The sequence below is a fragment of the Micromonospora sp. NPDC005686 genome (assembly GCF_042871665.1).
Classification (GTDB): domain Bacteria; phylum Actinomycetota; class Actinomycetes; order Mycobacteriales; family Micromonosporaceae; genus Micromonospora.
The window spans coordinates 57672-111886 of record NZ_JBIAIY010000002.1; the positions used below are offsets into that span (position 1 = coordinate 57672).

General features: G+C 72.7%; 60 protein-coding genes, 1 pseudogene and 1 riboswitch (2 of these 62 cut by a window edge). Of the genes and pseudogenes, 42 read left to right on the forward strand and 19 right to left on the reverse strand.

From position 1 onward, the window contains the following. On the forward strand, positions 1–113 hold the end of the coding sequence (locus ACFYON_RS04250; protein WP_354867702.1) for an ABC transporter ATP-binding protein. It extends 829 nt beyond the left edge of the window; 113 of the gene's 942 nt are visible here — the last part of the coding sequence; the start codon falls outside the window, past its left edge; the stop codon is at positions 111–113. Next, complete coding sequence (locus ACFYON_RS04255; protein WP_354867704.1) at positions 110–1702, forward strand: ABC transporter permease; 1593 nt, start codon at positions 110–112, stop codon at positions 1700–1702. The genes ACFYON_RS04250 and ACFYON_RS04255 overlap by 4 nt, the downstream gene beginning before the upstream one ends. Positions 1703–1797: 95 nt before the next feature. Here the strand turns inward: ACFYON_RS04255 and ACFYON_RS04260 are convergent, their stop codons facing one another. After that, entirely contained in the window at positions 1798–2130 is a 333-nt protein-coding gene (locus tag ACFYON_RS04260) for an STAS domain-containing protein (RefSeq protein WP_135242846.1), read from the reverse strand. A 146-nt stretch (positions 2131–2276) separates the two neighbouring features. Here ACFYON_RS04260 and hemL point away from each other — a divergent pair, with 146 nt between their 5' ends. From hemL to ccsB, 6 genes are read left to right on the forward strand one after another with little or no spacing between them, the layout of a single operon-like run. Continuing rightward, positions 2277–3617: a glutamate-1-semialdehyde 2,1-aminomutase gene (gene hemL / locus ACFYON_RS04265; protein WP_355095486.1), complete on the forward strand. Its 1341-nt coding sequence runs from the start codon at positions 2277–2279 to the stop codon at positions 3615–3617. A gap of 58 nt (positions 3618–3675) precedes the next feature. Continuing rightward, on the forward strand, positions 3676–4323 hold the full coding sequence (locus ACFYON_RS04270) for a histidine phosphatase family protein (RefSeq protein WP_354867708.1): 648 nt from the start codon (positions 3676–3678) through the stop codon (positions 4321–4323). Beyond that, positions 4323–4898 carry a TlpA disulfide reductase family protein gene (locus ACFYON_RS04275; protein WP_354867710.1) on the forward strand — a complete coding sequence of 192 codons (576 nt, stop codon included), beginning with the start codon at positions 4323–4325 and terminating at the stop codon, positions 4896–4898. Before ACFYON_RS04270 ends, ACFYON_RS04275 begins: the two co-directional genes overlap by 1 nt. Next, positions 4898–5734 (forward strand): cytochrome c biogenesis protein CcdA, encoded by an 837-nt coding sequence (locus tag ACFYON_RS04280; RefSeq protein ID WP_354867712.1) that lies wholly within the window; start codon positions 4898–4900, stop codon positions 5732–5734. The genes ACFYON_RS04275 and ACFYON_RS04280 overlap by 1 nt, the downstream gene beginning before the upstream one ends. Further along, positions 5734–7353 (forward strand): cytochrome c biogenesis protein ResB, encoded by a 1620-nt coding sequence (locus tag ACFYON_RS04285; RefSeq protein ID WP_387320596.1) that lies wholly within the window; start codon positions 5734–5736, stop codon positions 7351–7353. The genes ACFYON_RS04280 and ACFYON_RS04285 overlap by 1 nt, the downstream gene beginning before the upstream one ends. Then, on the forward strand, positions 7353–8327 hold the full coding sequence (ccsB, locus tag ACFYON_RS04290) for a c-type cytochrome biogenesis protein CcsB (RefSeq protein ID WP_354867717.1): 975 nt from the start codon (positions 7353–7355) through the stop codon (positions 8325–8327). Before ACFYON_RS04285 ends, ccsB begins: the two co-directional genes overlap by 1 nt. On the opposite strand, the gene ACFYON_RS04295 is transcribed toward ccsB, so the two are convergent. Beyond that, positions 8296–8520: a hypothetical protein gene (locus tag ACFYON_RS04295; protein ID WP_354867720.1), complete on the reverse strand. Its 225-nt coding sequence runs from the start codon at positions 8518–8520 to the stop codon at positions 8296–8298. The genes ccsB and ACFYON_RS04295 overlap by 32 nt on opposite strands. Before the next feature lie 44 nt (positions 8521–8564). Next, a complete protein-coding gene (locus ACFYON_RS04300) occupies positions 8565–9035 on the reverse strand; it encodes a MarR family winged helix-turn-helix transcriptional regulator (RefSeq protein ID WP_354867723.1) in 471 nt (156 codons plus the stop codon). A gap of 63 nt (positions 9036–9098) precedes the next feature. Between ACFYON_RS04300 and ACFYON_RS04305 the strand changes: the two genes are divergently transcribed. The 3 genes from ACFYON_RS04305 to mqnP are packed head-to-tail and all read left to right on the forward strand — an operon-like array spanning position 9099 to position 12066. Next, on the forward strand, positions 9099–9656 hold the full coding sequence (locus ACFYON_RS04305; RefSeq protein ID WP_354867726.1) for a carboxymuconolactone decarboxylase family protein: 558 nt from the start codon (positions 9099–9101) through the stop codon (positions 9654–9656). Between the two features lie 47 nt (positions 9657–9703). Further along, a complete protein-coding gene (locus ACFYON_RS04310; protein ID WP_354867729.1) occupies positions 9704–11161 on the forward strand; it encodes a menaquinone biosynthesis decarboxylase in 1458 nt (485 codons plus the stop codon). Continuing rightward, positions 11161–12066, forward strand: a complete 906-nt coding sequence (gene mqnP / locus ACFYON_RS04315) for a menaquinone biosynthesis prenyltransferase MqnP (protein ID WP_354867732.1) — start codon at positions 11161–11163, stop codon at positions 12064–12066. The genes ACFYON_RS04310 and mqnP overlap by 1 nt, the downstream gene beginning before the upstream one ends. Positions 12067–12111: 45 nt before the next feature. Here the strand turns inward: mqnP and ACFYON_RS04320 are convergent, their stop codons facing one another. Continuing rightward, entirely contained in the window at positions 12112–13077 is a 966-nt protein-coding gene (locus ACFYON_RS04320; RefSeq protein WP_354867735.1) for a terpene synthase, read from the reverse strand. A gap of 141 nt (positions 13078–13218) precedes the next feature. Between ACFYON_RS04320 and ACFYON_RS04325 the strand changes: the two genes are divergently transcribed. Beyond that, on the forward strand, positions 13219–13863 hold the full coding sequence (locus ACFYON_RS04325; protein ID WP_354867738.1) for a UbiX family flavin prenyltransferase: 645 nt from the start codon (positions 13219–13221) through the stop codon (positions 13861–13863). Positions 13864–13913: 50 nt separating this feature from the next. Here ACFYON_RS04325 and ACFYON_RS04330 read toward each other — a convergent pair whose 3' ends face one another. Then, positions 13914–14180 carry a BldC family transcriptional regulator gene (locus tag ACFYON_RS04330; RefSeq protein ID WP_013473529.1) on the reverse strand — a complete coding sequence of 89 codons (267 nt, stop codon included), beginning with the start codon at positions 14178–14180 and terminating at the stop codon, positions 13914–13916. A 255-nt stretch (positions 14181–14435) separates the two neighbouring features. On the opposite strand from ACFYON_RS04330, the gene ACFYON_RS04335 reads away from it, so the two are divergent. From ACFYON_RS04335 to ACFYON_RS04345, 3 genes are read left to right on the forward strand one after another with little or no spacing between them, the layout of a single operon-like run. Then, on the forward strand, positions 14436–14894 hold the full coding sequence (locus ACFYON_RS04335) for an Lrp/AsnC family transcriptional regulator (RefSeq protein WP_354867742.1): 459 nt from the start codon (positions 14436–14438) through the stop codon (positions 14892–14894). 42 nt (positions 14895–14936) lie between these two features. Beyond that, positions 14937–15779 carry an SDR family oxidoreductase gene (locus ACFYON_RS04340; RefSeq protein WP_354867745.1) on the forward strand — a complete coding sequence of 281 codons (843 nt, stop codon included), beginning with the start codon at positions 14937–14939 and terminating at the stop codon, positions 15777–15779. Positions 15780–15789: 10 nt separating this feature from the next. Then, positions 15790–16881, forward strand: coding sequence for a PLP-dependent cysteine synthase family protein (locus tag ACFYON_RS04345; RefSeq protein WP_387188853.1), 1092 nt, complete (start codon positions 15790–15792; stop codon positions 16879–16881). A gap of 29 nt (positions 16882–16910) precedes the next feature. Here ACFYON_RS04345 and ACFYON_RS04350 read toward each other — a convergent pair whose 3' ends face one another. The 3 genes from ACFYON_RS04350 to ACFYON_RS04360 form a co-directional block, all read right to left on the reverse strand. Next, a complete protein-coding gene (locus tag ACFYON_RS04350; protein ID WP_387188852.1) occupies positions 16911–17531 on the reverse strand; it encodes a putative glycolipid-binding domain-containing protein in 621 nt (206 codons plus the stop codon). A 79-nt stretch (positions 17532–17610) separates the two neighbouring features. Further along, complete coding sequence (locus tag ACFYON_RS04355) at positions 17611–17820, reverse strand: AlpA family transcriptional regulator (RefSeq protein WP_041798756.1); 210 nt, start codon at positions 17818–17820, stop codon at positions 17611–17613. 34 nt (positions 17821–17854) lie between these two features. Further along, complete coding sequence (locus ACFYON_RS04360; RefSeq protein ID WP_036311366.1) at positions 17855–18070, reverse strand: AlpA family transcriptional regulator; 216 nt, start codon at positions 18068–18070, stop codon at positions 17855–17857. Positions 18071–18255: 185 nt separating this feature from the next. Here ACFYON_RS04360 and ACFYON_RS04365 point away from each other — a divergent pair, with 185 nt between their 5' ends. Continuing rightward, positions 18256–18507, forward strand: coding sequence for a flavin reductase (locus ACFYON_RS04365; RefSeq protein WP_354867752.1), 252 nt, complete (start codon positions 18256–18258; stop codon positions 18505–18507). Next, a complete protein-coding gene (locus ACFYON_RS04370) occupies positions 18500–18721 on the forward strand; it encodes a hypothetical protein (protein WP_354867753.1) in 222 nt (73 codons plus the stop codon). Before ACFYON_RS04365 ends, ACFYON_RS04370 begins: the two co-directional genes overlap by 8 nt. Positions 18722–18801: 80 nt before the next feature. Here ACFYON_RS04370 and ACFYON_RS04375 read toward each other — a convergent pair whose 3' ends face one another. From ACFYON_RS04375 to ACFYON_RS04385, 3 genes are all read right to left on the reverse strand, one after another. Further along, positions 18802–20607 carry a DEAD/DEAH box helicase gene (locus tag ACFYON_RS04375; protein ID WP_354867756.1) on the reverse strand — a complete coding sequence of 602 codons (1806 nt, stop codon included), beginning with the start codon at positions 20605–20607 and terminating at the stop codon, positions 18802–18804. A gap of 189 nt (positions 20608–20796) precedes the next feature. Further along, positions 20797–22377 carry a hypothetical protein gene (locus tag ACFYON_RS04380; RefSeq protein ID WP_354867758.1) on the reverse strand — a complete coding sequence of 527 codons (1581 nt, stop codon included), beginning with the start codon at positions 22375–22377 and terminating at the stop codon, positions 20797–20799. Between the two features lie 109 nt (positions 22378–22486). After that, complete coding sequence (locus tag ACFYON_RS04385) at positions 22487–24133, reverse strand: NlpC/P60 family protein (protein ID WP_354867760.1); 1647 nt, start codon at positions 24131–24133, stop codon at positions 22487–22489. 220 nt (positions 24134–24353) lie between these two features. On the opposite strand from ACFYON_RS04385, the gene mqnE reads away from it, so the two are divergent. From mqnE to ACFYON_RS04400, 3 genes are read left to right on the forward strand one after another with little or no spacing between them, the layout of a single operon-like run. After that, entirely contained in the window at positions 24354–25523 is a 1170-nt protein-coding gene (mqnE, locus tag ACFYON_RS04390) for an aminofutalosine synthase MqnE (RefSeq protein ID WP_354867762.1), read from the forward strand. A 7-nt stretch (positions 25524–25530) separates the two neighbouring features. Next, positions 25531–25959 (forward strand): hypothetical protein, encoded by a 429-nt coding sequence (locus ACFYON_RS04395; RefSeq protein WP_354867764.1) that lies wholly within the window; start codon positions 25531–25533, stop codon positions 25957–25959. Between the two features lie 26 nt (positions 25960–25985). Then, complete coding sequence (locus tag ACFYON_RS04400; RefSeq protein WP_354867766.1) at positions 25986–26264, forward strand: DUF4229 domain-containing protein; 279 nt, start codon at positions 25986–25988, stop codon at positions 26262–26264. A gap of 71 nt (positions 26265–26335) precedes the next feature. Here ACFYON_RS04400 and ACFYON_RS04405 read toward each other — a convergent pair whose 3' ends face one another. Next, positions 26336–27676 (reverse strand): C39 family peptidase, encoded by a 1341-nt coding sequence (locus ACFYON_RS04405; protein WP_387188850.1) that lies wholly within the window; start codon positions 27674–27676, stop codon positions 26336–26338. Between the two features lie 206 nt (positions 27677–27882). Between ACFYON_RS04405 and ACFYON_RS04410 the strand changes: the two are divergent. The 4 genes and pseudogenes from ACFYON_RS04410 to ACFYON_RS04425 form a co-directional block, all read left to right on the forward strand. Then, positions 27883–29196: pseudogene (locus ACFYON_RS04410) on the forward strand (M14 family metallopeptidase); the annotation flags it as partial. Positions 29197–29316: 120 nt separating this feature from the next. Beyond that, positions 29317–29410, forward strand: a riboswitch (cobalamin riboswitch). 107 nt (positions 29411–29517) lie between these two features. Beyond that, entirely contained in the window at positions 29518–30450 is a 933-nt protein-coding gene (locus tag ACFYON_RS04415; protein ID WP_354867772.1) for an ABC transporter substrate-binding protein, read from the forward strand. A 74-nt stretch (positions 30451–30524) separates the two neighbouring features. Next, on the forward strand, positions 30525–31601 hold the full coding sequence (locus ACFYON_RS04420; RefSeq protein ID WP_354868419.1) for an iron ABC transporter permease: 1077 nt from the start codon (positions 30525–30527) through the stop codon (positions 31599–31601). Beyond that, positions 31598–32377, forward strand: coding sequence for an ABC transporter ATP-binding protein (locus ACFYON_RS04425; RefSeq protein WP_357708724.1), 780 nt, complete (start codon positions 31598–31600; stop codon positions 32375–32377). Before ACFYON_RS04420 ends, ACFYON_RS04425 begins: the two co-directional genes overlap by 4 nt. Positions 32378–32382: 5 nt before the next feature. Here the strand turns inward: ACFYON_RS04425 and ACFYON_RS04430 are convergent, their stop codons facing one another. Next, a complete protein-coding gene (locus ACFYON_RS04430; RefSeq protein WP_357708727.1) occupies positions 32383–33141 on the reverse strand; it encodes a VOC family protein in 759 nt (252 codons plus the stop codon). A gap of 221 nt (positions 33142–33362) precedes the next feature. On the opposite strand from ACFYON_RS04430, the gene ACFYON_RS04435 reads away from it, so the two are divergent. Genes ACFYON_RS04435 through ACFYON_RS04450 form a run of 4 tightly spaced genes read left to right on the forward strand, consistent with a single transcriptional unit; the run spans position 33363 to position 35588 of the window. Beyond that, on the forward strand, positions 33363–33683 hold the full coding sequence (locus ACFYON_RS04435; RefSeq protein WP_354867779.1) for a type VII secretion target: 321 nt from the start codon (positions 33363–33365) through the stop codon (positions 33681–33683). A gap of 11 nt (positions 33684–33694) precedes the next feature. Continuing rightward, positions 33695–34621 carry a WXG100 family type VII secretion target gene (locus ACFYON_RS04440; protein WP_354867781.1) on the forward strand — a complete coding sequence of 309 codons (927 nt, stop codon included), beginning with the start codon at positions 33695–33697 and terminating at the stop codon, positions 34619–34621. Between the two features lie 9 nt (positions 34622–34630). Further along, positions 34631–34984 (forward strand): YbaB/EbfC family nucleoid-associated protein, encoded by a 354-nt coding sequence (locus ACFYON_RS04445; RefSeq protein WP_354867783.1) that lies wholly within the window; start codon positions 34631–34633, stop codon positions 34982–34984. Positions 34985–34988: 4 nt separating this feature from the next. Then, a complete protein-coding gene (locus ACFYON_RS04450; protein WP_354867785.1) occupies positions 34989–35588 on the forward strand; it encodes a hypothetical protein in 600 nt (199 codons plus the stop codon). 81 nt (positions 35589–35669) lie between these two features. On the opposite strand, the gene ACFYON_RS04455 is transcribed toward ACFYON_RS04450, so the two are convergent. Then, positions 35670–37715, reverse strand: a complete 2046-nt coding sequence (locus ACFYON_RS04455; protein ID WP_354867787.1) for an AAA family ATPase — start codon at positions 37713–37715, stop codon at positions 35670–35672. Positions 37716–37982: 267 nt separating this feature from the next. On the opposite strand from ACFYON_RS04455, the gene ACFYON_RS04460 reads away from it, so the two are divergent. The 3 genes from ACFYON_RS04460 (at position 37983) to ACFYON_RS04470 (ending at position 40785) form a co-directional block, all read left to right on the forward strand. Beyond that, a complete protein-coding gene (locus ACFYON_RS04460) occupies positions 37983–38564 on the forward strand; it encodes a winged helix-turn-helix domain-containing protein (protein ID WP_354867789.1) in 582 nt (193 codons plus the stop codon). Between the two features lie 40 nt (positions 38565–38604). Next, on the forward strand, positions 38605–39852 hold the full coding sequence (locus ACFYON_RS04465) for an MFS transporter (protein ID WP_354867791.1): 1248 nt from the start codon (positions 38605–38607) through the stop codon (positions 39850–39852). Between the two features lie 81 nt (positions 39853–39933). Continuing rightward, positions 39934–40785 (forward strand): menaquinone biosynthesis protein, encoded by an 852-nt coding sequence (locus ACFYON_RS04470; protein ID WP_354867793.1) that lies wholly within the window; start codon positions 39934–39936, stop codon positions 40783–40785. Positions 40786–40792: 7 nt separating this feature from the next. Here the strand turns inward: ACFYON_RS04470 and ACFYON_RS04475 are convergent, their stop codons facing one another. Both ACFYON_RS04475 and ACFYON_RS04480 read right to left on the reverse strand, forming a co-directional pair. After that, positions 40793–41731: a hypothetical protein gene (locus tag ACFYON_RS04475; protein ID WP_354867795.1), complete on the reverse strand. Its 939-nt coding sequence runs from the start codon at positions 41729–41731 to the stop codon at positions 40793–40795. Next, complete coding sequence (locus tag ACFYON_RS04480; protein ID WP_354867797.1) at positions 41731–42705, reverse strand: hypothetical protein; 975 nt, start codon at positions 42703–42705, stop codon at positions 41731–41733. Before ACFYON_RS04480 ends, ACFYON_RS04475 begins: the two co-directional genes overlap by 1 nt. A gap of 358 nt (positions 42706–43063) precedes the next feature. On the opposite strand from ACFYON_RS04480, the gene paaA reads away from it, so the two are divergent. From paaA to paaE, 5 genes are read left to right on the forward strand one after another with little or no spacing between them, the layout of a single operon-like run. Further along, the gene (paaA, locus tag ACFYON_RS04485; RefSeq protein ID WP_354867799.1) at positions 43064–44131 is read left to right on the forward strand and encodes a 1,2-phenylacetyl-CoA epoxidase subunit PaaA; all 1068 of its coding nucleotides are present in this window, start codon (positions 43064–43066) and stop codon (positions 44129–44131) included. A 53-nt stretch (positions 44132–44184) separates the two neighbouring features. Continuing rightward, positions 44185–44529: a 1,2-phenylacetyl-CoA epoxidase subunit PaaB gene (paaB, locus tag ACFYON_RS04490; protein ID WP_387188874.1), complete on the forward strand. Its 345-nt coding sequence runs from the start codon at positions 44185–44187 to the stop codon at positions 44527–44529. After that, complete coding sequence (gene paaC / locus ACFYON_RS04495) at positions 44526–45248, forward strand: 1,2-phenylacetyl-CoA epoxidase subunit PaaC (RefSeq protein WP_354867801.1); 723 nt, start codon at positions 44526–44528, stop codon at positions 45246–45248. The genes paaB and paaC overlap by 4 nt, the downstream gene beginning before the upstream one ends. Then, entirely contained in the window at positions 45245–45721 is a 477-nt protein-coding gene (gene paaD / locus ACFYON_RS04500) for a 1,2-phenylacetyl-CoA epoxidase subunit PaaD (protein WP_354867803.1), read from the forward strand. The genes paaC and paaD overlap by 4 nt, the downstream gene beginning before the upstream one ends. Beyond that, positions 45718–46830: a 1,2-phenylacetyl-CoA epoxidase subunit PaaE gene (gene paaE / locus ACFYON_RS04505; RefSeq protein WP_354867806.1), complete on the forward strand. Its 1113-nt coding sequence runs from the start codon at positions 45718–45720 to the stop codon at positions 46828–46830. Before paaD ends, paaE begins: the two co-directional genes overlap by 4 nt. A 27-nt stretch (positions 46831–46857) precedes the next feature. Here paaE and ACFYON_RS04510 read toward each other — a convergent pair whose 3' ends face one another. Genes ACFYON_RS04510 through ACFYON_RS04520 form a run of 3 tightly spaced genes read right to left on the reverse strand, consistent with a single transcriptional unit; the run spans position 46858 to position 48496 of the window. Then, a complete protein-coding gene (locus ACFYON_RS04510) occupies positions 46858–47511 on the reverse strand; it encodes a hypothetical protein (protein ID WP_354867808.1) in 654 nt (217 codons plus the stop codon). 56 nt (positions 47512–47567) lie between these two features. Further along, a complete protein-coding gene (locus ACFYON_RS04515) occupies positions 47568–48332 on the reverse strand; it encodes an N-acetylmuramoyl-L-alanine amidase (protein ID WP_354867811.1) in 765 nt (254 codons plus the stop codon). Next, on the reverse strand, positions 48332–48496 hold the full coding sequence (locus tag ACFYON_RS04520; protein WP_354867813.1) for a hypothetical protein: 165 nt from the start codon (positions 48494–48496) through the stop codon (positions 48332–48334). The genes ACFYON_RS04515 and ACFYON_RS04520 overlap by 1 nt, the downstream gene beginning before the upstream one ends. A gap of 111 nt (positions 48497–48607) precedes the next feature. On the opposite strand from ACFYON_RS04520, the gene mqnC reads away from it, so the two are divergent. The 6 genes from mqnC to ACFYON_RS04550 all read left to right on the forward strand — a co-directional run. Beyond that, on the forward strand, positions 48608–49798 hold the full coding sequence (gene mqnC / locus ACFYON_RS04525; RefSeq protein WP_030500766.1) for a cyclic dehypoxanthinyl futalosine synthase: 1191 nt from the start codon (positions 48608–48610) through the stop codon (positions 49796–49798). A gap of 422 nt (positions 49799–50220) precedes the next feature. Continuing rightward, a complete protein-coding gene (locus tag ACFYON_RS04530) occupies positions 50221–51486 on the forward strand; it encodes a cell wall anchor protein (protein ID WP_357708743.1) in 1266 nt (421 codons plus the stop codon). 98 nt (positions 51487–51584) lie between these two features. Then, a complete protein-coding gene (locus ACFYON_RS04535) occupies positions 51585–52295 on the forward strand; it encodes a demethylmenaquinone methyltransferase (RefSeq protein ID WP_354867819.1) in 711 nt (236 codons plus the stop codon). Between the two features lie 74 nt (positions 52296–52369). After that, complete coding sequence (locus ACFYON_RS04540) at positions 52370–52588, forward strand: hypothetical protein (RefSeq protein WP_354867821.1); 219 nt, start codon at positions 52370–52372, stop codon at positions 52586–52588. Between the two features lie 134 nt (positions 52589–52722). Next, the gene (locus tag ACFYON_RS04545; protein WP_354867824.1) at positions 52723–53997 is read left to right on the forward strand and encodes a geranylgeranyl reductase family protein; all 1275 of its coding nucleotides are present in this window, start codon (positions 52723–52725) and stop codon (positions 53995–53997) included. Between the two features lie 134 nt (positions 53998–54131). Beyond that, positions 54132–54215, forward strand: the start of a protein-coding gene (locus tag ACFYON_RS04550) for an NADH-quinone oxidoreductase subunit A (RefSeq protein WP_354867826.1). Its footprint extends 282 nt past the window's final position; the window shows 84 of its 366 coding nt (coding positions 1–84); the start codon lies at positions 54132–54134; the stop codon falls past the right edge of the window.

Sequence of the window (54215 nt, forward strand, 5' to 3'; positions counted from 1 at the left end):
TCAGCACGCCGCCCACGCTGGAGGAACTGTTCCTGCGGCACTACGAGGCCGCGTCCCCCGCGTCGGCGCCCTCCTCCGGCGTGGCGCGTTCCGAGACGGCGGACCGGTCATGAGCACGCTCACCGGCACCCGTCACCTGGTCCGGCTGATCATGCGCCGGGACCGCCTCCTGCTGCCGCTGTGGGTGCTCGTGCTCGCGGTACTGCCGATCACGTACGCGGCCAGCTTCTTCGAACTGTTCCCCACCGCCGCCGAGCGGGCCGCGTACCTGGAGGGCACCGCCCGCAACCCGTCGATCGTCGCGCTGCTCGGCCCGGCGTACGGCGACAGCGTCGGCGCGCTCACCGCCCAGCGCAGCGGCTTCCTGCTGCTCATCGTCGCGCTGGCGAGCCTGCTCACGGTCATCCGGCACACCCGCACCGAGGAGGAAGCCGGGCGGCGGGAACTGCTCGGCGGCAGCGTGCTCGGACGGCACGCCGGGCTGACCGCCGCGTTGCTCGTCACGTACGCGGCTGCCCTGGCGCTCGGGCTGCTCACCGCGGCCGGGCTGGTCTCGACCGGGCTGCCGGTCGGCGGCTCGGTCGCGTACGGGCTGGCCACCGTGCTGACCGGCGTGGTCTTCGCGACGCTCGGCGGCCTGGCCGCCCAGCTCACCGAGACCGCGGGCGGAGCACGGGGCATCGGCCTCGCCGGTCTCGGCGCCGCGTTCGGGCTGCGCCTGGCCGGGGACACCGCCGGCAACGACTGGCCGAGCTGGCTGTCCCCGCTGGGCTGGGGCGCCCGAGTCCGGCCGTACGAGGGGGAGCGCTGGTGGGTGCTGCTGCTGCCGTTGGCCGCCACGGTGCTGCTCGCCGCGCTCGCGTACCCGATCTCGGTGCGCCGCGACCTGGGTGCGGGCGTGCTGCCGCCCAGGCTCGGCCGGGCGGCCGCGAGTGGCGCCCTGTCCGGTCCGTTCGGCCTGGCCTGGCGGTTGCACCGGGGGCAGATCCTCTGGTGGTCGGTCGGGTTCGGCCTGCTCGGGCTGATCCTCGGCGGCGCGGCCGAGGCGGCCGGCCGGTCCGTCGAGGGGAGTCCGCGGATGGAGGAGATCGTGGCCCGGCTCGGCGGGGCGTCCGGGATGGCCGACGCGTACCTGGGGGCCACGCTGAGCTTGGCCGGACTGGCGGCTGCCGGGTACGGCATCCAGGCCGCGCTGCGGATGCGCGCGGAGGAGTCCGCGGGGCACGCCGAGCCGGTGCTCGCCACCGAGACCCGGCGCTCGACCTGGCTTCTCTCCCACATGACGTTCGCTCTGCTCGGCCCGGTGGTGGTGCTCGTGGTGACCGGGCTGGCCACCGGTCTGACGTACGGCGCGAGCACTGGTGACGTGCCCCGCCAACTGGGCCGGATGCTCGCCGCCGGACTGGCCCAGGTGCCGGCGGCGTGGGTGCTGGCCGGGCTCGCCGTGCTGCTCTACGGCCTGCTGCCCCGGCTCGCGTCCGCCGCCTGGGTGGTGCTTGCGGTCTGCGTGCTGCTCGGCCAGCTCGGCGCCGTGCTCAAGCTGGACCAGTGGCTGCTGGACGCATCTCCGTTCACGCACACCCCCCAGGTGCTCCGCGACACCTGGACCCCCACCCCGCTCTACGTGCTGGCGGCCCTGGCCGTGACCCTGACCACAGCCGGCCTGCTCACCTTCCGCCGCCGCGACATCCCCGTCCTCTAAAGGCGTTGATCTTGCATTTGCGGCCCCAGCAGAAGGGGCGAATCACCCCGGCTGAGGGCCGCAAGTGCACGATCGCGGGGGGAGGGCCCCGAGGGCTACGGGGTGGCTTCGTTGCGGATCATCAGGGCGCTGCGGAGGCCGGTGATGTCCAGGACGCGGATCAGGAAGTCACCCACGTTGGTGAGCATCAGCAGGCACTGGGCGTGACTGGCCTTGCGGCTGAGCACCACGAGCGTCCCGAGACCCTGCGAGTCGCAGAACGTGACCCCGGCGAGGTCGAGCACGATGCGCGGGGGCGGATCCGCCAGCACCTCGTTGACCACCGTCGAAAGCTGGGCGGCCGTGAGCATGTCGATCTCACCGGCCAGGCGAAGCACTGCTTCGTCACCCGTCCGGTGTACGGTGATGGACAGTTCGGCACGATCCACCCGGTCAGCCTATCGCGATCTCGACCGGCGGGCCTGTCGAGCGGATCGCCGCCGGCCCGTCGCGCCGCTCAGGCGGGTGAGCCTGATAACCCCCGTCGCGGGGTGCCTGCCAGGCAGCACTCCGGCGCTGACACAATGGCCCCATCGTGACCGAGACGCATTCCGCCGGATCCGGCCGCTACCCGGCCGACGCCCCGGCTTCCGAGGCCCTGTTCGACCGCGCCAAGGCCGTCGTGCCCGGCGGGGTGAACTCTCCCGTGCGCGCGTTCCGTGCCGTCGGCGGCACCCCGCGCTTCATGGTCCGGGGGGAGGGTCCGTGGCTCTTCGACGCCGACGGCCGGCGCTACGTCGACCTGGTCTGCTCCTGGGGCCCGCTCATCCTCGGCCACGCGCACCCGGCCGTGGTGGAGGCGCTGCGTGAGGCGGCGGCGCTCGGCACCAGCTTCGGCACGCCGACGCCGGGCGAGGTGGACCTGGCCGACGAGATCGTCGCGCGGACGCCGGTGGAGCAGGTGCGCCTGGTCAACTCCGGCACCGAGGCGACCATGTCGGCGATCCGGCTGGCCCGCGGCTTCACCGGCCGCTCCAAGATCATCAAGTTCTCCGGCTGCTACCACGGCCACTCCGACGCGCTGCTCGCCGCCGCCGGCTCCGGCGTGGCCACGTTCGGCCTGCCCGACTCGCCCGGCGTGACCGGCGCGGCGGCCGGCGACACCATCGTGCTGCCGTACAACGACCTGCGCGCGGTCGAGGAGGCGTTCGCCGCCCAGGGACAGCACATCGCCACGATCATCACCGAGGCCGCCGCCGGCAACATGGGCGTCATCGCCCCCCGCGACGGCTTCAACGCCGAGCTGGCCCGCATCGCCCACGCCAACGGCGCGCTGCTCATCGTCGACGAGGTGATGACCGGGTTCCGGGTGTCCCGCGCCGGATGGCACGGCCTCGACCCGTCGGACGCCGACCTGTGGACGTACGGGAAGGTCATGGGTGGTGGCCTGCCCGCCGCGGCGTTCGGCGGGCGCGCGGACATCATGGCGAAGCTGGCCCCGGTCGGCCCGGTCTACCAGGCCGGCACGCTCTCCGGGAACCCGCTGGCCTGCGCGGCCGGGCTGGCCACGCTGCGGCTGGCCGACGACGCCCTCTACCGGCGGCTCGACGAGACCGCCGCCACGCTGGGCAAGCTCACCACCGAGGCGCTGTCGGCGGCCGGCGTGCCGCACCGCCTCTCCACCGCGGGCAACATGTTCTCGGTCTTCTTCACCGACGCGGACGTGCGCGACTACGACAGCGCCCGCACGCAGGCGGTGCCCGCGTTCAAGGCGTTCTTCCACGCGATGCTCGCCGGTGGCGTCTACCTGCCGCCGAGCGCGTTCGAGTCGTGGTTCGTCTCGACCGCGATCGACGACGCCGCGTGGGAGCAGATCGCCGCCGCCCTGCCGGTGGCGGCGCGGGCGGCGGCAGCGGCCGGAAGCGGGGCCCAGTGAGCGCGAGGAGTGAGCCGGGTTCGCGAATCCCGCAGTCGCGAGCGAAGGGGGCCTGACCATGGCGGAGACAGTGGTGCACGTGCTGCGGCACGGCGAGGTGCACAACCCGGACGGCATCCTCTACGGCCGCCTGCCCGGGTTCCGCCTCTCCGAGCTGGGCGTGCAGATGGCCAAGGCGGCGGCGCAGGCGCTCGCCGACCGGACCGTCGTGCACGTGGTGGCCAGCCCGCTCGACCGTGCCCAGCAGACCGCCGAGCCGATCGCGGCACAGTTCGGCCTCTCCGTCGGCGTCGACGAGCGGCTGATCGAGAGCGCGAACTGGTTCGAGGGCAAGAAGGTCTCGCCGGGTGACGGCTCGTTCCGTGACCCGCGCAACTGGTGGGTGCTGCGCGACCCGGTGACCCCGTCCTGGGGCGAGGCGTACCGGGCCATCGCCGAGCGCATGTTCGCCGCGCTGCACGCCGCCCGGGTCGCCGCCGAGGGACGTGAGGCGGTGCTGGTCTCGCACCAGCTCCCGATCTGGACGCTGCGCCGGCACGTCGAGCGCAAGCGCCTCTGGCACGACCCGCGCCGCCGCCAGTGCGGCCTGGCCAGCCTCACCTCGTTCCACTTCGACGGCGCGAAGATCGTCGGTATCGGGTACTCCGAGCCGGCCGCCCACCTCGTCTCGATCTCGCCGACCGCCCGGACGGCCAAGGGGGCCTGATGCTCACCCGGAGGCTCGCCGCCGCCCTGCTCGCCGCCGTCACCGCCGGTGCGGCGCTGGTCGGCTGCTCCTCCGACAGCCAGGAGAGCCGGTGCGACGCCGACGGCTCCACCGTCACCTGCGCCCCCGAGCAGCGCTCCAAGACGCCGAAGGTGAGCGGCGAGCTGCTCACCGGCGGCAGCTACGACATCTCCCGCGACCGTGGCCAGGTCGTCGTGGTCAACTTCTGGGGCTCCTGGTGCGCCCCCTGCCGCGCCGAGGCGGACGACCTGGAGGCCACCCACCAGGCCACAAAGGGCTCCGGCGTGACGTTCCTCGGCATCAACGTGCAGGACAGCAAGGACAAGGCGATCGCCTTCGAGGAGGGGCGGGTCACGTACCCGAGCATCTTCGACCCGGCCAGCCGGCAGGCGCTCAACTTCGACATCCCGCCGAACACCACCCCGGCCACCGTCGTGCTCGACCGCGAGGGCCGGGTCGCCGTGGTGATCCGCCGGGCCGTCACCCAGGACGAGCTGCGCCCGATCGTCGAGAAGGTCGCCGCCGAGTCGCCGCCGCCGAACGGCTCCCGCTGATGGGCGAGACGTTCCGCCAGCTCGCCGAGTCCGGCCCGCTGCTGCTCGCGGTCGGCGCGGCGGCCCTGGCCGGACTGGTCAGCTTCCTGTCCCCGTGCGTGCTCCCGCTGATGCCCGGCTACCTGTCGTACGTGACCGGCCTGGCCGGCTCCGACCTGGAGGGCCGCCGCCCGGGCGCCCCGCCGCCGCAGGACCCGCCGCCGACCGGGGGCGGCGTCGGTGTGGTGGAACGGACGCAGGCCCGGACCACCGCCGCCGTCAAGGGCCGGGTGCTCGCCGGCACGCTGCTGTTCATCGGCGGCTTCACAGTCGTGTTCGTCGCCACCGCGATCCTCTTCTCCGGCGTGGGCAAGCTCTTCTTCCGGTACGAGCGCACGCTGGAGATCGTCATCGGCGCGCTCGTGGTGGTGCTCGGCCTCGGCTACCTCGGTGTGATCCCCGGTATGCAGCGCGAGTTCCGCATCCGCTGGCTGCCCGCCGCCGGCCTGCTCGGCGCACCGGTGCTCGGCGCGGTCTTCGCGCTCAGCTGGCTGCCGTGCACCGGCCCGACGCTCGGCGCGGTGCTCGGCATGGCGGCCACCGAGGGCGGGACCGACCGGGCCGTGCTGCTCGCCGTGGCGTACTGCCTCGGGTTGGGGATACCGTTCGTCGTCTTCGGGCTGGGCTTCCAGCGCCTGCTCGGGGTCTTCCGCGCCGTCCGGCGCAACAGCCGCTGGGTCACCCGGATCGGCGGCGCGCTGCTGATCGCCATCGGCCTGGCGCTGATCACCGGCGGCTGGGTGAACGTGGTGATCTGGTTGCAGACGAACGTCGGCGTGGGCGAGGTGAGCATCTGATGACGACCGTCGACGACCGGCCGTCCACCCCACCCGCGCAGGCGCCCCGGCGGCGGGTCAACCCGCTGCTGGCCCTGCTGCGCAACTCGTGGCGGCAGCTCACCAGCATGCGTACGGCGCTGATCCTGCTGTTCCTGCTCGCCATCGCGGCCATCCCCGGCTCGGTGCTGCCCCAGCGGGGCGTCAACCCGGAGCGGGTCAACCAGTGGTTCGTCGACCACCCCGACCTGGCGCCCCGGCTGGATCAGATCGGCGCGTTCGAGGTCTTCGGCTCGGTCTGGTTCTCCGCGATCTACCTGCTGCTGTTCACCTCGCTGATCGGCTGCATCCTGCCCCGGGCCCGGGACCACGTCCGCGCGCTGCGGATGAAGCCGCCGGCCGCGCCGAGACGGTTCGACCGGCTGCCGCAGCACGCGGTGCTGGAGGCTCCGGCCGCCGCCGGCCCCGAGGCGATCGCGGCGGTGCTGCGCCGCCGCCGCTGGCGGGTCACCGTGCGCGGCAACGAGGTCTCCGCCGAGAAGGGCTACCTCAAGGAGACCGGCAACCTGCTCTTCCACGTGTCGCTGGTCGCCGTCCTGCTCGGGGTGGCGCTCGGTTCCTGGTACGGCTGGCACGGCAACCGCATCCTGGTCGCCGGCGCGGACAACGCTTTCTGCAACACCCGCCAGCAGTACGCCGAGGCGTCGCTCGGCCCGCGCGTGGACAGCTCCGACCTGCCGCCGTTCTGCCTGACGCTGGAGAAGTTCGAGGCCGACTACCTGCCGTCCGGGCAGGCGTCCCGCTACTGGGCCACGGTGAGGGTGGACGAGCCGGGCGGCGCGGAGCGGACCGCCGGATTCTCGGTCAACTCACCGCTGCGACTCGGCTCGGCGAACGTCTACCTGCTCGGCAACGGCTACGCGCCGCTGCTGAAGTACACCGACAAGTACGGCCGCAGCCAGACCAGCGAGGCGCCGTTCCTGCGTACCGGCGACTCGAACGCGACCGAGGAGGGCGTGGCGATCTTCCCGGACGCCAACGTCGACCCGAAGACCGGCGCACGGGCCCCGGACCAGCAGATCGCCTTCGACGGGCTCTACCTGCCGACCGGACCGGAGAGAGCGCCGTACGTGGCGTCGCAGTACCCGGCCGAGCGGAACCCGATGGTGAACCTGACCGCGTACCGGGGGAACCTCGGGCTGGACGCCGGCATCCCCGGCTCGGTCTACGCGCTGGACCGGCGGCAGATCGACGACGGCAAGCTCAAGGAGATCGGCACGAAGCTGCTGCGGCCGGGGGAGAAGTGGACCCTCGACGACGGCAGCACGCTGGAGTTCGTCGGCACGAAGCCGTACGTCACGCTCGCGGTCCGGCACGCGCCCGGGCAGACGCTGCTGCTGGTGGCGAGCGGCACGCTGCTGCTGGGCCTGATGGGCTCGCTGTTCGCCCGGCGTCGGCGGGTCTGGTTCCGGGTTTCGCCCCCCGAGGGTGGATCTCCGACGAGCGGTAGTAGTTTGGTGGAGGCCGGTGGGCTGCCGCGCACCGAGCACCCTGGGTTCGCCGACGAGTTCGCGCAGCTCGTCTCCGCGGTGAGCGGTGACGCGCCGGACGCGCGGCGGGCGCGAGAAGGAGACGAGTGATGTCCGCACTCTCCGACCAGCTGGTCGCGTTCGCGATCCTGGCGTACCTGATCGCGATGATCAGCCACGCCGTGGAGTTCGCGCTGGGCAACGCGCGGAAGGCGCCCGCGGCCGCACCGGCACGGGAACTGGTCGGCGCGGGCGTCGGCGGCGCCGGCGGCACCGTCGCCGAGCCGGTCGTGCCGGCTGCGCCGCCGCGCCCGGACCGCACCGGCGCGCGGGCCGTGCTGGCCGGCCGGATCGCCGGCTGGCTCACCGTGCTCGCCGCCGCGCTGCACCTGGGCGCCGTGGTCACCCGGAGTGTCGCCGCCGACCGGATGCCCTGGGGCAACATGTACGAGTTCGTGCTGACCGGCACCTGGATCGGCATGGCGGCCTGGCTCGTCGTGCTCTGGAAGCAGCCGTGGCTGCGCCGGCTCGGGCTGTTCCTGACGCTGGTCATGGTGCTGCTGCTGGCGTTCGCCGAGCTGAAGCTCTACGTGCCGATCGAGCCGCTGATGCCGGCGCTGCAGTCGTGGTGGTTCGTCATCCACGTCTCGACGATCATCTTCGCCTCGGGCATCTTCCTGCTGGGCGTGGTGCCCGCCGCCGCGTACCTGATGCGGGCCGGCTGGGAGCAGGGGCGGCGCAGCTTCCCGTACACCCTGGCCCGCCGTCTCCCGGAGGCGGCCGGGCTGGAGCGGCTGACCTTCATGCTGCACGCCTTCTCGTTCCCGATCTTCACCTTCGCGGTGATCGCGGGTGCGATCTGGGCCGAGGCGGCCTGGGGCCGTCCCTGGGCCTGGGATCCGAAGGAGACCTGGGCGTTCATCTCCTGGGTGGTGTACGCGGGCTACCTGCACGCCCGGGCCACGCCGAACGTGAAGCGCAACGTGGCCACCTGGATCTCCATCGTGGGCTTCCTGACCGTGATGATGAACCTGTTCGGCGTGAATTTCTTCTTCACCGGCCTGCACTCGTACGCCGGGGTGTAGCGACCGGGCGACCGCTCAGCACCTCGTCCACCCGGCGCGTGACCTGGTAGGCCACCTCCGGCAGATCGGCCAGTTCGAGGCGGTCCGCCCGGAGCGCGAACTGGGCGTGCAGCTCGCGGGCCACCGCGTCGCGGATCTCTGTCTGGAGTGGGCTGAGGCCGTCCGGGTCGCCCACCACGTACGCGTCGTCCATCCACCGATGATGAACCGCCGACGGCGCAGCTGTCAGTGACGAAGTCATCCGCCGAACCAGCCGGGGACGTCGAGGCGGAACACGTCGGCGGGGACCATCCGTCGCAGGTCGTCCTCGATGGCGGCGACCCGGTTCGCGCCGAGCGTCGCGGCCCAGCGGTCCCGTAGCTCGTCGAAGACGACTGCCGAGCGGTGCAGGCCGTCGCGGCCCTTCGCGGTCATCCGGACCAGCCTGCGGCGGGCGTCGGCGGGGTCGTCCACGCGTTCCAGGTAGCCGAGCGCGACCAGCCGGTCCACCGTCTTGCCGGCGGCCTGCTTGGAGACGCCGAGGCGTTGCCCGAGGTCGGAGGCGGTGGTGCCGGCCGGGCCGACGGCCTGGAGGACGAAGCCGTGGGCCGGGCGCAGCTCGGGGTGCCCCTGGCGGGCCAGCTCGGCGTGCAGGTCGTCGACGAGCGTACGGAAGCCGGCGAGCAGGAGCAGCGGCAGCGCGAAGCCGGGGCGGTCAGGCGTTGCCATGTTCGACAACCACGTTTACTATTTCGTCAACCACGTTGACCATCTTACGAGAGGGGCACAGTCATGTCCCGCTTCACCGCGTACGAGCCGGACACCGCGCCCGCCGCCGCCCGCCCGGTCATGGCCGGGGTGCGCCGTTCGCTGGGCCACCTGCCCGCTGCCGTCGGCCTGATGGCCGGGTCGCCCGAACTGCTCAAGGGCTTCCTCGCCGCGAACGCCGCGTTCGAGGCCACCGACCTCGACCCGGTCGCCCGGGAGGTGGTGGTGCTGACCGTCGCCACCCGCAACGGCTGCCACCTCTGCGTGGCCATGCACACCGCGGCGCTGGTCCGGCACGCCGCCGCGCCAGAGCTGATCGAGGCACTGCGGACCGGTGTGCCGCTGCCCGATCCCCGGCTGGAGGCGCTGCGCCGGTTCACCGTCGCCGTGCTCGACCACCGGGGCGCGGTCCCCGACGCCGACCTGGACGCGCTGCTCGCCGCCGGATGGCAGCGCCGTCACGCCCTGGACGTGGTGCTCGGCATCGGCACGTACACGATCTCCACGTTCGCCAACCGGCTCACCGAGGCGCCGCTCGACCCGCCGCTGGCCGCGTACGCCTGGACGCCCGCCCCCTGTTGACCGGGGGCGCGCCTTACCCGAGGAAGGGGGTGCGGGAGGATGGGGGCATGGCGGCTCGCTTTCCGTACACCGATCTCAAGGACTTCCTCGCGGCGCTGGAGCGTGCGGGGGAACTGCGGCGGGTGAGCGCGCCGGTCGACCCCACGCTGGAGATCAGCGAGATCGTCACCCGCACCGTCCGGGCCGGCGGGCCCGCGCTGCTGTTCGAGCGCCCCACCCGGGGTGAGATGCCGGTGGCGATCAACCTGTTCGGCACCGAGAAGCGGATGGCGATGGCGCTCGGGGTGGAGCACCTCGACGAGATCGGCGCGCGGATCGGCGACATGCTCAAGCCGGAGCTGCCGCAGGGCTTCTCCGGGATGATGGGCGGCCTGGGCAAGGTCATGCAGCTCAAGTCGATGCCGCCGAAGAAGGTCAAGACCGCCCCCTGCCAGCAGGTCGTCTACCGCGGCGACGACGTCGACCTGAACCGGCTGCCCGGGTTGCAGGTGTGGCCCGGTGACGGCGGGATCTTCCACAACTTCGGGCTGACCCACACCAAGCACCCGGAGACCGGCAAGCGCAACCTCGGGCTCTACCGGCTCCAGCAGCACAGCCACAACACGATCGGCATGCACTGGCAGATCCACAAGAACTCCACCGCGCACCACGCGGTCGCCGAGCGGCTCGGCCAGCGGCTGCCGGTGGCGATCGCGATCGGCGCGGACCCGGTGGTGGCGTACTCGGCCAGCGCGCCGCTGCCCGCCGACATCGACGAGTACCTGTTCGCCGGGTTCCTCGCCGGTGAGCGGGTCGAGATGGTGGACTGCCTGACCGTCCCGTTGCAGGTGCCGGCACACGCGCAGATCGTGCTGGAGGGCTACATCGAGCCGGGCGAGCGGCTGCCCGAAGGGCCGTTCGGCGACCACACCGGCTTCTACACGCCGGTCGAGCCGTTCCCGGTCATGCACATCGAGTGCATGACCATGCAGCGCGACCCGGTCTACCACTCGATCGTCACGTCCCAGCCGCCGCAGGAGGACCACGGCCTCGGCAAGGCCACCGAGCGGATCTTCGCGCCGCTGCTGCGCTTCCTGATCCCGGACATCGTCGACTACGACCTGCCCGCCGCCGGGGTCTTCCACAACTGCGCGATCGTGTCGATCCGCAAGCGCTACCCGAAGCACGCGCAGAAGGTTATGAACGCGATCTGGGGCGCGCACATGATGTCGCTGACCAAGCTGATCGTGATCGTCGACGAGGACTGCGACGTGCACGACTACAACGAGGTCGCGTTCCGCGCCTTCGGCAACGTCGACTACGCCCGCGACCTGATGCTCACCGAAGGGCCGGTGGACCACCTCGACCACGCCTCGTACCAGCAGTTCTGGGGTGGCAAGGCGGGCATCGACGCGACCCGCAAGCTGCCCGAGGAGGGCTACAGCCGGGGCTGGCCGGAGGAGATGCGCATGTCGCCCGAGGTGGTCTCGCTCGTCGAGAAGCGCTGGAAGGAATACGGGATCTGATGACGGCGGCAGTACAGGAACGGCCCGGCAGGGTCTCGTCCTTCCTCAAGCTCGTCGCCATCGAGCACTCGGTCTTCGCGCTGCCGTTCGCGTACCTGTCGGCGCTGACCGCGATGCAGCTCGACGGCGGGCGGGTGGACTGGCTCGACCTGCTGCTGATCACCGTGGCGATGGTCGGCGCGCGGACGTTCGCCATGGCCGCGAACCGCATCCTGGACCGGCGGATCGACGCGCGGAACCCGCGTACCGCGAACCGGGAACTGGTCACCGGCGCGGTGAGCGTGCGGACGGCCTGGACCGGCGCGGCCGTCGCGCTCGTGGTGTTCCTGGCCGCCGCCGCCCTGCTCAACCCGCTCTGCCTGGTGCTCGCGCCGCTCGCCGTGGTGCCGCTCGTGGTCTACCCGTACGGCAAGCGGTTCACGAACTGGCCGCACGCCATCCTCGCGGTGGCGCAGGCGGTCGGCCCGGTCGGCGCCTGGCTGGCGGTCACCGGCACGCTCGACGGCTCCGGCCCGGCCTGGCTGCTCGGCGCCGCCGTCGGCCTGTGGATCGGCGGATTCGACCTGATCTACGCCTGCCAGGACGCCGACGTGGACCGGGAGATCGGGGTGCACAGCGTCCCCGCCCGGTACGGGCTGCGCTTCGCGCTGCACGCCTCCACCCTCGCGCACGTGGTGACGTTCGCGCTGTTCATCTGGTTCGGCGCCTGGGTCGGCTTCGGCTGGCTGTGGTGGATCGGGCTGGCGCTGACCGCTGTCGCCTTCGCCTACCAGCACATGGTGGTCAGCCCCACCGACCTGAGCAAGGTCAACCGGGCGTTCTTCACCGCGAACGGGTTCGTCGGCATCGCGTTGTTCGTCCTCGCCCTGCTCGACCTGGTGATCCGCCTCGGCCTGCGGCCGTAGCCGGGAGCCCGCGGCTCTCGCCGGGGGGCCTGCCGCCCGGACGGGTCAGGGCGTCGCGCCGACCGGGTAGCGCGCGCTCTCCAGCGTCCAGTCGACTGTGCCGCGCACGGCGGCGGCCAAGCCGTCGAGATGGGTGGCGACGGCCTGGTCGAGCGCCGGGCCGAACGACGGCGTCGCCGCGCGCAGCACGACGAATCGCCCCATCTCGGCCCGCCAGTGCCCGGCGACCAGGTCGAGCGCCGCCGGCACCGGCACGCCCCGCTCGGCGGCCACCGCCAGCACCAGGTTGTGCCCGCCGCCGGTGGCCCGGTCGCGTTCCAGCGAGGCGATGTCGTTGAACCAGGACAGCAGGTCGTTGGCCAGGCCGGCGAGCCGCCGCAGCGCCGGATGGTGGTAGACCGCGTCGGGCAGAGGCCGCCCGGACGCGAACTCGATCAGTGGGTACGAGACGTACGCCGCCGACGTGGCCCGGCGCAGCCGCACGTACTCGGCGACGCCCGGCGGTCGCCCGGTCGTGGTGGCGGTGGCCTCCCGGTGCACCCCGTCGAGGTGGTCGGCGACCGCGTCGGCGAAACGCAGCCGCCACCGGGCCGGCATCCGGCGGCGCGGCTCGCGCCACGCCTGCACCAGCAGACGGCGCAGCGGGCCGGAGAAGCCCGGGTGGCGGGCGCGTGGCCCCTCCCGCAGCAACGCGAGCGCACCGTCGCGCAACGCGCGGATCTGCGCCGGGGCCAGCCCGTCCCGCCCGTCGCAGGCGTCGTCGACCAGGAAGAACCAGGTGAACAGCGCGGTGAGCACCCGCAGGTCCGGTTCGGCGGCGTCCGGGTAGAGGCGACCGGCGTACCGGGCGAAGCCGGCCCGCGCCAGCCGTCGCCGCTTCGCCGGGTCCGCCGGCAGGCCGAGCCGGTCGACGTGCTCCACCAGCCAGCCCTGCACCTGGTCGGCGTACGGGGAGATGCGGGGCGCGATGGGGCAGTCGGAGCGGAGCGCCCGCAGCACCGTCCCCGTCATGACCGGCCCTTCCGTGGAAGTCGTCGTCGATCGAAGAATTTCATGCCGTGGGGCGTTCCGTGAACCCGCTGGACATCCCGGGCGGGCCGACCGAACGGGGGTCCCCGCCCGGCGCCCGCCGCGACCAGGCACGCTTGGGGCATGCGCGAACCATGGGTGGTGGGTGTCTCCGGAGCCTCGGGCACGCCGTACGCGGCGGCTGTCGTCCGGGCACTGCTCGACGCCGGCCAGGCGGTGGACCTGATCGTCTCCCGGGCGGCCCGGCTCACAGTGCTGGACGAGACCGGCCGGCCGTTCCGGGACGCGCACTGGGCCGAGGACCTGGCCGCCTGGCTCGACCGCGACCTCACCGGCGCCGACCTGCGGCACTGGCCCGCCGGCGACCTGGCCGCCGGCCCGAGCAGCGGCTCCTACCCGGTACGCGGCATGGCCGTGGTGCCGGCCAGCACCGCCGCGTGCGCGGGCATCGCGATCGGGCTGTCGAAGGACCTGCTCCAGCGCGCCGCCGAGGTGAACCTCAAGGAGCGCCGCCCGGTCGTCGTGGTGCCCCGGGAGACGCCGGTGACCCGCAGTCACCTGGAACATCTCGTCGCGCTGCACGACGCCGGGGCGGTGGTGCTGCCGGCCAGTCCGGGCTTCTACGGCGCCGGCGCGGCGGCGTCCGCCGGGCAGCTCGTGGACTTCGTGGCCGGCAAGGTGCTCGACGCGCTCGGCGTGGAGCACACGCTGTTCCGGCGGTGGTCCGGCGAGCTGGCCGCCGGTCGCCGGGAGGCCGCCGCCGACTGACGGGCCCGACGTGCGGGGGCGCGGCCTCGATCGGCCGCGCCCCCCCACGCTCAGTACATGCCGGCGTTCGCCGGTCCGGGGCCGGTGGAAGCGGTCGGGCCCATGTTGCGGGCCTTGCCCATGTCCTCCGCCTCGTCCAGCATGCCCTCCCCCTCGAGCAGGGCCCGCACCTCGGATTCCCGAAACCGGCGGTGCCCTCCTGGAGTCCGGATACTGCCGATCCGGCCGGCCGCTGCCCATCTGGTCACGGTTTTCGGGTCCACCCGAAACAGCGCAGCGACCTCACCCGGCGTCAGCAGGCGATCTCCAGTGTCCACAGCCCCCTCCTCGCGTCGACGAAGCCCTCGGCTGAACACACTGCCCCCGGCCGGTGCGAGCCCAGAGCCGTCATGAGGGACGTATGGCAATTACAGCACCGGCTACCGGACGTGTCCGCCAAACGCGAAAAAGGCACACACTGGGAAGTTAGGAAATGGTACCGGCGGAGAACCCCCTGATCGTACGTTTGTGAAGGGACCGGCCGCGGGTACCGATCGCGTTCGGTAGCCGCCGAGCGGATAGGGTCACTCTCCGTGGACACGATCGACCTGAGCCTCGTGGAGTTGTTGCGAGGCAACGCCCGTCTGTCGTACGCCGAGCTGGCCCGTCAGGTCGGCCTCTCCGCCCCGGCCGTGCACGAGCGGGTCGGCAAGCTGGAGTCCAGCGGCGTGATCCGGGCGTACCGGGCCGAGGTCGAGCCGGAGTCGATCGGGCTCGGCGTCACAGCGCTCATCGGCATCATCGAGGACTCCGACGCGGACACCGACGAGGTGCTGGAGTCGTTCCGCCGCATCCCCGAGATCGAGTCCTGCTACTTCATGGCCGGCGTCGAGTCCTTCCTGCTCAAGGCGCGGGTCGGCACGATCGCCGAGCTGGAGCAGCTGATCGTCCGGCTTAACCGGACGGCCGGTGTGGCGTCCACCCGTACCAGCATCGCCCTGTCGACCAAGTGGGAGAACCGCCCGCAGGCGTTGGGACCCCCCACCGCCTGACGCCTCTGGCCTCCGCGTGGGGGTTGCGGTTACCGTGCGCCGATGACGAGCTCTGGACGCGGTACCGCCGTGGTGACCGGTGCGGCCGGCGGGCTGGGGCGGGCGATCGCCGCCGCGCTGCACGCCGACGGGTGGAACGTGCTGCTCACCGACGTGGATGCCGGCGCCGTGGCGCAAGCCGCCGCGCCGCTGGGTGGCTGGTCGCGCCCGCTCGACGTACGCGACGAATCCGCCTGCGCGGACGTCGCCGCCGAGGCGGCGGCCGCGCCGGGCGGCCTCGGGCTCTGGGTGAACAACGCGGGCATCCTGGTCACCGGCCCGTCCTGGGCGCACGACGCCGCCACCCGGCGCGCGGTGGCCGAGGTGAACGCGCTCGGCGCGATGAACGGCACGCTCGCCGCCGTCGCGGTGATGCGGGAACAGGGCCGCGGCCACGTCCTCAACGTCGTCTCGCTGGCCGGGCTGATCGCCGCGCCGGGCGAGACGGTGTACGCGGCCAGCAAGCACGCCCTGCTCGCGTTCAGCCTCGGCACGTTGAGCGACCTGCGGATGGCCGGCGTCCGGGGCGTACACGTGTCGTGCCTGTGCCCGGACGGGATCTGGACGCCGATGCTGCACGACAAGCTGGACGATCCGGGAGCGCTGGCGTCGTTCACCGGCTCGCTGCTCGCGCCGGAGCGGGTGGCCGCGCGGGCCGTCCGGCTGGCCCGCCGGCCCCGGCCGGTGGTCAGCCTGCCGCGCTGGCGCGGCGCGCAGGTACGGCTGCTCGACGCCTTCCCCCGGCTCGCCCTGGCCCTCACGCCGGTGATCCGGGCCACCGGCCGGGCCGGTCAGCGGCGGCAGGCTCGTCGGGTCCAGGGGAACGCGAGGCCACCTCGCTTGTAACGTTGCCGACGTGACTCACTTCGACCGGTGCGACGAGGCCAGCCGGCGCTGGGTGACCGAGGCGATCGCCGCCGTCGAGGCGGACGCCAACCGCTCCGCCGACACCCACCTGCTGCCCTTCCCGCTGCCCCGGGACTGGGGGATCGACCTCTACCTCAAGGACGAGTCGGTGCACCCGACCGGCTCGCTGAAGCACCGGCTGGCGCGCTCGCTGTTCCTCTACGGGCTCTGCAACGGCTGGATCGGCCCGGACACCACGATCGTCGAGGCGTCGTCCGGCTCGACGGCGGTCTCCGAGGCGTACTTCGCCCGGATGCTCGGACTGCCGTTCATCGCGGTCATGCCCGCCTCCACCTCGCCGGAGAAGATCGCCCAGATCGAGTTCCAGGGCGGGCGCTGCCACCTGGTCGAGGACCCGGCGAAGGTGGTGGTGGAGGCGCGCTGGCTCGCCGAGGACACCGGCGGCCGGTTCATGGACCAGTTCACGTACGCCGAGCGCGCCACCGACTGGCGGGGCAACAACAACATCGCCGAGTCGATCTACGCCCAGCTCGCGCTGGAACGGCACCCGGTGCCCGCCTGGATCGTGGTCGGCGCCGGCACCGGCGGCACCAGCGCCACCATCGGCCGCTACGCCCGCTACCGTCGGCTGCCCACCAAACTCTGCGTGGTGGACCCGGAGAACTCCGCGTTCTACCCCGCCTGGCAGGCCGGTGACTGGTCGGTGTGCACCGACCGTGGCTCGCGGATCGAGGGCATCGGGCGGCCCACCGTCGAGGCGTCCTTCCTGCCCGGCGTGGTGGACCGGATGGTCCAGGTGCCGGACGCCGCGTCGCTCGCCGCGATGCGGGCCGGCTCGGCGGTGCTCGGCCGCCTGGTGGGCGGATCCACCGGCACCAACCTGTGGGGCGCGTTCGGGCTGATCGCGCAGATGCGCGCCGCCGGGCGTACCGGCTCGGTGGTCACGCTGATCTGCGACCCGGGCGACCGGTACGGCGACACCTACTACTCCGACGAGTGGGTAGCCGCGCAGGGCCTCGACCTCGCCCCGCACCTCGCCGCCATCGACCGCTTCCTGGCCGACGGCGCCTGGCCGGCCTGAGCCTGGTTCCAGCTTGCCGGCGAGGCCGGTCAGCGGGGTTCGGCCCGCTCGGCCAGCCCCGGGTAGCGCACCACGAAGCCGTCCGGGTCGACCTCCAGGTCGGCCGTGAACGTGTCACTGGAATACCGGATCCGGCCCGGGCCCAGCGAGGTGTAGACCTGCTCGGCGGGCACCACGGCCAGTCCGGGCAGCAGCACCCAGGCCACGTTCACGGCGGTCGCCAGGTCGGCGGGCAGCCGGCCCAGCCCGATGCGGCGGATCGGCAGCGTGTTCGTCAGCGGGGAACCACCCAGGTCCACGTCGAGTGCCTCGACCAGCCGTCCCGGGTCGTCGGTGCCCGGCAGGCCCGCCGGTGGATGGCCCGCCGCGCTCAGCGCCGCGTCCAGGTCACCCTCCTCGCCGGTACGCATGCGCCACCCGTCCCGGCCCCGCTCCAGGCGTACGCTCCGCGACCAGCCCGCGCCCTCGGCCTCGACCTCCAGCCGGTTCGTCGACCAGTCCGGCCCGACGGCCAGCCGGTACCGGCACGTGTACGGGATCGGATCCACGGCGAGCGCCACACCCTGCGCGGTCAGCCCCTGACCGTCGTCGAGCACCACGTGCTCGGAGCCGGCGGTGTCGGTCCGGGCCCAGAAGAGCGACTTCGGCATGGTCCGGACGTTACGCGACCCGGCGGTCGGCGGCAGCGGATGCGCGAACGCCGCCGCCGGTCCCGGGCTTGTTGCCTGCCTACCCCTGCTCGTCGCCCTCAGTGGGGCGGGGCGGCCGGTTGTGGCGGGCCCACTCGTCGACCTCATCCGCATCCCAGACGTTCATGCCGATCAGTCGGGCGAGCGGCTCCGGGAACCCGGGACGGCGAGTGATCTGCAGGACCCGCTGACGCGATACGCCGAACAGGGCGGCCAGCTCGCCGGGCCCGTACAGGCGTGGTCGTCTCACACGCCGAAGGGAGTCATGGTCATGCCTCTTCGGGCTACTCGTCGTCGTCCGCAGGCCGGGGCGGCCGGTGCTCCCGGATGTACCGCTCGACGTCCCGCTTCAACCAGACCGCGCCGACCGACAGCTCTTGATACGGCGCGGGGAATGCGGGGTGCCGCCGGATCTCGCGGAATCTCGATCTGCCCACGCCGAGCATCTTCAAGATCTCACCGGCCGCGACAAGTTCGCCCGGTCCCGTCTCCTTGGTCACGACTTCGAAGGTAGGAGCGGGCCGGCCCGACTATGGTGACGCGAACAAATGGCCCCACCTACGTTGGCCCGTCAATGTTGACAGGGGGGCGAGTGAGCGATCTGATGGATCAGCCCCCCGTCCGGTGGCGAGTTCGCGGCGGGCGGGGGTGCCACCTGGACGCCGAGGCCTGCAGGAGGCCCCGAGTGACCCAGCGCCACGCTCCGCTGAAACCCCTTTGGGTCTGTACGGCAGACCTGCTCAACTGGCCGTGCGAGAACGCCAAGGTCGAGTTGGTCGCTGATTACAAGCACGACCGGCGCCACCTCGCCGTCGATCTGGCTGTCCTGATGCGGCAGGCAACCATCGACCTGACCAGGCTCTACTCCGAGCCGCCGTGTCCCGCCGAGATGCACATCCGGTTCCTGGGCTGGCTGCGGTCGGTGCGCAATGTCTGACCCGATCGGCACCGGGCTGCTGCTGGCCGCCGTCATCGCCCAGGCGTTCGGCTGCTGGGTCGCCTGGTCGTGGGGCCGGTCCGCTCGGCGCAGCCTCCGGCAGACCATCGGCAAGACCATCCCGACGCCACCGCCCGATTGGCGGCCTCGTCATCGCCTGTCGCTGTGGAACGAGCCGACCCGGCGATACCCCGTCCTCGCACCGCGCAGCTAGAACGGGAGCCGAAATCACCACAGACGCACCGCCGCCGCCGAGCGGGTGCTCGGCGGCGGCGGTGGTTGGTCGCGCTCAGATCAGTGGGTACGTGCCGGCGGGCGCCCGCCGAAGCCGCGCCGGTCGTCCCGGCCCCGTCCCTCGGCCCGGAAACCGCCCCGGCGCTCGGCCGGCCGCGCGTCGCCCCGGTCACCGAAACGCCGCTCGGCGTGCGGGCGGTCCTCCTGGCGCCGGTCGCCGAAGCCGCGCGAGGCGCTCGGCCGGTCGTCGTACCGACGCTCGTCGCGGTCGTACCCGCGCCCGGCCGTCGGCCGCTGCCGGTCCCCGTACGGCCGCTCGGACCGCTCACCGTGCTGGCCGCGGTCATCGGACCGCTGCTCGCCGAAGCTCCGGTCGTCGCGGCGCTCCGGCCGCCCGAAGCGGCCTTCGCCGCCGGACCGCTCGCCCGAGTAGCGCTCGCCCGCCGGCCGGTCGCCGAACCGGCGGTCACCGCCGCGTTCGGCGAACCGGTCGCCCGCCGGCCGGTCGCCGAAACGGCGCTCGCCACGGTCGCCGAAGTCGCGTCCGCCACCGAAGCCCCGGCCACCGCGGTCGAAGCCCCGGCCGTCGCGGTCGCCGAAGCGACGCGGGCCGCCGCGTCGCTGCTCCGGCTCGTCCCGGACCGGTACGCCGCTGGGTTCGCGCGCGCCGGTCAGCTCGGCCAGCGCCTCGTCGCCCGCCCGGACCCGGGTCTCGGCCGGCTCGACGCCCGCCTTCTCCATCATGGCCAGCGTGGTCCGGCGCTGCTTGGGCAGCACCAGCGTCGCCACCGCGCCGGATTCGCCGGCCCGAGCCGTACGACCGGCCCGGTGCAGGTAGTCCTTGGGGTCCTTCGGCGGGTCCACGTGCAGCACCAGCGAGACGCCGTCGACGTGGATGCCCCGGGCCGCCACGTCGGTCGCGACCAGCACGGGCGTCCGGCCCTCGCGGAACTCGGCGAGCGTCTTGGTGCGCACGCGCTGGGTCTTGCCGCCGTGCAGCCCACCGGCCCGCACACCGACGGCGGCGAGCTGCTCGACCAGCCGGTCCACGCCGAGCTGCGTACGGGCGAACAGCATGGTGCGGCCCTCACGGGCGGCGATGGACGCGGCGACCGCGAACTTGTCGTGCGGCGGGATCAGCAGCAGGTGGTGATCCATGGTGGACACGGCGGCGGTGGCCGGTGCGGTCGAGTGCGTGACCGGGTCGGTCATGAACCGCTTGACGAGCGTGTCGACGTCGCCGTCCAGAGTGGCCGAGAACAGCAGCCGCTGCGCGTCCGCCGGAGTCTTCGCCAGGAGCTTGATGACCTCGGGCAGGAAGCCCATGTCCGCCATCTGGTCGGCCTCGTCCAGCACGGTGATCTCGACGTCGTCGAGGCGGCACACGCCGCGCTCGATCAGGTCGCCGAGCCGTCCCGGGGTGGCCACGAGGATCTCCACGCCACGGCGTAGCGCGTCGATCTGCCGGTCGTACGGCACACCGCCGACGGCGGTCTTCAGGAACACGCCCACCGCCTTGCCGAGCGGCACCAGGGCGTCGTTCACCTGCATGGCGAGTTCCCGGGTGGGGACCAGGACCAGGGCGCGCGGGTGCAGCGGCCGGGCCCGGTTGCGGTCGGCGAGCCGGACGATCACCGGGAGGCCGAAGGCGAGTGTCTTGCCCGAGCCGGTCTGGCCCCGGCCGAGGACGTCGCGGCCCGCGAGCGAGTCGGGCAGCGTGGCCCGCTGGATCTCGAACGGGGTGGTGATGCCCTGCCGGGTGAGCACCTCGACGACCTGCCGGGGCAGGCCGAGGGAGGCGAAGTCGATGTTCTCCGGGGTCGGGTCGACGGACGGTGACGTGCTGGATTCAGCGAACGTGGTCAAGAAATGCCTCTCGAGCGGGGCGCATCTTCGCGATGGCCCGCCGCGGCCTGTCACGCCGCCGAATCGCCCGCAAGATCGCCCATGGGCGCGCAGTCGGGGCGCGCCGGGTCAGTGATCGCAGATAAGTGTACGGCGAATCGCCCACTTCGCCAGGGCAGCGCGAGGCGGTAGTGGGCGGGCTCACCCCTGTCACTCGATGAGCATGGTCCCGGTCAGGCCGCTCAACGCGTCGTTGGCCAGGAAGACCACGAGCAGGCTGATCCCGATGAGCAGGGCCAGCGCGAGGGCCAACACGATGATCACCTTGGTGTTGCCACCCCGGGCGGCCGGGCTGTCCTCGGACCAGCCCTGGGCCAGGATGTGCCCGGTCAGGGAGCCGGAGTTCTCCAGCGGGTTGCCCTGCGGGAACGACACGGTGGCGAAACCGGGCCCGTCGGTCCCGCCGTACGCGGTGGCGGCGAGGTCCGGACCGGCGGGCTGCGGGCGTACCGGACGGGTCGCGCCGGCGTCGCGGGCGGGCGCGGCCGGCGGCGGCCAGGTCGGCAGTGCCGGGGCCGGCACCACGGGCGGCGGCGGGTCCGACATGGGCGCGGCGGCCCACGAGGGCTGCGCCTCGGCGGGCGCGGCCGGTGGCGCGATGAGCGGGGCCGGCGGGCTCGGTACGGCCGCCCGCGCGGGCGGAAACGCCGGGGTGGCCGGCGGGGCGGGAAACAGCGGCGCGGGCAGTGGGTCCGGAGCGCCGGTCATCGCCGGCGGCGGCGGGAACGGCGGCGCGGGCATCGGTCCCGGCGGGGCCGGTGGCGGGGGTACCGGTGGCCCCGGCGGTGGCACCGGCGGCCCGGGGACCGGCGGAACCGGCCCGGGTGGCGTCGGCGCCGGAGGGGTGGGCGCGGGCGGTGAGGGCAGGGGTGGCGTCGGCCGGAGCGGAGGTTCCGGCTCGGGTACCGACGGCGGCGTCGGACCCGGCACCGGGGTCGGCGCCGGCTCGGGCTCCGGGCCGTTCGGCGTCGGAGGCTGCGCGGGCTCCGGCGGCTGGACCGGCTCCGGGGGTTCCGGGCTCACCGGCCCGGCCCGGTAGACAGTGGCGGCGGCCGGCGGAGCGGCCACCACGGACGCCGCGGCCTCCTCGGCCGAGACGCGGCTCAGCCCGGGCACCGACGCGCTGGCCCGGGCGGGTGCTCCGACCTGCTCAGCGGTCGGGGCCGGCGGCGTGTCGGCGGACCCGGCTGCCGGGGGTGCGGGGGCGGCGTCCGCCTGCCGGGCGGGTGCGGTGTCGCGGTCCGGCCGGTCGTCCGCACGGCTCGCGGCGTCGGCCGGCGCGGCCGCTTCCGGCGGAGCGGGTGCGGGCACACGTGCGGAACCGGAGACGCGGGGTGTCGGGATGGCAGCCGGAGCACCGCCGGGCGTGCCCGCGGAGGCGTCGCCGTCCGGCTCGGCGGGCGCGGTGACGGGCTGGGGCATCGCCTGACGTTCGGCCACCGAGAAGGCGGACCAACTGGACGGCGGCACCGTGGCGCCGGGCAGGCGCCGGTCCAGCGGCGGCGGGGTGTCCGCCGGGGTGCCCGCCCGGTAGGTGGTGGGGGTGGACTGCGGAAGCGGCTGCTCGGCACCGGCGGGCGGCGGTACGGCCGCGCCGGCGACCGATACCCGCGCCCGCGCGACTGCCACCGGCCCGGCGAGGGCCGACCCGTGGTCGTCGCCGGTCGGGTCGGCGGGGTCGGGCGTCGGTCCCGGGTGGGCCTTCTCCGTCCGAACGTCCTGCTCGCCCATCTCGCCCCTCCGCACCCACGCTCGCCTCCGGCCGTGGCGCCGACCGGAAGTGCCTGGATCTCACCGTGCCATATTCCGGCCCGGGAACACAGCCGGAGCGGCGGTCGGGTCAGTCGGCGCTACTGCTCGGGCTGGCCGAGCCGCTGCCGGACGTGCTGCTCGACGGGGCGGCGCTGCTGCTGCTCGGTGCGGCGCTGCTGGTGTCCGGCTCGGCGCTCGCGCTCTGGCTGGGCTCCGGCTCCGGCTCCGCCGACTCGCTGGGCGGCGGCGTGGTGGGCGCCGGGCTGGACGTCGTCGGCTTCGGCGTGGGCGTGGTCGGCTTCGGCGTGGTGGGCGTCGGCTTGGGCGTGGTCGACGGCTTCGGCGTGGTGGGCGTCGGCTTCGGCGTGGTCGACGGCTTCGGTGTGGCCGGCGTGGTCGGCACGGGCGGCGGCGGTACGGGAGTGGCCGGGCCGGGTACCGCTCCGATCACCCGGGTCGCGGCGTAGAGCCGGGACCAGCGGACCACCGAGATCTTGACCACGTCGCCGGTCCGTGGGGCCTCCACCATCTTGCCGTTGCCGATGTACATGGCGACGTGGTGGACGCTCGTCCAGCTGCTGCTCGACGCGAAGAACAGCAGGTCGCCGGGGAGCAGGGCGTTCGGCGAGACGGTACGGGAACGGGTGGCGAAGTACTGGTCCTTGGCGACGCGAGGCAGACCCCGGTAGCCGGCCGCCCGGTAGGAGGCGAGCATCAGGCCGGAGCAGTCGAACCGGTCCGGGCCCTCGGCGGCCCACAGGTAGGGGTCACCGAGCTGGGCGAGGGCGTAGCGCACGGCGGCCAGCGCCCGCGGGTCCGCCGCCAGGCCGTCGATGCTCTGGTCGACCACGTACGAGGTGCCGAGCCGCTGCTCGGCGGCGTCCGCCAGGCGCTCGATCTCCAGGAGCTTCGCCGCGTTCTCCTTGCGCAGCGCGACGAGCGTGGTCTCCTGCTTGCGCAGGTCGGACTCGGCGCGGGTGAACGCCGCGCCCTTCTCGGTGGCCCGGCGCTGGGCCGAGTCGTGTGCCTCCCGGGCGATCCGCTCGGCGCTCGTGGCGCGGAGGAGCTCGCCGGTCACCGACGTCGTGGCGCCCTCGGCCTTGTCGCCCCGGGTGATGCGCTGGAGGTTGGCGAAGTCACGCAGGCTGGCGCCGAACTCGCCGGGCGGCAGCGCCGCGTCCGCCTTGACCGCGTCGGCGGCGGCGCTCTTGGCGTTCTCCTGGGCGCGGGTGAGCGCGTCCCGGGCTTCCTTGAGCCGGGCGGCGGCCTGGGTCAGCTCGGTCTGTGCGGCGTCCCGCTCGGTCTTGATCCGGAGCAGTTCCTCGCCGAGCAGTGTGACCCGGGCGTCGAGCTGGTTGATCTGCGCGATCAGCGGGCCGTCGGCGGGGTTGGTGACGCCGGTGGCGCCGGGCAGGCCCGGGACGGCGCCGGGAACGGTGCCCGGCAGACCCGGGACGGTGCCGGGCACGCCGGGAACGGTGCCGGGCAGACCCGGGACGGTGCCGGGCACGCCGCGGACGGCGCCGGACGAGCCGGGCAGCTGCAGGGGGCCGGTGACCTGCGGCCGCGAGCCGGTGTCGGGCACGGCGTCGGGCAGCGGGTCGGCCCATGCCGGAGTGGCGAGCGCCGCGGCCGCAACCGCACCCAGGAGGGCGGACCAGAGCGCCGGGCGCAGGATCGGTGAGATCACCGGCTGCCGTGCTCGTCGCCGTCGGGCCTTGGTGCTGTGCGCCATTCCGCTCCCCGTCCGGTCTGGGGTCCGTCACGCGTGGTGGGGCGTGTCGGGACAGGACGGCCCTGGTGTGTGTTCCGCCCCACCCTGTCTTACCTCACGGTTGCGAGGATGTCGATGTGCGGAGCGTGACGGCCGGTGAACCGGCGCACCACGTCGGCGGGCGGTCGGACCCGCGACGTAGGCTCGATCGGGAACCCAGGTGGAAGGACGTGGCCAACGGATGGACGCCGGACTCAAGCGCGAACTCGAGGCGAAGGTGTACGCGGGGGAGCGGCTGACCCGCGAGGACGGCATCGCCCTCTACGCCAGCGACGACCTGACCTGGCTGGGCCGGCTGGCCCACCACAGGCGTACCGAGCTCAACGGCGACCGGGTGATGTTCAACGTCAACCGGCACCTGAACCTGACGAACGTCTGCTCGGCGTCGTGCGCGTACTGCTCGTTCCAGCGCAAGCCGGGCGAGAAGGACGCCTACACGATGCGCATCGACGAGGCGGTCCGCAAGGCCAAGGAGATGGAGGACGAGCAGCTCACCGAGCTGCACATCGTCAACGGCCTGCACCCGACGCTGCCCTGGCGCTACTACCCGAAGGTGCTGCGCGAGCTGAAGGCCGCGCTGCCGAAGGTCAACCTCAAGGCGTTCACCGCGACCGAGGTGCAGTGGTTCGAGAAGATCAGCGGGCTCACCGCCGACGCGATCCTCGACGAGCTGATGGACGCCGGCCTGGAGTCGCTGACCGGCGGCGGCGCGGAGATCTTCGACTGGGAGATCCGCCAGCACATCGTCGACCACAACTGCCACTGGGAGGACTGGTCGCGCATCCACCGGCTGGCCCACTCGAAGGGCATGAAGACGCCGTCGACCATGCTCTACGGCCACATCGAGGAGCCCCGGCACCGGGTCGACCACGTGCTGCGGCTGCGTGAGCTGCAGGACGAGACCGGCGGTTTCCAGGTCTTCATCCCGCTGCGCTACCAGCACGACTTCGTCGACTCGGCGGACGGCAAGATCCGCAACCGGATCCAGGCCCGGACCACGATGGCCTCGCCGGCCGAGTCGCTCAAGACGTTCGCGGTCTCCCGGCTGCTGTTCGACAACGTGCCGCACGTCAAGTGCTTCTGGGTCATGCACGGCCTGTCGGTGGCGCAGCTCTCGCTGAACTTCGGCGTCGACGACCTGGACGGCTCGGTCGTCGAATACAAGATCACGCACGACGCCGACTCGTACGGCACGCCGAACACCATGCACCGCGACGACCTGCTGCACATGATCTGGGACGCCGGGTTCCGTCCGGTCGAGCGGAACACCCGCTACGAGATCGTCCGCGAGTACGACGCGCCCCCGTCGCCGGCGGAGCGCCGGTCCGAGCCGCAGCAGGTCTGGGCCTGACCTGGCGATGAGCGGCGAGGAACAGCAGCGCGCCTTCCCCCGGCGCGACGCCGAGGGGCGCATCCTCACCCTCGGTGACCTGCTCGGCGTGAGCCTGGCCGGCCTGGTCATCGGGGTGCTGGCGCTGCTGGTCTTCGAATTCGCGTTCGCCACCATCGGTGACAGCGGCTTCGGGGGCACGAACGGCTGGCTCGCGGTGATCCTGCCGCTCTGGCTGTTCTGGGACGAGTTCCGGGCCTGGGAGTTCGGCGCCGCCCGGGTGGTGGCCGCGCTCGCCGGCATCGCGCTCGGCGTACTCGCCGGTCTGCTGGCGGCCGGGCTGGCCTCGGGGCTGCCCGCGTTGTTCACCGGAGCGTTGGCCGCGGCGGTGTTCACCGTGGTCTACGCGGTCGTCTGGTTTCATGGCGTGCACTGGCTGGCCCGGCGTACGGGCTGAGGCACGAAGAGAGTGGGAATGCGGGAATGAGCGCGGCGCTCAAGTACACGCTGGGCCGGATCGGGCTGTTCGTCGTCGTACTGGCGGCCCTCTGGTTCGTCGACATGAACATGTTCCTGCGGCTGATGCTGGCGCTGATCTTCTCCGCCACGCTGTCGTTCTTCCTGCTGAAGGGTCTGCGGGACGACATGGCCGGAGAGATGGCGGAGGCCGCGGAGCGGCGTCGCGCCGAGAAGGACCGGTTGCGTTCGGCGCTGGCCGGTGAGGACCAGGCCGAGCCGGACGCCGAGCGCCGCGACAGCTGAGCGGGCGGGTGAGGGGCCCGGCGGACGACGTCCCGCCGGGCCCCTCACCGTTCACCAGTTGGTCGAGCCGGTCACCAGTTGGTCGAGCCCGGGACGACCGGCCACGGCCGGTCGGCCGGCTTGATCAGGTACGCGATGCCGCCGGAGCCGGAGGCCACCGTGCCGTTGGCCCGGTAGCGCTTGGTGCGCAGCCAGATCTGCTCGAACTGCTCCCGCTTGTAGACGTTGCGGACCGCGTCGTTGGACGAGGACGCCGGGTCGTTGACGATCACGTCGCCCTCGGCGGTGAAGCCGACGATCACGAACAGGTGCCCGGAGGTGCCGTAGTTGGCGCCGTTCAGCTCGCTGGCGAGGAACGACTGCGAGGTCACCACCGGGATGCCCGCCTTGATGAAGCGTTCCGCCTCGTCCAGGGAGTGCAGCCGGGTGACCCGCGCCTCCAGGCCGGGGAAGCTCGCCGCGTACGCGGTGTTGAACGGCCAGTTGCCGGCGCCCTCGTACTCGTAGTCGTAGGTCATCCGGGCGGCGTGGTCGACAGTCGGGTCGGCGTAGGAGGGGTCGACCCAGGAGGTGTCCTCGGCCGAGGGCTTGCGGCCCCAGTACTCGACCACCATCTCGGTGGAGGTGGGTGAGCACCACGCCTCGCCGCCGCCGTTGTACTCCGGGTACTCGCCGATGTGGATGTTCTGCGAGTAGCGCGGCACGGCCAGCTCCGTGCCCCAGGCGATGCCGCCCCGGCTCGGGGTGACGGTGAACCGGTCCGGCACGTTCGACGCCATCGCGCCGAGCATCCGGACCTGCGGCGTGGCGGCCTGGCCGGGCGCGCGGTAGAGGGTCAGCCGCAGCTGGTACGAGCGCAGCAGCACCCCGGCGTCGGCGTCGTCGATCGAGAACGTGTCGGTCCAGATGCTCGACCACGGGTCGCCCTGGCCGTCCAGCGTGGCGCGCTTGATGTCCTGGTCGCCGGAGGCCCAGCGGCCCATGACGTACCACGGGGTCTGTGCCCCGGTGTTGTACGTGCCGTGCAGCTCGACCTGGATCCAGGTGCCGGCCGGGGTGGCGGCGTTCCACGACGCGACCATCTCGGTGGCGTCGAAGCCGATCCGCCGCTCGGGCGAGGTCCAGGTGGCGTACTCCCAGGTGCGGGTGGCGCCGGTGTGCTCGTCGGTGAACTCGGTGGTCCCCGCCGGGCGGTCGATGGTCAGCGCCGGGTGGCGGCCCGGTACGGCGCGGGTGCCCTGGTGGGTGCCGCTACGCCAGTCGGGGAAGCGGGAGAACTCCTGAAAGGTGATCTGTTCGTCGTGCGTGACGCCCGGCCGCGCGGCTTGTGCCTGGACCGGTGCGCTGGTGCCGAGGAGGGTGAGCGCGGTGAGCCCGGCGAGGGCGGCCGCGCGCATGGGTCTTCCGAACATGGCAGCTCCACAGGGAGACGGCATCGTTGCCGTTCACTGTGGCGCTTGGCGGGAAGTTTCGCCAGATGTTCAGGCACAGAAAATCATTGCCGAAGTGACGATCAGGCCGGGATGGCTAAAGAGAGAGACAGATATTGATATGACCATGTGTCTCCTGGTGGAGTGTGCGGACAACGGGATCTCCCGTACCCCCAGGAGGTTTGTCAATGGCCTTCCGCGCCTCTCCGCTCCGCCGCCGGTTGGCGCTCGCCGCCGCCGTCGGCCTGACCATCGTCGCCGCGGCCGCCGCGCCCGCTGTCGCCCGCCCCGCACCGGAAGGCTCCGGTGAACCGACCAGCGTCGCCTACCGGGTGCTCGGCCCGCGCACCGCGGCCGACCGCACCGCCGTCGCCTCCACCGGCGCCGCCATCGACTACTCCGAGCACGGCGTGCTGCACGTCACGGCGACCAGGGCCGAGGCCAACGCGATCACCCGGCTCGGATTCCGGCTCGAGAAGGACGTCGCGCCGGCGCCCGCCGACGGGGGCATGACCGCCAACGCGTTCCCGTCCGCCGACTCGAACTACCACGACTACGCCGAGCTGACCACCGTGGTGAACAAGGTGGTCGCCGACCACCCGACCATCGCCCGCAAGCTGAGCATCGGCACGTCCTACCAGGGCCGGGACCTGATGGCGGTGAAGATCTCCGACAACGTCGCCACCGACGAGGCCGAGCCGGAGATCCTGTTCAACGCCCAGCAGCACGCCCGCGAGCACCTGACCGTCGAGATGGCGATCTACCTGCTGAACCTCTTCACCGACAACTACGGCAGCGACTCCCGGATCACCAGCATCGTCAACACCCGGGAGATCTGGATCGTCCCCACCGTCAACCCGGACGGCAGCGAGTACGACATCGCGACCGGCTCCTACCGGTCCTGGCGCAAGAACCGGCAGCCAAACAGCGGATCGACAGCCGTCGGCACCGACCTGAACCGCAACTGGGGCTACCAGTGGGGCTGCTGCGGCGGCTCGTCCAGCACCAAGTCGTCGGAGACCTACCGGGGCCCGTCCGCCTTCTCCGCCCCGGAGACCGCCGCGCTGCGCAACTTCGTGAACAGCCGGGTCGTCGGCGGGGTGCAGCAGATCAAGGCGAACATCGACTTCCACACCTACTCGCAGCTGGTGCTCTGGCCGTACGGCTACACGTACAACAACACCGCCACCGGGATGAACACCGACCAGTACAACACCTTCGCCACCATCGGTCGGCAGCTGGCGGCGACGAACAACTACACCCCGGAACAGTCGAGCGACCTCTACATCGCCGACGGCACCAGCATCGACTGGATGTGGGGCACCCACAAGATCTGGGCGTACACCTTCGAGATGTACCCCGGCTCGTCCTCCGGCGGCGGCTTCTACCCGCCGGACGAGGTCATCCCGGCGCAGACCTCACGCAACCGGGAGGCCGTGCTGCTGCTGTCCGAGTACGCCGACTGCCCGTACCGGGCGATCGGCAAGCAGAGCCAGTACTGCTGACCTCACCACCGGGCGGGAACCCCGGTTCCACCCCCGCCGGGGTTCCCGCCCACCCCCACCGTCCGGACGATCTCCGCTGGTCGTGCGCTACCGTGGCATCGACCGTGCCACAGCGAAGCCGGTGTGAAACCGGCGCTGTCCCGCAACTGTGATGCCCCGTACGCGCGGCGTCGGCCTTCCGCCGGCGCCGACGGACGTGGGACGAGCCAGGTCGCCTGCGGCCCGGTCGCGACACGCGCTCTCGAGGAAGGGCGCCTCGCGGACGGGCCTCTCTTCCTGTCGGCGAAGCACCACACTCCTCGACCGACAGGAGGTTCCATGTCCCGACGTACCCCCCAGCTCTTCGCCGCCGCGCTCGCGGCCGGCGCGCTGCTCCTCGGCGGCTGCGCCGAGAAGACCTCGACCGACACCCCGGCCGCCGGCGCCTCCGGCGGCGCGTTCCCGGCCACCGTCGGCAGGCTGACGCTGGAGAAGCGGCCCGAGAAGATCGTCTCGCTCGCGCCGACCTCCACCGAGATGCTGTTCGCCATCGGCGCCGGAAAGCAGGTCACCGCCGTCGACGACCAGTCGGACTACCCGCCCGAGGCGCCCCGCACCGACCTGTCCGGTTACCAGCCGAACGCCGAGGCGGTCGCGTCCCGCAACCCCGACCTGGTGGTGATCTCCGACAACCTCAACAAGATCGCCGACCAGCTCGTCGCGCTGAAGATCCCGGTCCTCCAGGTTCCCGCCGCGACCACGCTCGACGACACGTACCGGCAGCTCACCGACCTGGGCACGCTCACCGGCCACCGCGCCGAGGCGGACGCCGTGGTGCAGAAGATGAAGGACGACATCACCGCGCTGACCAAGGACCTGCCGAAGCGTACGGAGAAGCTGACCTACTACCACGAGCTGGGCCCGGAGCTGTACAGCGCGACCAGCAAGACCTTCATCGGCACCATCTACGCGCTCGCCGGCCTGGAGAACATCGCCGACGCGTCCGACGCCGACGGGAAGAACGGCGGCTACCCGCAGCTCTCCCAGGAGGTCATCGTCAAGGCGAACCCCGACTTCGTCTTCCTCTCCGACACCAAGTGCTGCAAGCAGAGCGCCGACACGGTGAAGGCACGCAGCGGCTGGTCCGGCATCACCGCCGTGAAGAACAACCAGATCGTGGAGCTGGACGACGACATCGCCTCGCGCTGGGGCCCGCGCGTGGTCGACCTGCTCAAGGTGATCGTGGACGCCACCGCCAAGGTCCCGGCCTGACCGTGGCCCTCCGACAGGCGGACTCCGCCCCGAACCCGGCCGGCACGCCCCGGGCGTCCCGGCCGGGTCCCCGGTTGACCGGGCGCCGCACGGCCGGTGCCCCGATCCGGCCCGCCGGGCTGCGCAAACGCTGGCTGTTCGCCGGTGTCGTGGCGGTGTTCGTCGCGCTGGTCGCGGGCGTCTCCCTCGGGCCGGTCAGCCTGCCGCCCGGCAGCGTCGCGGCCGAACTGCTCAACCTGCTGCCCGGGGTACGCCTGGACAGCGGGCTCACCGAGCGGGAAATCGCGATCATCACCGAACTGCGGCTGCCCCGGGTCGTGCTCGGGCTGCTCGTCGGCGCGCTCCTGGCCCTGGCCGGCGGCTGCTACCAGGGCGTCTTCCGTAACCCGCTGGCCGACCCGTACCTGCTGGGCGTGGCGGCCGGCGCCGGGTTCGCGGTCACCGCGGCGATCGTCCTCGGCGCCGGTGCGGGCGGCGCGCTGACCGGGCTGCCGATCACCATCCCGCTCGCCGCGTTCGTCGGGTCGCTCGGCGCGGTGATGCTGACGTACCTGCTCGGCGCGGCCGGCGGGCGGGACCGGTCGCCCGCCACGCTGATCCTGGCCGGCGTGGCGGTGTCCGCGTTCTTCGCCGCTGGGCAGACGTACCTGCTGCAACAGCACTCCGACAACATCCAGCAGGTCTACTCCTGGCTGCTCGGGCGGCTGGCCACCGCCGGCTGGCACGACGTGTGGCTGGTCCTGCCGTACTTCGTGCTCACCGCCGTGGTGGTGCTGCTGCATCGGCGCGAGCTGGACGTGCTCTCCGTCGGCGACGACGAGGCAGCCGGTCTCGGCCTGCACCCGCAGCGGTCCCGCTACCTGCTGATCGCCGCCGCGTCACTGGGTACCGCCGCAGCCGTGTCCGCGTCCGGGCTGATCGGCTTCGTCGGCATCATCGTGCCGCACACCATGCGGCTGCTCTTCGGTTCCAGCCACCGGGTGGTCCTGCCGCTGTCGATGCTGTTCGGCGGCGCTTTCCTCGCGCTGACCGACGTGGTCGCCCGGACCGCCGCCGCCCCCGCCGAGATCCCGATCGGCGTGGTCACCGCGCTGCTCGGCGGCCCGTTCTTCGTGCTTGTCCTGCGGACGGCCCGCCGGGTGGCGATGTGAACGCCCCCGCCGTGCGCGTCCACGACCTGCGCGTCACCCTCGGCGGCAGCCCGGTCCTGGCCGGCGTCGACCTCACCGTCACGGCGGGCGAGTGGGTCACCGTGATCGGACCCAACGGCGCCGGCAAGTCGACCCTGTTGCGCGCCGTCGGCGGCCTGCTGACCGGCCCGGGCGAGGTCGCACTCTTCGGTACGCCGATCGGCGCGCTGCGCCGCCGCGACCGCGCCCGGATCGTGGCCACCGTGGCGCAGTCCCCGGTCGTACCGATCGGCATGTCGGTGTTCGACTACGCGCTGCTCGGGCGTACCCCGTACATCCCGCCGCTGGGCCGCGAGTCCGCCGCCGACCTGGCCGCCGTGCACGAGGTGTTGGACCGGCTCGACCTGGGCCCGTTCGCGCACCGCGAGCTGGCGACGCTCTCCGGTGGCGAGCGGCAGCGCGTCTTCCTGGCCCGGGCGCTGGCCCAGGGCGCCACCCTGCTGCTGCTCGACGAGCCGACGAGCGCGCTGGACATCGGGCACCAGCAGGAGGTGCTCGAACTCGTCGACCAGCTCCGCTGCGAGCATGGCCTCACAGTGCTCGCCACCATGCACGACCTCTCCATCGCGGGCGAGTACGCCGACCGCCTGGTCCTGCTCGCCGACGGCCGGGTGGCCGCTGCCGGGCCGCCGGAGGAGGTGCTCACCGAGGACCTGCTGGCCCGCCACTACCGCGCCCGCATCCGGGTGATCCCCGGCGACCACGGCCCCCTGGTGGTCCCCGTCCGCCCGACCTGACCGGATCAGCGGAGGGTGGAGACGGAGAAGAGGGCGCCGGACGGGTCGCGCAGGGCGGCGCTGCGGCCGGCCGGGTTGTCACGCGGCGGGACGAGGATGGTGCCGCCCAGCTCGGCGGCCCGCGCGGCGGTCGCGTCGCTGTCCTCCACCGCGAAGTAGACCGCCCAGTACGCGGGCAGGTCTTCGGGTAGCGGCTCGGCCCGGGGCACCATGCCGGCGACGATGCGGGCGCCGCAGCGCCACCCGGTGTACGCCACCGGTCCGGCGGGACGCTCCTCCGGGTGCCAGCCGAAGACCAGCGCGTAGAACTCCTTGGCGCTCTCCGGATCGGGGGTGACCAGTTCGTTCCAGCACATCGCGCCGGGTGCGTTGAACAGTTCGGCCCCGCGCATCGCCATCGGCTGCCAGACACTGAACACGGCGCCCGCCGGGTCGGCGAGGACCGCCATCCGGCCCTGTGTGGAGACGTCGAACGGGGAGACCACCACCTGCCCGCCGGCCGCCTCCACCCGGGTCGCGACCAGGTCGGCGTCGTCGGTCGCCACGTACATCGACCAGACCGGCACCTGGTCCGGCGTGGCGGGCGGACCGGCCCCGGCGACCGCCTTGCCGTCCTTGCGGAAGACGGTGTAGCCGTCGGCGTCCGGCTCGGGGGAGACCTGCCCGGTCCAGCCGAACAGCTCGGGGTAGAACCGGCGTGCGTCGTCCAGCCCGGGCGTGGCCAGGTCGGTCCAGCAGGGCGTGCCGGGCTCGACGCCGTTCACGGTGACCCCTCTCGCCGGGGGCGGCTCCGCTGGCCCGCCCTGTCGGCATCGTGGCACCGCCGGGCCGGTCCCCGGGCCGGAACCGGACAAAAGGTCTGTGCATCCCCCGACTGCCGGGCGTGCGCCGGCGGCGGCATCCCCTGACCGGGTAGCCGGCATCCCCTAGTCTGGTGGCGCCGTCGACGACGGTGGAAGTTCCAACCGGACACTGGGGAGGGTCCGTGACCAGTCCGAGCAGGAATCTCGACGTCCAGCCGGAGGCGCTGAGGGCGTTCGCCGCCGCCTCCCGGGACCGGACGTCCCGGTTCCGCGAGCTGGAGCGGGCGTTCCGCGACGGCCACGTGGCCCGGCACTCCTTCGGCGTGATGCCCGCGTCGTTCAGCCTCGCCGCCGCGTACGAGCAGCAGTTCGAGGCGTGCCTGCAAGGGCTGGCGGACGGCGCCGAGACCATGCTGACGATCGCCGTGGGGCTCGCCGAGACCGCCGCCGCCTACGACGACACCGACTTGGCGAACGACACCATGTTCACCGCCGGCGGCTGAGGGGAGCGGGGATGAGCACCGAGGCGCTCCAGCGCAACAAGACCTACTTCGAGCAGATCGTGTCGGGCACGCCCGACCCGTTCAAGCCGCTGTCGAACGCGGTGCTGTGGCCGTTCGAGCAGCTCCTGGAGCTGGTCGCCGGTGAGCCGGACGACCTGATGCGGGCGGCCCAGCTCGCGATGACCACCGGAGAGGCGGTCCGGCGGATCGCCGGTGACCAGGTCGCCGACCGGGCCCGGCTGCGCGGCGCCTGGGACGGCGACGCGGCGGAGAAGTTCCACGCCTCGATGGAGTCGATCGAGGCGGCGATGGAGGATCTCGCAGAGGGGCTGGACGGCACCAAGGAGGTGCTGGTCGACTCCGCGAACGCGGCGGTGGACGCGTTCAACCTGCTGGTCGAGCTGATCCTGGAGTTCTTGCTCTGGTTCCTGACCGAGGTCATCATCGCCGCGGTGGCGGCGGTGCTGAGCGCCGGGGTGAGCCTGGCCGCCACTGTGGTGCGGGTGCTGGCGCGGCTCGCCACCACCGTCGGCCGCATGGTCAAGATCGTGGCACGGTTCGCGGAGATCCTCACGAAGCTCGCCACCAAGCTCCAGAAGGTCGCCAACCTGATCGAGCACTACGCCAAGGTGGTGATGGAGCTGCGCCGGGCCAAGAAGGCGTACAGCGCGTTCAACAAGTCCGGCTACACGAAGGCGGCGCTCGCCTTCAAGGTCGAACGCGCCGCCGTCCTCTTCCCGGGCAAGTTCGCCATCAACCAGACCTCCCCGGTGAACATCCCCGGCATGGGCGGCGCCCTGCTCGACACCGGTATGGGCCTGCACGACGTCTCCGACGGGCGCAAGGACCGCAACTACCTGGTGGACGGCACGTACCGCGAGGATCTCGGCCCGTACAGCAAGAGCGTGCAGAACGTGTTCGACTCGATCGTGAACTGAGAGGCAGCAATGACGTTCCCGGCCCTGGACCGGATCGAGGCGCTGGCCCGCAACCTGGACGGGTGGCAGCGTGAACTCGGCGCGCGGATGGCCGAGCTGGAGCAGAGCAGCGCCGAGGGGGTGAGCGACTCCGGCCTGGTCACTGTCGTGGCCGCCGCCGACGGCAAGATCCTCTCCACCGACATCAACGCCCGGGCCATGCGCTTCGACTCGTACACGCTCGCCGAGGAGATCACCGCGGCGGCGAACCGGGCGCAGGAGGCCGCCGCCGCCCGGGTACGCGAGATCGTCGGCGAGGTGATGGGCAACGCCCCCGCGGCGGAGCGCCGCGCCGACGACGGTCACGGCCACGACCGATACTGAGCCGATGGACGAGACCAGATACCGCGACCGGATCGGCCGGCTCGTCGAGCCGGGCGAGCGCGTCCTGGCCCACGCCAAGGCCGACGTCGGCCAGGGGCTCGCCCCGGCACCGCCGCCCGAGCCGGAGCCCACCGCCGAGCCGAGCCGGCGGACGGTCGGCTCGGTGCTGCTCAACGTCCTGCTGCCACTGGCCACCTGGGACCGTGGCGACCGCCTGGTCGACCTGATCGGCTGGGGGATCGCCGGGCGAGGCGCCCCCGGCTCGGCCGCCTCCCGCCTGCATCGCGCGCTCCGCCCGCCCCGGCCCGACCTCCAGGTCCGGGAGACGCTGCTCGCGGTCACCGACCGGCGGCTGGTGGTCTGCCGTACCGGCGGGGTCAAGTTGCTGGCCGGTCGCGAAGCCGAGGAACGCGCGCTGGCCGAGACCGCCGTGGCGTGGTCGGCCACCCGGGCGGAGATCGCCTCCGCGCGGGTGGGCTGGCACCGGCTCAACCCGAAGCGGCTGCGGATCGACTTCACCGACGGTTCCTGGCTGTCGTTCACCGTGCCGATCGCCGAGTCGGGTCGACCGCTGCGCGAGGTCGCCGCCGCGCTGACCGCCTGACCACGCCCGCTCCACGGCGCCACGGCCGGTCGCCCGCGTCAGCGCGCCGGCCGGCCCGCCTCAGCGCGCCGGCCGCCCGCGTCAGGCCGTCAGCGGCGCGGGCAGCGGCTCGCGGTGTAGCACGGCCAGGCGGGAGACCGCCCGGGTCAGCACCACGTAGAGGCGGTGCAGCCCGCGCGGCTCGGCGGCCACGATCGCGGCCGGCTCGACGACCACCACGTGGTCGTACTCCAGGCCCTTCACCAGCGTCGCCGGGACCACTGTGACGCGCGCCGCGGCCTCGACGTCGTCGGCGGTCGCGGTCTCGACGCCCGCGTCGGCGAGCGCCGCGCGGAGCCGGTCGACAGCGTCGTCGGCGGCGATCACACCGACCGAGCCGTCGTGCGCGAGCGCCACCCGCACCTCCGCCACCGTCGCGGCCGTCAGGTCCTCGGCGGTACGCACATCGAGCGTGCCGTCGTTGCGCAGCGAACGGGCCGGGGGTACGTCGACGGCGAGCGCCGGCAGCAGCCGGTTCGCGAACGCCACCACTGCGGCCGGCACCCGGAAGCCGACGCTCAGCGGCACCACCGCCGCGTCCGGCTTGCCCAGGTGGGCCAGGGACTCCCGCCAGTCCGTCGCCGCCCAGGGCGCGGTGCCCTGGGCCAGGTCGCCGAGCAGCGTGATCGAGCCGTGCTCGCTGCGCCGGGCGATGGCCCGGCACTGCATCGGGGAGAGGTCCTGCGCCTCGTCGACCACCACGTGCCCGAAGCCGGCGGGCCGTTCCAGCAGCCCGGCGACCTCGTCGATGAGCACCGCGTCGGCGGCGGTCCACCGGGTCGCCTTCGCGGTACGGCCCACCTTGCCGGACCGGAACAGCTCCTGCTCCTCGGGCGTGAGCAGGCCGTCGGCGGCGGCGGCGAGCGCGTCGGCGTCGGTACGCAGCCGGTGCAGCAGCCCGTCCGGGGTGAGCGCCGGCCAGACCGCGTCGACCAGGTCGGTGACCGGCTTGATCCGGCTCATCCGGCGCAGCCAGGCGTCGCTCGGTGACTCCGCCCGGCGGGCCTCGGCCTGGCGTTGCAGCAGCCCCACCACCCGCGCCCGGACCCGTTCCCGGCCGGTCGCGTAGGGCAACCCCTCCCGGCGGGTCTCGGTGACCAGCCGGTGCAGCGGGTCGAGCCCGATCCGCCACCGGTACGAGCCGTCCGACACCATGATCGGGTCGGTCGGCGTACCGATGTGGGCCTCGACCGCCCGCCGCAGCACCTCGGCCATCCGGACGTCGTGCTTGAGCGCGGCGGCGGCCGGGTCGTCGACCGCGCGGACCGGCACCCGCACGACCAGGTCCTCCACAGTGGCCTGCTCGACCTCGACCTCACCGAGGGCGGGGAGCACCGCCGCGATGTACGACAGGAACGCCCGGTTCGGCCCGACGATGAGCACGCCGGAGCGGCGCAGCCGTTCCCGGTGCAGATAGAGCAGGTACGCGGCGCGGTGCAGCCCGACCGCTGTCTTTCCGGTGCCCGGGGCGCCCTGGACGCAGATCGAGTCGGCCAGGTCGGCCCGGACCAGCTCGTCCTGCTCCGGCTGGATGGTGGCGACGATGTCGCGCATCGGGCCGACGCGGGGGCGCTCGATCTCGGCGGTGAGGATGCGGCTGGCGGTGCCGAGTTCCTCGCCCCGGTCCAGGTGCTCGTCCTCGAAGCTGGTCAGCGTCCCGGCGCTGAACCCGAACCGGCGGCGTACGGCGACACCCTGCGGGTCGCGCGCGCTGGCCCGGTAGAACGACCGGGAGACCGGCGCACGCCAGTCCAGCACCAGCGGCTCGCCCAGCTCGTCGGTGACGTGCCGCCGCCCGACGTGGTAGTCCCGCCCGGCGTGGTCCGGGTCGTCACCGCCGAAGTCCAGGCGGCCGAAGAACAGCGGGGTGTTCGGGTCGTCGGCCAGTTCCTTGACCCGCCGGGCCATGTGCCGGCCGAGCTGCTCGGCGGTGTACGAGTCACCGGCCACCTTGTCGCCGGTGGCGAAGAGCGCCTGGGCGCGTTCCCGCATCCGGGTCAGCGCGGCGCGGGAGGCGTCGAGGTGGGCGCGCTCGGCGGCCAGTTCGGCGTCGAGGCCGGGTGTGGCGTCAAGGTCGGTTGCGGGCACTGTGAACTCCGATGGCTCAACTGAGGCTCGCTCGCGTGTCCGGGGCGGTTGGCCTGCTCCCGGCGCGGGGACGTCCGCTGCGGTGCATGCTCACCGCGGCCGTCGGGCGGCCCTCCACGCTACGGGAGCACCGCCCGGCAACGCCACCGAATTTCCGGGCTCCGCGCCGATCTTGGTACGGACTCGCCCTCATGGGGGCGGTTCCGTACCAAGATCTGGCGGGTGGCGGGCTGCACCTGCCGTGTGTGGGCGCGGGATCATTGAGGCATGACCGAGGCGCTTCCCGGCAGGAGCCGGGTGACGATCAGTGACCCGCAGGTGATGCGGGCGCTCGCTCACCCGGCCCGCATGGCGATCATGGAACATCTCGGCACGCTGGAGGGCGGTGCGACGGCTACCGAGTGCGCCGAGATCGCCGGGCTGTCGCCGAGCGCCACCAGCTACCACCTGCGCGAGCTGGCGAAGTTCGGGCTGGTCCAGCAGGCGCCCGGCCGGGGTGACGCCCGCGAGCGGCTCTGGCAGGCGGTGAATCCGTCGTACCACGTCGAGGTGGGGCCGGACGCCGACCCGGAGGCGCGTGCCGCCGAGGCGGCCCTGGTCGAGGCGCACATGGTCCGCGACGCCGAGCGGGTCCGGGACTGGTTGCGCCGCGCGCCCGACGAGTCGCCGGAGTGGTACGCGGCGACCTGGTTCAGCGACGGCATGCTGCTCATGACCGCCGAGGAGCTGACCGAGCTGAACCAGGCGATCCAGGCGCTGATGGAGCCGTACCGGCGGCGAACCCGGACCGATCCGCCGGCCGGAGCGCGACCGGTGGCGACGCAGTACCGGGCGATGCCTGTCGATTGAGGGGTTGCGTGCGTCAGTTGTGAAGGATTACTTTCGAAGTATGTCCTTCACAACTGACGAGTCGCGCTGGCCGGACGTCTGGTTCGCGGCCACCGCGCGCGGCTTCTCCAGTTGCGGGAACTTCCTGGTCACCAGCGCTCTCACGCTCGCGCTCCAGTCCGCCGGCGCCGGTGGCCTCGCCGTCTCCGGGCTGCTGCTGGCCGCGACGGTGCCGCTCGTGGTGCTCGCGCCGCTGACCGGCCGGCTCGCGGACCGGGTGGACAGCCGGGTGCTGCTGATCGTCACCGGGGTCGGCCAGGGGGCGACCTGTCTGGCGCTCGCGTACGCCTCGGCCCCGGCGCTGGTGATCGCCCTGGTGGCACTGCTCGCCACGGGTCTCGCGGTCTCCCAGCCGGTGATCTCCGCGTTGGTGCCGGTCATGGTGCGGCCGGAGGACCTGCCCCGGGCCGGCGCGCTCAACCAGACCGCCGGCACGCTCGGCGCGCTTGCCGGACCGGCGCTGGCCGGGCTCCTGGTCGGCCAGTTCGGCACCCGGGTGCCGCTGCTCCTCGGTGCGCTCACCTATCTCTCGCTGGTGGCGGCCGGGCTGCTCGTGCGTACCCGCAGGGGTGGCCGCCGGGCTGCCGCCGTAACCGCCGCCGCGGCGGCGCCCCCGTGGCGGTTCCGACGCGACCCGCTGCTGACGGTGATGGTCGGCAGCGTGGCCGCGGTGATCGGCGCGGTCGGTGCGGTGAACGTGATCGAGGTCTTCTTCATCCGGGAGACGCTCGGCAGCAGCGCCACCGTGTACGGGCTGGTCACCGGCTCCTGGACGCTCGGCATCGTGCTCGGCGCGTGGCTGTTCGCCCGCGTCGCCCGCCGGCTCGCCGACGACGGCGCGCTGCTCGGGGCCGGGCTGGTGCTGCTCGGCGGCTGCGGTCTGGCGGTGCTGGTCTCGGCGGCGGTGCCCTCGGCCTGGCTGCTCGTGCCCATCTGGCTGCTGGGCGGCGTGGGCAACGGTGGCGACAACGTCTTCAACAACCTGCTGCTGGCGCGACGGGTGCCGGACGCGGCCCGGGGCCGGGCGTTCGCCGTCTTCGGGGCGGCCGCCCAGGGCGCCGCGATGGGCGGCTACCTGGTCGGTGGCCTGCTGCTGGAGGTGGCCGGTCCGCGCGTGCTCGTCGCCGGATGCGGCGTGGCCGGCCTGCTCGTGGTGGTGGCGCTGGCCTGGCCGGTCCGACGCGCGGTACGCGCCGAGCGGGCCGCCGCCCGCACGGCCACGCCGGCCGCCGCCTTGGCCGGCGGTTAGGGCGCCGCCGCAGGTGCGGAGTTCACCACTCCATCGGCTCCCCCGGCGGCGCGGCGCGAGCCACGGCGATACGGTCGGGGCATGGCCGACCGCATCGCCCGCCCTCGGGTGGGGCACATCCAGTTCCTCAACTGCCTGCCCATCTACTGGGGGTTGATGCGATCCGGCGCGCTCATCGACGTCGACCTGCACAAGGACTCGCCGGACCGGCTGAGCGCCGCCCTGGTCGCCGGTGACCTGGACATCGGGCCGATCACGCTCGTGGAGTTCCTCAAGCACGCAGACGACCTGCTGCTCCTGCCCGACCTGGCGGTCGGCAGCGACGGGCCGGTGCTCTCGGTGAACGTGGTGTCCACCCGCCCCCTGGGTGAGCTGGACGGCGCCCGGGTGGCCCTCGGCTCCACCTCGCGCACCGGGGTGCTGCTGGCCCAGTTGCTGCTCGCCGAGCGGCACGGGGTACGCCCGGAGTACTTCCGCTGCCCGCCGGACCTGACCCAGATGCTGCTGGAGGCCGACGCCGGAGTGCTCATCGGCGACGTGGCGCTGCGCGCGCTCTACGAGGCGCCGGCCAAGGGTCTCGAGGTGACCGACCTGGGGCAGGCGTGGCACGACTGGACCGGCCTGCCGATGGTGTTCGCCGTCTGGGCGGTACGCCGCGATTTCGCCGCCGCCCACCCGGGGCTGGTCAAGGAGGTGCACGAGGCGTTCCTGCGCTCGCGCGACCTGTGCCTGGCCGAACTGGACCAGGTGGCGGAGGCGGCGGCCCGCTGGGAGACGTTCGACGCGGCGACGCTCGCCACGTACTTCCGGGCGCTCGACTTCTCGCTCGGTGAGCGGCAGGTGGCCGGGCTGCGCGAGTTCGCCCGCCGGGCGGCCGCGTACGGGGAGGTGCCGGCGCTGCCGGCCGGCGGCCCGGAGTTCTTCCAGGGCTGAGCGTGGCTCAGGTGGCGGGGCGCATGAGCGCCTTGGTGATCCGTTCGCAGGCGTCCATGCCGTACTCCCAGCCACCCTCGACGCCGAACGGGCTGCGCAGCATCACGCCCATCGTCCAGGTGTCGCCGATGGCCAGGCAGTTGACGTGGTACTCCTCTTCCTCCTGCCGGTCGATCCACCCGTTCTTGATGGCGATCTTCTTCTGCTCGGCAGCGGGGAACGCCTTGCGGATGCCGAAGTCACCGGGGGCGCGGACCAGGCGCATCTCGTTCAGCAGCCACTTGGTCCACTTCGGCCCGGCGGCCCGGCCGTCGTCGATGCAGAGCCCGAGGCGGGCGGTGTCCCGGGGGGAGAGCTGCGTACGGCTCCAGCCGCCGTCGTCGGCGACCTCGCTGTCGGTCAGCTTGCAGATCGAGATCAGTCGCTCGATCGAGTCGGAGTCCCCGACGTTCCGGTAGAACTCCTGGGCACGGGTGTTGTCGCTGTCCCGGATGATCTTCGTGGCGTCGGCCAGCTTCGCTTTGCTCGGCGTCTTGCCGTCCTCCGCGCTCAGGCGCAGGTAGTCGGCCACCACCCAGGACTTGATCAGGGACGCGGTGGTGCTCGTCTCGCCCATGTTCGACGAGCCGATGATCTGCCCGGTCCGCTTGTCCAGCACCGACCAGCCGTACCAGCCCTTGATCTTGAGACTGTCCAGGTTCTTCGCCTGGAACGGCAGCGGTTCGAGGGACCGTGAGGGGGCCACCCGCGGTTTCGCGCCGCGGTCGACGGTCTGCTGGCCGGACCGCTCGCTGGTCGGCTCCGGGCGCGAGTTCGCGGTCGCCTCCAGCGGTGAGCCGGGGATCACACGCAGGGAGAGGCCGAGCAGGCCGACGAGGGCCACAGCCAAGGCGCTGAACGCGAGCGGGCGCCGATAGCTGCCGGGCCGGCGCCGGGCACCGGCCATCAGAGTTTCCCGACCGGCTGCTGCGGCACCTTGAGCGCCGCACCGGGCTGCGGCGTCACGAGCTGGGTGGCGACGGCGGCGCACATCTTCGCACCGTACGGCAGGCCGGCGCTTCCCGGGTACCGCATCATCACGGCGAGACTCCACTTGTCGGTGAACGACAGGCAGCTGACGTGCCAGTTGCCGTCGTAGGCGAGTTGCGTCCAGCCGTTCTTCATGTGTACCGGACCCTGCGCCTTGATCGTCGCGGGCAGGCCGTCGATGATGCCCCACCGGCCGCCGCCGGATCGGGTGCTCTGCTTGTTGACGCCGCCGGCGACCTTTGTCATCTCGCTGAGCAGCCACTCGGTCCACTTGGGGCCGGCGGCGCGGCCGTCGGCGATGCAGTCACCGAGGCGGGCCGCGTCCCGGGGGGACATCTCGGTGAAGCTCCACCAGCCCTTGTAGTCGGGCACGGTGCCGGGCCGGGTGTCGGTCAGACCGCAGATCCGGATCGCGCGGGCGATGACCGGGTCGGGCCGGCCGCCCGGCTGAGGCTTGTAGGAGCCGCCCGCCGCCCGGTAGACGGCGTTCGCGCCGTCGTCGTCGCTGTCCCGGATCGCCAGGACCGCCGCCTTCTTGAGCCCGGCGCTCGGCTGCTTGTCGCCGAGCTGGCGAAGGTAGTCCGCGACGATCCAGGCCTTGAGCATCGACTCGGTGGAGCTGGTCTGGTTCATGTTCTGCGCGCCGGTGACCCTGCCGGTCTCGCGGTCCATCAGGGCCCAGGAGAAGAACTCGCCCTTGAAGTTCACCGACACCGGGGCGTCGCTGAGCGTCGGCGCAGCCGGCGCCGTCGGTGCCGGTGCCGGGACCTGCTCGCCGCCGCCGATGCCGCCCGCGCCGGCGCCGAACTTGGCGTACGCGGCCGGCACCAGCATGACGCCACCGATGAGGATCGCCACGATGGCGACCGCCATGGTCACGCGAGGTCGCATGAGTGGTGAACTCCAGATGTCTGGCCGGGGGGCCGGCGCTTCCGCATGGGTCCGGCCCGGTCGCCGACAGGCCGGGGGACGATGGCCTGAACGGTGACGATCATGGAGCCGAACGGGTTGCCGGGGGGAAGTCTACTTCCGGACAGTCCTGATGACAGGTCTCGACACCCGTGACTCTGCCGGGTCGGCGGGATATTGAGCCACTTTGCCTACCTTGGGGGATTTAGCCGGAGCTGAGTGATCGACATCACAGCGACCTGGGCCGATGGTGGCGCGCGCACCCCCGGTGACGCGAGACGATCCTCGAAACCTGTTACACCCCCTGGTGTGGTTCGTGCCGAGCTGTAACACTGGCTTCATGTATGGCAACGACTTCGCCCCGCCGGAGGACGCTCCGGGCGGCGGCCTGCTCGGCGAGGTGGAGGCCGCGGAGGCGGCGCTGCGCGAGGCGGCGGCGCGGTCCCGGCGCGGCGGCGCGGCTCCCGACGAGGACGTCGAGGCGTACTTCGCAGACGTGATCAGCGCGGACCAGAAGATCGAACCCCGCGACTGGATGCCCGAGGCGTACCGCAGGACGCTGATCCGGCAGATCGCCCAGCACGCCCACTCCGAGATCATCGGCATGCAGCCGGAGGGCAACTGGATCAGCCGCGCGCCGTCGCTCAAGCGCAAGGCGATCCTGCTCGCGAAGGTGCAGGACGAGGCCGGGCACGGCCTCTACCTCTACGCCGCGGCGGAGACGCTCGGGATCAGCCGCGACGAGCTGGTGGAGCTGCTGCTCGACGGGCGGCAGAAGTACAGCTCGATCTTCAACTACCCGACGTTGACCTGGGCCGACGTGGGCGCGATCGGCTGGCTGGTGGACGGCGCGGCGATCGTCAACCAGGTGCCGCTGTGCCGCTGCTCCTACGGCCCCTACGCCCGCGCGATGATCCGGGTCTGCAAGGAGGAGTCGTTCCACCAGCGGCAGGGCTACGAGATCCTGCACACGCTGGCGCACGGCACCCCGGCGCAGAAGGCGATGGCCCAGGACGCGGTGGACCGCTGGTGGTACCCGTCACTGGCCATGTTCGGCCCGCCCGACGGCGACTCGACGCACAGCGCCCAGTCCATGGCCTGGAAGATCAAGCGCTTCTCCAACGACGAACTGCGCCAGCGCTTCGTCGACATGTGCGTCGGTCAGGCGGAGGTGCTCGGCCTCACCCTCCCCGACCCGGACCTGCGCTGGAACGACGAGCGCCAGGCGTACGACTACACCCAGCCCGACTACGACGAGCTGATGCGGGTGATCAAGGGCAACGGGCCGTGCAACAGGGAGCGCCTCGCGCACCGGCGCAAGGCGCACGCCGACGGCGCGTGGGTACGGGAGGCCGCCGCGGCGTACGCCGCGAAGCGGGCGGAGCGAAAGGAACCGGTCGCGGCATGAGCGAACGCACCGAGCGAAGCGAGGGCCGTGAGGGCATGCCCGGTCGGCTCGGCATGAGCGAACGCACCGAGCGAAGCGAGGGCCGTGAGGGCATGCCCGGTCGGCTCGGCATGAGCAGCCAGTCCACTCCCCTGTGGGAGGTGTTCGTGCGGGCCCGCCGTGGCCTGTCGCACACCCACGTCGGCAGCCTGCACGCCCCCGACGCCGAGCTGGCCCTGCGCAACGCGCGGGATCTCTACACCCGCCGTCAGGAGGGCGTCTCCATCTGGGTGGTGCCGGCGAGCGCGATCACCGCGTCCAGTCCCGACGAGAAGGACGCGTTCTTCGACCCGGCCGCCGACAAGGTCTACCGCCACCCGACGTTCTACGAGGTCCCCGAAGGGGCGGCCCACCTGTGAGCCTTTTCGACTTCACGCTCGCCGTCGGCGACGACGCGCTCATCGCCGCGCAGCGCCTCGGTGAGTGGACCTCCCGCGCTCCCGAGATGGAGGAGGACATCGCGCTGGCGAACATCGCCCTGGACCAGCTCGGCGCGGCGCGGCTGCTGCTCACGTACGCGGGCGAGCTGGAGGGCGCCGGCCGGGACGAGGACGCCCTGGCCTACCTGCGCGACGACCGCGAGTTCCGCAACTGCCTGTTGGTCGAGCTGCCGAACGGCGACTTCGGCGTGACGATGGCGAAGCTGTTCTTCCTGGCCGCGTACCAGGTGCCGCTCTACACCGCGCTGGCCGGCTGCGCGGACGAGCGGCTGGCGGCGGTCGGGGCGAAGGCGCGCAAGGAGTCGGCGTACCACCTGGACCACGCCGCGCTGTGGGTGAAGCGGCTCGGCGACGGCACCGGGGAGTCGCACCGGCGCATGCAGGACGCGGTCGACCAGGTGTGGCCGTACGTCCACGAGCTGTTCGACCCGGCCCCGGCGGCGCCGGTCGACCCGGCCACCCTCCGGGCCGACTTCGACGCCACGGTGACCGCGGTCCTGGACGAGGCCACGCTCACCCGCCCGGAGACGGGCTGGACGCCGGGTGGCGGCCGGGACGGCCTGCACACCGAACACCTCTCCTACCTGCTCGCCGAGATGCAGGTGCTGCACCGCGCCCACCCCGGAGCCGCGTGGTGAGGAACGCAAGGGACGCCGCGGCGGCGGTGGTGGACCCGGAGATCCGGGTCATCACCATCGACGAGCTGGGCATCCTGCGCGCGGTCGACGAGGAGCCGGACACCGGCCGGGTCGTCGTCACCATCACCCCCACCTACACCGGCTGCCCGGCCATGGACGTGATCCGGGCCGACATCCGCCGGGCGCTGGCCGCCGCCGGGCATCCGGACGCCGAGGTCCGTACCGTCTACCACCCGGCGTGGAGCACCGACTGGATCTCCGACGCCGGCCGGGCCAAGCTGGCCGCCGCCGGCATCGCCCCGCCCGCGCCGCGCGGCGACGACACCGTGGTGCCGCTGACCCTGGCCGTACGCTGCCCGCGCTGCGGGTCGCCGGAGACCAGCCAGATCAGCCGCTTCGGCTCCACCGCGTGCAAGGCGCTGTGGCGCTGCCGCTCCTGTTCCGAACCCTTCGACCACCTGAAGGCGCTGTGACTGTCACCATCACCCGGCCGGTGCGCCGCCGGCCGGTCTTCCACCCGTTGCCCGTGGCCGCCGTGGACCGGCTCACCGACGACTCGGTGTCGATCACGTTCGCCGTGCCCGAGGAGCTGCGCGAGACGTTCGCGTTCTCCGCCGGGCAGCACCTCACCGTCCGCCGCCCGGCCGACGCCGACGGCGGGGAGGTGCGGCGGTCGTACTCGATCTGCTCGACCCCCGACGAGCTGGCCCGGCACGGCCGGGTGCGGATCGGGGTGCGTGAGGTTCCGGGCGGGGCGTTCTCCGCGTACGCCTGCGGCGCGCTGCGCGACGGCGACACCGTCGAGGTGCTGCCGCCGCTGGGGCACTTCACCTCCGCGTTCACCCCGGGCCGCGTCCGCCGGTACGGCGCGGTGGTCGCCGGTTCCGGCATCACCCCGGTCCTCGGGCTGGCCGCGACCGCGCTGGCGACCGAGCCGCGCAGCACCTTCACGCTGGTGTACGGCAACCGCACGGCGAACTCGGTGATGTTCGCCGAGGAGCTGGCCGACCTGAAGGACCGCTATCCGACCCGGCTGCACCTGGTGCACGTGCTGTCCCGGGAGATGGGCGAGTCGGCGTTGCTGTCGGGGCGGATCGACGCCGACCGGCTGACCCGGCTGCTGGACACCGTCGTACCGGGTGACGAGATCGAGGAGTGGTTCCTCTGCGGCCCGTACGGCATGGTGGTGGACGCCAAGGCGGTGCTGGCGGGTCGCGGCGTGCCGGACGCGGCGGTGCACACCGAGCTGTTCCACGTCGACGCGCCGCCGGAGCCGGTCCGCCGCGAGGCCGACCGGCCCGGATTCGGCACCGCTGTGACGATCGTGCTGGACGGGCGCTCGTCGAGTTTCACCATGGGCCGGGACGAGCGGGTGCTCGACGCGGCGCTGCGGGTGCGCGGCGAGTTGCCGTACGCCTGCAAGGGCGGCGTGTGCTCGACCTGCCGGGCGAAGGTGACAGCCGGCGAGGTGACGATGGCGCGCAACTATGCCCTGGAGCCGGACGAGGTGACCGCCGGTTACGTGCTGACCTGCCAGTCCAGCCCGGTCACCGACGAGCTGACAGTCGACTACGACGCGTGAGCTGACCGGCGGGCCGGTGCCCGGCGGTCAGAACGGCAGCGGCAGCGGCGCCGAGGCCCGCCGGGCCCGGGCCCGGCGGACGTGGCCGCGCCAGCCGGCGAGGAGCGCGAACAGCGTCCAGCCGACCGCGCCGAGCACGAGCATGCTCCGCTTGCCGGCGACGTCGACCTTCTCGGCGTCGGCCAGCTCCACCTGCCCCTGCGGATCGACGAGCACGGTCAGCCGCTGGCCGACCTGGTAACCGGGAGAGCTGCCCGAGTAGACGAGCGGCTCGTCGAGCGGACCCGAGTCGCCCTGGAGCGCGAACTCGTGCCGCTTGCCGGACGTCTGCACGTCGGTGATGGTGACCTGCTGGGCGACGCCCCGATCCCGCAGCACCGTCTCGGGGGCGAGCTGCACACTGCCCACCAGCACGAAGAGAGCCGGCACCACCGACAGGACGGCCAGCCACCAGGCCCGGTGCAGCAGGCGCAGGGCGACGGCGAAGGCCAGGCAGCCGACCAGCCCGAGGCAGATCGGCACGGCCTGGGACAGCCCGACGGTCAGGTGGCTGACGAGCGTGTTCACCACGATCACGGCGAGACCGAAGCCGGCTACCACCGCGGTCAGCGCGAGGGACCAGAGGGCGGGGCGGGTACCGGCCACTGCTACCGGGGCGGGCGGATGCGGTGAGACGAACACGCGGCGAGCCTAGGCGACGGACGCAAGATTCCTCGCGCCCGTCGCCCGCGCGCGGGTCAGCTCGGCGCTTTGACCTGACCGTCGAAGGCGATGCTGCGCCAGAGGTCGAACTGGCGGTCGTTGCCGATGAGCGGATTGCCGACGAGCGCGACGGCGGCGTAGACCTCCTCGTTGTTGTTGAGCACGCGGAAGTAGCCGGGGCCGACCAGGGCGATGCCCCGGTTGGTGGACTGGATGAGCTTCATGTCGTCCTTCCAGAGTTCGAGGGGCGGGTTCCCGGTGAGCTGCCGGGCGACGTCGGAGCGCATCGTGTCGAGGTCGATGAAGGAGGGATCGATCTTGCCGGTGGTGCTGGTCTCCCGGTGGCCGCGCGCATAGGAGGCGTCGCGGCCCAGCCGGCGCAGCACGGCGGCGGTGGCGAGCACCGACGCGGAGTACTGCGCGGGGGTCATCTGCTGGTCGACCCCGTTGTAGTCGATCTCCCATCCGACCATCAGCGTGTTGCCGTCGCCGGCCGGGATCGGGCCGCTGCCGCGGCTCTTCCCGGCGTGGTTGGCCCGCCCGCCGGAGATGATGTGGAACACACCGTGGTAGTCGACGAGCGCGTGGCAGAGCGGGCCGGGCAGGTCGGAGCGGCCGTTGATGCAGATGCCCAGCGCGGGGTGCGGGTTGGCCGCGCTGGAGGTGGAGGCGGTGTGGTGCCAGAGCACACCGATCGGGCTGAACGAGCTGCCGGCGACGCGGCCGAGCCAGTTGCCCTCCTCCACCACTGTGACGCCGGCCGAGCGCAGCACGTCGGCAAGCCACGGAATGGTGGCCATCAGCTCTCCAGCAGGTCGGCGAGGCACTCCGGTGCGGGTGTGGCCGCCGCGGCCGGGCGGGGGGCCGCGGCGAGGGCCACTCCACCGGCGGCGAGGGGAGCCAGGACGAGCAAGGCGCGGCGGGGTAACGCGCGCCTTGCTCGGGGTACGGGTTCGTCGGTCATCGATTGATCGTAATCCATCTATGAGATTGCCGGCACCCGCCGATCTCACCGGCTCCGCCGCACCCCGGGTCGGCGAGGTGGTGCCCGGGGCGGTCGGCGTACCCTCGGAGTGTGACGGCGAACCGGGAGATCGACGACATCCTGCAACGCGGCGCTGACGGCGGGCGGATCACGCCCGAGGAGGCGCTGCTGCTCTACACCGACGCGCCCTTCCACGCGCTGGGCGAGGCGGCCGACGCGGTACGGCGGCGCCGCTACCCGGACAACATCGTCACGTACCTCATCGACCGCAACATCAACTACACGAACGTCTGCGTGACGGCGTGCAAGTTCTGCGCGTTCTACCGGGCCCCCAAGCACAAGGAGGGCTGGACCCACCCGACCGAGGAGATCCTGCGCCGCTGCGGCGAGGCGGTCGAGCTGGGCGCCACCCAGGTCATGCTCCAGGGCGGGCACCACCCGGACTACGGCGTCGAGTACTACGAGGAGCTGTTCTCCTCGGTCAAGAAGGCGTACCCGCAGCTCGCCATCCACTCGATCGGCCCGAGCGAGATCCTGCACATGGCGAAGGTCTCCGGCGTGAGCCTGGACGAGGCCATCGCCCGGATCAAGGCCGCCGGCCTGGACTCGATCGCCGGCGCCGGCGCGGAGATGCTGCCGGACCGCCCGCGGAAGGCGATCGCGCCGCTGAAGGAGTCCGGCGCCCGCTGGCTGGAGGTCATGGAGCTGGCGCACCGGCAGGGCCTGGAGTCGACGGCCACCATGATGATGGGCACCGGCGAGACGAACGCCGAGCGCATCGAGCACCTGCGGATGATCCGCGACGTGCAGGACCGCACCGGCGGTTTCCGCGCCTTCATCCCGTGGACCTACCAGCCGGAGAACAACCACCTGAAGGGCCGCACCCAGGCGACCACGCTGGAATACCTGCGACTGGTCGCGGTGGCCCGCCTGTTCTTCGAGACGGTGCCGCACCTCCAGGCGTCCTGGCTGACCACCGGCAAGGACGTCGGGCAGCTCGCGCTGCACATGGGCGTGGACGACCTCGGCTCGATCATGCTGGAGGAGAACGTCATCTCCTCGGCCGGCGCCCGGCACCGGTCCAACCTGCACGAGCTGATCGGCATGATCCGGTCGGCCGACCGGATCCCGGCCCAGCGGGACACGCTCTACAACCGGCTGGCGGTGCACCACACGCCCGCCGACGACCCGAGCGACGACCGCGTGGTCTCGCACTTCTCGTCGATCGCGCTGCCCGGCGGCGGGGCCGGGAAGTCGCTGCCGCTGGTCGAGGTCAACTGACCCGGTTCCGCCGTTCGGCCGGTCGGTGTCCGTCGTGCGGCCGGAGGTCCCCCCGTTTCCGGTGAAGCTTCGGCGCGGGGTCTTCACCCGCGTGATCACCGGCGGCTAACCTGCCCGCGCGACACCACCGATCCGGGCCGCGAGCAGGCAGGTAACAGGTCGGCGGCGACCCGGGCGAGCGCGGCCCGGTGAGCCGACGACGCCACTACGCTTGCGGCGTCGTCGGGGACCGTCGTCCTCCATCGGCCCATGAGGGCCGTTCACATAACGCACCGCGGCAGGGGCGGGATGGGTGACCATCCCGCCCCTGCTGTCTGCCGGGATCGATGGGAATTCCGCCACCGGTGCTGGCGTGGCGACGCGTCGCTCCGGTACCGTCCGTTCGTTCGGCGTGATCACGCCTCCCTATCCCCGGGAGAACAATGACCTTCCGCTACCGGTCCACGCTGGCCCGCGCCGGCGTCGTGGCCCTGCTCTCCGCCGCCGGTCTCGGCGCGCTCGCCGGCCCGGCGCAGGCCGCCGACGAGGCCGACCTCCAGCTCATCCCGCTCAGCTACCAGGTCGCCAAGGGCGTCAGCGAGGCGAAGGCCAAGCCGTTCAAGTTCCAGGTGAACAACACCGTCGGAACCGTGGACGCGAAGGACGTCCGGGTCACCGTCGAGACGAACGGACTCAAGACCGACAAGGTCGGCGTGCTGGTCCCGGCCGGTTGCGACATCCGGGGCACCGCCTTCTCCTGCCTGCTCGGCGACCTGCCCGCCGGCACCTCCGAGGACTTCGGCATCCCGCTGTTCGCCAAGGGTGGCAAGGGTGCGGCCGGCACGCTCACGGTCTCGATCAGCGCGGGCAGGAGCGCCAAGGTGCTGGACGAGATCGACCACGACATCACCGTCGCCGAGCCGGGCTACGACCTCACCACGTGGGTGCAGGACGTGTACGCCGACGTGGTGGTCGACGGCGACGACGCCAGCGAGTCGGGCCTGCGCCCGGTCCGGCCGGGCGCGACCGCGCCGCTGGACTGGGCCGTGTTCAACGACGGCAGCAAGCGCGCCACCGGCATCGCGTACGGGATCGGACTGCCGGCCGGCGTCACTTTCGCGAAGCTGCCCGAGGGCTGCGTCGAGCAGAACCTGGGCGGTGTCCTCAACGCGCACTGCGAGGACGCGGGCGCGGTGCTCAAGCCCGGCCAGTACTACACCGCCGACATCCGGGTGACTGTCGGCGCGGACGTGACGGAGAAGCTGCTCCGGCCCGGGATCGTCTGGGCCAAGGGCCTCGACGCCGCGGCCGGGGCGGCCGACGAGGAGCCGCGGGTCGCCAGCTCGGCGCAGCGGCGCGCGTTCACCGAGACCGACGACTTCGACAACACCGCGCTGTTCGACGTCTTCGTCGACCAGAGCCCGCCGTCGAGCCCGTCCCCGAGCCCGTCGCCGACCGCCCAGCCGACGTCGTCGCCGACGGCCGGGCCGACGCCGACCGGCGGCGCGACGGCGGTGCCGACCCCGACCGCCGGTGGTGGCACGGGTGGCGGCGCCGGTGACGGTGGCCTGCCGGTGACCGGTATGCAGATCGGCCTGATCGGCGGGACCGGCGCGGCGGTGCTCGCGGCCGGCGCGGCGCTGATGATGCTGTCCCGCCGCCGCAAGGTGGTGCTGGTCACACCGGGCGAGGAGCGCACCGGCGACTGACCTGGGAACCGATACGCGGCAGGGCGGGGTGGGTGACCACCCCGCCCTGCCGCGTACCCGGGCGGAGCCGGGCGCCGTGCGGCTGGCAGAGTGGAGGGGTGAGCCGTACCCCGCAGGGCCAGCGCGCCAGCCTGGACAAGCAGCCGCACGAGGTAGCCGCGATGTTCGACGGCGTCGCGGCCCGCTACGACCTGACGAACACAGTGCTCTCCTTCGGGCAGGACCGGTCGTGGCGGCGGGCCACCCGGGCGGCGCTCGGGCTGCGGCCGGGCGACCGGGTGCTGGACGTGGGCGCCGGCACCGGTGTGTCGACCGAGGAACTGGCCCACTCCGGGGCGTACGCGGTCGGCGCCGACCTGTCGCTGGGCATGCTGCACGCCGGAAAGCGCACCCGTCCGTCGGTGCCGCTGCTGGCCGGGGACGCCCTGCGGTTGCCGTTCGCCGACGCCAGCTTCGACGCGGTGACCATCTCCTTCGCGCTGCGCAACGTCAACGACACCGACGCGGCGCTGGCCGAGCTGGCCCGGGTGACCCGGCCGGGAGGCCGGCTGGTGGTCTGCGAGTTCAGCACGCCGGTCAACCCGGCGTTCCGCACCGTCTACCTGTCGTACCTGATGCGGTCGTTGCCGGCGGTGGCCCGCGCCGTGTCGAGCAACCCGGACGCCTACGTCTACCTGGCCGAGTCGATCCGGGCCTGGCCGGACCAGGCGGCGCTGGCCGCGCGGATCGCGGCGGCCGGCTGGGGCCGGGTGGCGTGGCGCAACCTGACCGGCGGCGTCGTGGCGCTGCACCGGGCAGTCCGAAACTGACAGTCCGGCCGAGGCTGGCCGGCCATTTCGTGAATGTCCAGTTCTGGTCTACTTTGTCCCGTAGGCTCGCCTCCATGAGGGGACCAGACCAGGCCGCCACCGACGACGACGCCGCCGAGCTCATCGCGCAGCTCCGCGAGCTGGCCGGCGCGGATCCCGCCGATGTCCGCCAGGTCGTCGCCGAGGTGCTCGCCGCGCTGGACCGGGCCGCCGGTGGCGCGTTGCGCGACCACCTGCCCGACGCGATACGCCTCGACGCCGGGCTCGGACCGGCCGCGCAGGCACGCCCGTGACCGGTCTCGACGCTCTTACCGGCGCGTTTCCGCGAAGTTAGGCCCCCCTCAGCGCGAACTGGTGTAACGGCGGTCATAGACTCCAACCCGATCGGCTTGTGAAGCATTTCACGAGCATGCGGGAGGAGGCGCGGATGACCGCGGTGGAGAACGACGCCGACGTCATCGTCGTGGGCGCCGGTCCCGGAGGATCGGCCACGGCGTACCACCTGGCGCGGCACGGCGTACGCGTGCTGCTGCTGGAGAAGACGGAGTTTCCCCGGGAGAAGGTCTGCGGCGACGGGCTCACGCCCCGCGCGGTGCGGCAGCTCATCCGGATGGGCGTGGACACCTCGCCCGAGGCGGGCTGGCTGCACAACAAGGGCCTGCGCGTGATCGGCGGCGGGGTACGCCTGGAACTGGACTGGCCCGACCTGGCCAGCTTCCCCAACTACGGCCTGGTGCGGACCCGGCTCGACTTCGACGACCTGCTCGCCCAGCGGGCGGTCGCCGCCGGGGCGAAGCTGCGCACCAACGTCAACGTCCTCGGGCCGGTGCTCGACGCCGACGACCGGGTGATCGGCGTGCAGGCCGAGGTCGGCCCGGACAAGGAACCGGCCACGTTCCACGCGCCGCTCGTGGTCGCCGCCGACGGCGTCTCCGGCCGCTTCCCGCTCGCCCTCGGGCTGGCCAAGCGGGAGGACCGCCCGATCGGCGTGGCGGTCCGCCGCTACTACCGCTCGCCCGCCAAGCACGACGACGACTACCTGGAGTCCTGGCTGGAACTGCGGGCCAAGGGCAGCGACGCGCTGCTGCCCGGCTACGGCTGGATCTTCGGCCTCGGCGACGGTCGGGTGAACGTCGGCCTCGGCGTCCTCAACTCCTCCTCGGCGTTCGGCAAGACGAACTACCGCAAGCTGCTCACCGACTGGCTCGCGAACACCCCCGAGGACTGGGGGATGACCGACGAGTCCAACGCGGAGGGTCCGACCCTCGGCGCCGCGCTGCCGATGGGCTTCAACCGGGTACCGCACTACACCCGCGGCGTCCTGCTGGTCGGCGACTCCGGCGGCATGGTCAACCCGTTCAACGGCGAGGGCATCGCGTACGCGATGGAGTCGGGCGAGATGGCCGCGGAGGTCCTGGTGCAGGCGCTCGCCCGCCCGGCCGGCGCGGAGCGCGAGCGGGCGCTGATGGCGTACCCGCAGGAGCTGAAGGCCCGCTTCGGCGGCTACTACCGGCTCGGCGGCGTCTTCGTGAAGCTCATCGGCCGCCCCGAGATCATGCGGATGGCGACCAGGCACGGCATGCCGCACCCGATGCTCATGCGGTTCGTGCTCAAGCTGCTGGCCAACCTGACCGACCCGCGCGGCGGGGACGCGATGGACCGGGTCATCAACGCGATGACGAAGGTGGCCCCGGCCGTGTAGGAGACGACCGGCCCCGAGGCCGAACGCCCACGGGCCGGACCGAGATCGACCCCGCCGACCGCTGTCGGGAGGGACGTGAATAGTGTGATTTTGGCCAACCACCGAGGTCAGGGAAGGACGAGCAGGGGACAACGATGACGCTCTCTCCTTACACACCCATCATCGGGCTGTTCGCCCTCGCTGCGGCGTTCGCGCTGTTCTCCGTGGCCGCCGCCCGA

Coding starts and splice junctions, on each gene's coding strand:
- ACFYON_RS04255 (WP_354867704.1), top strand. CDS start 110: ATGAGCACGCTCACCGGCACCCGTCACCTGGTCCGGCTGATCATGCGC.
- ACFYON_RS04270 (WP_354867708.1), top strand. CDS start 3,676: ATGGCGGAGACAGTGGTGCACGTGCTGCGGCACGGCGAGGTGCACAAC.
- ACFYON_RS04275 (WP_354867710.1), top strand. CDS start 4,323: ATGCTCACCCGGAGGCTCGCCGCCGCCCTGCTCGCCGCCGTCACCGCC.
- ACFYON_RS04280 (WP_354867712.1), top strand. CDS start 4,898: ATGGGCGAGACGTTCCGCCAGCTCGCCGAGTCCGGCCCGCTGCTGCTC.
- ACFYON_RS04285 (WP_387320596.1), top strand. CDS start 5,734: ATGACGACCGTCGACGACCGGCCGTCCACCCCACCCGCGCAGGCGCCC.
- ccsB (WP_354867717.1), top strand. CDS start 7,353: ATGTCCGCACTCTCCGACCAGCTGGTCGCGTTCGCGATCCTGGCGTAC.
- ACFYON_RS04295 (WP_354867720.1), bottom strand. CDS start 8,520: ATGGACGACGCGTACGTGGTGGGCGACCCGGACGGCCTCAGCCCACTC.
- ACFYON_RS04300 (WP_354867723.1), bottom strand. CDS start 9,035: ATGGCAACGCCTGACCGCCCCGGCTTCGCGCTGCCGCTGCTCCTGCTC.
- ACFYON_RS04305 (WP_354867726.1), top strand. CDS start 9,099: ATGTCCCGCTTCACCGCGTACGAGCCGGACACCGCGCCCGCCGCCGCC.
- ACFYON_RS04310 (WP_354867729.1), top strand. CDS start 9,704: ATGGCGGCTCGCTTTCCGTACACCGATCTCAAGGACTTCCTCGCGGCG.
- mqnP (WP_354867732.1), top strand. CDS start 11,161: ATGACGGCGGCAGTACAGGAACGGCCCGGCAGGGTCTCGTCCTTCCTC.
- ACFYON_RS04320 (WP_354867735.1), bottom strand. CDS start 13,077: ATGACGGGGACGGTGCTGCGGGCGCTCCGCTCCGACTGCCCCATCGCG.
- ACFYON_RS04325 (WP_354867738.1), top strand. CDS start 13,219: ATGCGCGAACCATGGGTGGTGGGTGTCTCCGGAGCCTCGGGCACGCCG.
- ACFYON_RS04340 (WP_354867745.1), top strand. CDS start 14,937: ATGACGAGCTCTGGACGCGGTACCGCCGTGGTGACCGGTGCGGCCGGC.
- ACFYON_RS04350 (WP_387188852.1), bottom strand. CDS start 17,531: ATGCCGAAGTCGCTCTTCTGGGCCCGGACCGACACCGCCGGCTCCGAG.
- ACFYON_RS04370 (WP_354867753.1), top strand. CDS start 18,500: ATGTCTGACCCGATCGGCACCGGGCTGCTGCTGGCCGCCGTCATCGCC.
- ACFYON_RS04380 (WP_354867758.1), bottom strand. CDS start 22,377: ATGGGCGAGCAGGACGTTCGGACGGAGAAGGCCCACCCGGGACCGACG.
- ACFYON_RS04385 (WP_354867760.1), bottom strand. CDS start 24,133: ATGGCGCACAGCACCAAGGCCCGACGGCGACGAGCACGGCAGCCGGTG.
- mqnE (WP_354867762.1), top strand. CDS start 24,354: ATGGACGCCGGACTCAAGCGCGAACTCGAGGCGAAGGTGTACGCGGGG.
- ACFYON_RS04395 (WP_354867764.1), top strand. CDS start 25,531: ATGAGCGGCGAGGAACAGCAGCGCGCCTTCCCCCGGCGCGACGCCGAG.
- ACFYON_RS04400 (WP_354867766.1), top strand. CDS start 25,986: ATGAGCGCGGCGCTCAAGTACACGCTGGGCCGGATCGGGCTGTTCGTC.
- ACFYON_RS04405 (WP_387188850.1), bottom strand. CDS start 27,676: ATGTTCGGAAGACCCATGCGCGCGGCCGCCCTCGCCGGGCTCACCGCG.
- ACFYON_RS04415 (WP_354867772.1), top strand. CDS start 29,518: ATGTCCCGACGTACCCCCCAGCTCTTCGCCGCCGCGCTCGCGGCCGGC.
- ACFYON_RS04440 (WP_354867781.1), top strand. CDS start 33,695: ATGAGCACCGAGGCGCTCCAGCGCAACAAGACCTACTTCGAGCAGATC.
- ACFYON_RS04445 (WP_354867783.1), top strand. CDS start 34,631: ATGACGTTCCCGGCCCTGGACCGGATCGAGGCGCTGGCCCGCAACCTG.
- ACFYON_RS04450 (WP_354867785.1), top strand. CDS start 34,989: ATGGACGAGACCAGATACCGCGACCGGATCGGCCGGCTCGTCGAGCCG.
- ACFYON_RS04460 (WP_354867789.1), top strand. CDS start 37,983: ATGACCGAGGCGCTTCCCGGCAGGAGCCGGGTGACGATCAGTGACCCG.
- ACFYON_RS04465 (WP_354867791.1), top strand. CDS start 38,605: ATGTCCTTCACAACTGACGAGTCGCGCTGGCCGGACGTCTGGTTCGCG.
- ACFYON_RS04470 (WP_354867793.1), top strand. CDS start 39,934: ATGGCCGACCGCATCGCCCGCCCTCGGGTGGGGCACATCCAGTTCCTC.
- ACFYON_RS04475 (WP_354867795.1), bottom strand. CDS start 41,731: ATGGCCGGTGCCCGGCGCCGGCCCGGCAGCTATCGGCGCCCGCTCGCG.
- ACFYON_RS04480 (WP_354867797.1), bottom strand. CDS start 42,705: ATGCGACCTCGCGTGACCATGGCGGTCGCCATCGTGGCGATCCTCATC.
- paaA (WP_354867799.1), top strand. CDS start 43,064: ATGTATGGCAACGACTTCGCCCCGCCGGAGGACGCTCCGGGCGGCGGC.
- paaB (WP_387188874.1), top strand. CDS start 44,185: ATGAGCGAACGCACCGAGCGAAGCGAGGGCCGTGAGGGCATGCCCGGT.
- ACFYON_RS04515 (WP_354867811.1), bottom strand. CDS start 48,332: ATGGCCACCATTCCGTGGCTTGCCGACGTGCTGCGCTCGGCCGGCGTC.
- ACFYON_RS04520 (WP_354867813.1), bottom strand. CDS start 48,496: ATGACCGACGAACCCGTACCCCGAGCAAGGCGCGCGTTACCCCGCCGC.
- ACFYON_RS04530 (WP_357708743.1), top strand. CDS start 50,221: ATGACCTTCCGCTACCGGTCCACGCTGGCCCGCGCCGGCGTCGTGGCC.
- ACFYON_RS04540 (WP_354867821.1), top strand. CDS start 52,370: ATGAGGGGACCAGACCAGGCCGCCACCGACGACGACGCCGCCGAGCTC.
- ACFYON_RS04545 (WP_354867824.1), top strand. CDS start 52,723: ATGACCGCGGTGGAGAACGACGCCGACGTCATCGTCGTGGGCGCCGGT.